This is a genomic window from Pseudomonas sp. C32, from assembly GCF_030417915.1.
In the GTDB taxonomy this organism is placed as follows: Bacteria; Pseudomonadota; Gammaproteobacteria; order Pseudomonadales; family Pseudomonadaceae; genus Aquipseudomonas.
Genome location: NZ_JAUHUK010000010.1, coordinates 1 through 56,740, shown reverse-complemented (window position 1 = coordinate 56,740; position 56,740 = coordinate 1). Strand labels below are relative to the sequence as shown.

Annotated in this window: 53 protein-coding genes (1 of these 53 cut by a window edge); 24 read left to right on the top strand and 29 right to left on the bottom strand. The window is 59.5% G+C overall.

Going from position 1 to position 56,740, the window contains the following annotated elements:
- Together QYH43_RS13280 and pdxH are read left to right on the top strand one after the other, a co-directional pair.
- On the top strand, positions 1-760 hold the 3' portion of the coding sequence (locus QYH43_RS13280; RefSeq protein ID WP_301157172.1) for an OmpA family protein. It extends 320 nt beyond the left edge of the window; only the last 760 of its 1,080 coding nucleotides appear in the window; its start codon lies off the left edge, out of view; the stop codon is at positions 758-760.
- Positions 761-784: 24 nt separating this feature from the next.
- Complete coding sequence (pdxH, locus tag QYH43_RS13275; RefSeq protein ID WP_301157171.1) at positions 785-1,432, top strand: pyridoxamine 5'-phosphate oxidase; 648 nt, start codon at positions 785-787, stop codon at positions 1,430-1,432.
- A gap of 5 nt (positions 1,433-1,437) precedes the next feature.
- Here pdxH and QYH43_RS13270 read toward each other — a convergent pair whose 3' ends face one another.
- Positions 1,438-1,674, bottom strand: a complete 237-nt coding sequence (locus tag QYH43_RS13270) for a hypothetical protein (RefSeq protein ID WP_301157170.1) — start codon at positions 1,672-1,674, stop codon at positions 1,438-1,440.
- A gap of 167 nt (positions 1,675-1,841) precedes the next feature.
- On the opposite strand from QYH43_RS13270, the gene QYH43_RS13265 reads away from it, so the two are divergent.
- Positions 1,842-2,306: a glycine zipper 2TM domain-containing protein gene (locus QYH43_RS13265; protein ID WP_301157169.1), complete on the top strand. Its 465-nt coding sequence runs from the start codon at positions 1,842-1,844 to the stop codon at positions 2,304-2,306.
- 62 nt (positions 2,307-2,368) lie between these two features.
- Here the strand turns inward: QYH43_RS13265 and QYH43_RS13260 are convergent, their stop codons facing one another.
- The 5 genes from QYH43_RS13260 to nhaA form a co-directional block, all read right to left on the bottom strand.
- Positions 2,369-2,623 (bottom strand): pyocin S6 family toxin immunity protein, encoded by a 255-nt coding sequence (locus tag QYH43_RS13260; protein WP_301157168.1) that lies wholly within the window; start codon positions 2,621-2,623, stop codon positions 2,369-2,371.
- Positions 2,624-2,642: 19 nt separating this feature from the next.
- A complete protein-coding gene (locus tag QYH43_RS13255) occupies positions 2,643-2,696 on the bottom strand; it encodes a hypothetical protein (protein ID WP_256580346.1) in 54 nt (17 codons plus the stop codon).
- 101 nt (positions 2,697-2,797) lie between these two features.
- Positions 2,798-3,052, bottom strand: coding sequence for a colicin E3-like toxin immunity protein (locus QYH43_RS13250; RefSeq protein ID WP_095058745.1), 255 nt, complete (start codon positions 3,050-3,052; stop codon positions 2,798-2,800).
- A gap of 7 nt (positions 3,053-3,059) precedes the next feature.
- Positions 3,060-4,286: a colicin E3/pyocin S6 family cytotoxin gene (locus QYH43_RS13245; protein WP_301157167.1), complete on the bottom strand. Its 1,227-nt coding sequence runs from the start codon at positions 4,284-4,286 to the stop codon at positions 3,060-3,062.
- Between the two features lie 116 nt (positions 4,287-4,402).
- Positions 4,403-5,593, bottom strand: coding sequence for a Na+/H+ antiporter NhaA (gene nhaA, locus QYH43_RS13240; protein ID WP_095058743.1), 1,191 nt, complete (start codon positions 5,591-5,593; stop codon positions 4,403-4,405).
- Positions 5,594-5,840: 247 nt separating this feature from the next.
- Between nhaA and QYH43_RS13235 the strand changes: the two genes are divergently transcribed.
- Positions 5,841-6,938 carry a PLP-dependent cysteine synthase family protein gene (locus tag QYH43_RS13235; protein WP_301157237.1) on the top strand — a complete coding sequence of 366 codons (1,098 nt, stop codon included), beginning with the start codon at positions 5,841-5,843 and terminating at the stop codon, positions 6,936-6,938.
- Positions 6,939-7,047: 109 nt separating this feature from the next.
- On the opposite strand, the gene QYH43_RS13230 is transcribed toward QYH43_RS13235, so the two are convergent.
- The 3 genes from QYH43_RS13230 to QYH43_RS13220 all read right to left on the bottom strand — a co-directional run bounded on the left by QYH43_RS13230 (position 7,048) and on the right by QYH43_RS13220 (position 10,196).
- Positions 7,048-8,661 (bottom strand): NAD(P)/FAD-dependent oxidoreductase, encoded by a 1,614-nt coding sequence (locus QYH43_RS13230; RefSeq protein WP_095152605.1) that lies wholly within the window; start codon positions 8,659-8,661, stop codon positions 7,048-7,050.
- Between the two features lie 107 nt (positions 8,662-8,768).
- A complete protein-coding gene (locus QYH43_RS13225) occupies positions 8,769-9,437 on the bottom strand; it encodes a COG3650 family protein (protein WP_095058740.1) in 669 nt (222 codons plus the stop codon).
- Between the two features lie 159 nt (positions 9,438-9,596).
- On the bottom strand, positions 9,597-10,196 hold the full coding sequence (locus tag QYH43_RS13220; RefSeq protein WP_095058739.1) for a short chain dehydrogenase: 600 nt from the start codon (positions 10,194-10,196) through the stop codon (positions 9,597-9,599).
- Between the two features lie 107 nt (positions 10,197-10,303).
- Between QYH43_RS13220 and QYH43_RS13215 the strand changes: the two genes are divergently transcribed.
- Positions 10,304-11,212 carry a LysR family transcriptional regulator gene (locus QYH43_RS13215; protein ID WP_301157166.1) on the top strand — a complete coding sequence of 303 codons (909 nt, stop codon included), beginning with the start codon at positions 10,304-10,306 and terminating at the stop codon, positions 11,210-11,212.
- Positions 11,213-11,387: 175 nt separating this feature from the next.
- Here QYH43_RS13215 and QYH43_RS13210 read toward each other — a convergent pair whose 3' ends face one another.
- From QYH43_RS13210 to QYH43_RS13190, 5 genes are all read right to left on the bottom strand, one after another.
- On the bottom strand, positions 11,388-12,089 hold the full coding sequence (locus QYH43_RS13210) for an ABC transporter ATP-binding protein (RefSeq protein WP_095058737.1): 702 nt from the start codon (positions 12,087-12,089) through the stop codon (positions 11,388-11,390).
- A complete protein-coding gene (gene livG / locus QYH43_RS13205; RefSeq protein ID WP_095058736.1) occupies positions 12,090-12,857 on the bottom strand; it encodes a high-affinity branched-chain amino acid ABC transporter ATP-binding protein LivG in 768 nt (255 codons plus the stop codon).
- Positions 12,854-14,110 carry a high-affinity branched-chain amino acid ABC transporter permease LivM gene (locus QYH43_RS13200; RefSeq protein WP_053155567.1) on the bottom strand — a complete coding sequence of 419 codons (1,257 nt, stop codon included), beginning with the start codon at positions 14,108-14,110 and terminating at the stop codon, positions 12,854-12,856. Before QYH43_RS13200 ends, livG begins: the two co-directional genes overlap by 4 nt.
- Positions 14,107-15,030, bottom strand: a complete 924-nt coding sequence (gene livH, locus QYH43_RS13195; RefSeq protein ID WP_095058735.1) for a high-affinity branched-chain amino acid ABC transporter permease LivH — start codon at positions 15,028-15,030, stop codon at positions 14,107-14,109. The genes QYH43_RS13200 and livH overlap by 4 nt, the downstream gene beginning before the upstream one ends.
- A 233-nt stretch (positions 15,031-15,263) precedes the next feature.
- Entirely contained in the window at positions 15,264-16,391 is a 1,128-nt protein-coding gene (locus tag QYH43_RS13190; RefSeq protein WP_095058734.1) for a branched-chain amino acid ABC transporter substrate-binding protein, read from the bottom strand.
- 350 nt (positions 16,392-16,741) lie between these two features.
- Between QYH43_RS13190 and QYH43_RS13185 the strand changes: the two genes are divergently transcribed.
- On the top strand, positions 16,742-17,047 hold the full coding sequence (locus QYH43_RS13185) for a DUF2288 domain-containing protein (RefSeq protein ID WP_301157165.1): 306 nt from the start codon (positions 16,742-16,744) through the stop codon (positions 17,045-17,047).
- Between the two features lie 308 nt (positions 17,048-17,355).
- Here QYH43_RS13185 and QYH43_RS13180 read toward each other — a convergent pair whose 3' ends face one another.
- The gene (locus QYH43_RS13180; RefSeq protein WP_095058732.1) at positions 17,356-19,557 is read right to left on the bottom strand and encodes a hypothetical protein; all 2,202 of its coding nucleotides are present in this window, start codon (positions 19,555-19,557) and stop codon (positions 17,356-17,358) included.
- A 193-nt stretch (positions 19,558-19,750) separates the two neighbouring features.
- Here QYH43_RS13180 and QYH43_RS13175 point away from each other — a divergent pair, with 193 nt between their 5' ends.
- Complete coding sequence (locus QYH43_RS13175) at positions 19,751-20,647, top strand: NAD(P)-dependent oxidoreductase (protein WP_301157164.1); 897 nt, start codon at positions 19,751-19,753, stop codon at positions 20,645-20,647.
- On the opposite strand, the gene QYH43_RS13170 is transcribed toward QYH43_RS13175, so the two are convergent.
- Positions 20,604-22,820 carry a bifunctional diguanylate cyclase/phosphodiesterase gene (locus QYH43_RS13170; RefSeq protein ID WP_301157236.1) on the bottom strand — a complete coding sequence of 739 codons (2,217 nt, stop codon included), beginning with the start codon at positions 22,818-22,820 and terminating at the stop codon, positions 20,604-20,606. The two genes, QYH43_RS13175 and QYH43_RS13170, sit on opposite strands and share 44 nt — an antisense overlap.
- A gap of 148 nt (positions 22,821-22,968) precedes the next feature.
- Positions 22,969-23,334, bottom strand: coding sequence for a YkgJ family cysteine cluster protein (locus tag QYH43_RS13165; RefSeq protein ID WP_301157163.1), 366 nt, complete (start codon positions 23,332-23,334; stop codon positions 22,969-22,971).
- 268 nt (positions 23,335-23,602) lie between these two features.
- Here QYH43_RS13165 and QYH43_RS13160 point away from each other — a divergent pair, with 268 nt between their 5' ends.
- Positions 23,603-24,952 (top strand): MFS transporter, encoded by a 1,350-nt coding sequence (locus tag QYH43_RS13160; RefSeq protein WP_301157162.1) that lies wholly within the window; start codon positions 23,603-23,605, stop codon positions 24,950-24,952.
- Between the two features lie 167 nt (positions 24,953-25,119).
- On the opposite strand, the gene rapA is transcribed toward QYH43_RS13160, so the two are convergent.
- Positions 25,120-27,966, bottom strand: a complete 2,847-nt coding sequence (gene rapA, locus QYH43_RS13155) for an RNA polymerase-associated protein RapA (protein WP_095058728.1) — start codon at positions 27,964-27,966, stop codon at positions 25,120-25,122.
- A 252-nt stretch (positions 27,967-28,218) separates the two neighbouring features.
- Here rapA and QYH43_RS13150 point away from each other — a divergent pair, with 252 nt between their 5' ends.
- From QYH43_RS13150 to ccoM, 3 genes are all read left to right on the top strand, one after another.
- Positions 28,219-28,560, top strand: coding sequence for an aspartate-semialdehyde dehydrogenase (locus QYH43_RS13150; RefSeq protein WP_301157161.1), 342 nt, complete (start codon positions 28,219-28,221; stop codon positions 28,558-28,560).
- Positions 28,561-28,660: 100 nt separating this feature from the next.
- Entirely contained in the window at positions 28,661-28,822 is a 162-nt protein-coding gene (locus QYH43_RS13145; protein ID WP_301157160.1) for a hypothetical protein, read from the top strand.
- Between the two features lie 145 nt (positions 28,823-28,967).
- Complete coding sequence (ccoM, locus tag QYH43_RS13140; RefSeq protein WP_007998356.1) at positions 28,968-29,078, top strand: cytochrome c oxidase subunit CcoM; 111 nt, start codon at positions 28,968-28,970, stop codon at positions 29,076-29,078.
- Between the two features lie 183 nt (positions 29,079-29,261).
- Here the strand turns inward: ccoM and QYH43_RS13135 are convergent, their stop codons facing one another.
- Entirely contained in the window at positions 29,262-30,737 is a 1,476-nt protein-coding gene (locus tag QYH43_RS13135; RefSeq protein WP_095058725.1) for an inorganic phosphate transporter, read from the bottom strand.
- A 375-nt stretch (positions 30,738-31,112) separates the two neighbouring features.
- Positions 31,113-31,313, bottom strand: coding sequence for a hypothetical protein (locus QYH43_RS13130; RefSeq protein ID WP_008054177.1), 201 nt, complete (start codon positions 31,311-31,313; stop codon positions 31,113-31,115).
- 686 nt (positions 31,314-31,999) lie between these two features.
- On the opposite strand from QYH43_RS13130, the gene pcaR reads away from it, so the two are divergent.
- From pcaR to pcaC, 11 genes are all read left to right on the top strand, one after another.
- Positions 32,000-32,842: a pca regulon transcriptional regulator PcaR gene (gene pcaR / locus QYH43_RS13125; protein WP_095058724.1), complete on the top strand. Its 843-nt coding sequence runs from the start codon at positions 32,000-32,002 to the stop codon at positions 32,840-32,842.
- 123 nt (positions 32,843-32,965) lie between these two features.
- Positions 32,966-34,312, top strand: coding sequence for an MFS transporter (locus QYH43_RS13120; RefSeq protein WP_301157159.1), 1,347 nt, complete (start codon positions 32,966-32,968; stop codon positions 34,310-34,312).
- 272 nt (positions 34,313-34,584) lie between these two features.
- Positions 34,585-35,442 carry a CoA transferase subunit A gene (locus QYH43_RS13115; RefSeq protein ID WP_008054173.1) on the top strand — a complete coding sequence of 286 codons (858 nt, stop codon included), beginning with the start codon at positions 34,585-34,587 and terminating at the stop codon, positions 35,440-35,442.
- Positions 35,442-36,221, top strand: coding sequence for a CoA-transferase subunit beta (locus tag QYH43_RS13110; RefSeq protein ID WP_095058722.1), 780 nt, complete (start codon positions 35,442-35,444; stop codon positions 36,219-36,221). The genes QYH43_RS13115 and QYH43_RS13110 overlap by 1 nt, the downstream gene beginning before the upstream one ends.
- A complete protein-coding gene (gene pcaF / locus QYH43_RS13105; RefSeq protein WP_174245503.1) occupies positions 36,218-37,423 on the top strand; it encodes a 3-oxoadipyl-CoA thiolase in 1,206 nt (401 codons plus the stop codon). The genes QYH43_RS13110 and pcaF overlap by 4 nt, the downstream gene beginning before the upstream one ends.
- Before the next feature lie 37 nt (positions 37,424-37,460).
- Positions 37,461-38,165, top strand: coding sequence for a protocatechuate 3,4-dioxygenase subunit beta (gene pcaH / locus QYH43_RS13100; RefSeq protein ID WP_095058721.1), 705 nt, complete (start codon positions 37,461-37,463; stop codon positions 38,163-38,165).
- 1 nt (position 38,166) lies between these two features.
- On the top strand, positions 38,167-38,733 hold the full coding sequence (gene pcaG, locus QYH43_RS13095; RefSeq protein ID WP_095058720.1) for a protocatechuate 3,4-dioxygenase subunit alpha: 567 nt from the start codon (positions 38,167-38,169) through the stop codon (positions 38,731-38,733).
- 242 nt (positions 38,734-38,975) lie between these two features.
- Positions 38,976-40,280: an MFS family transporter gene (locus QYH43_RS13090; RefSeq protein WP_095058719.1), complete on the top strand. Its 1,305-nt coding sequence runs from the start codon at positions 38,976-38,978 to the stop codon at positions 40,278-40,280.
- A gap of 45 nt (positions 40,281-40,325) precedes the next feature.
- Positions 40,326-41,690: a 3-carboxy-cis,cis-muconate cycloisomerase gene (locus tag QYH43_RS13085; RefSeq protein WP_095058718.1), complete on the top strand. Its 1,365-nt coding sequence runs from the start codon at positions 40,326-40,328 to the stop codon at positions 41,688-41,690.
- Positions 41,691-41,701: 11 nt separating this feature from the next.
- Positions 41,702-42,505, top strand: a complete 804-nt coding sequence (gene pcaD / locus QYH43_RS13080; protein ID WP_301157158.1) for a 3-oxoadipate enol-lactonase — start codon at positions 41,702-41,704, stop codon at positions 42,503-42,505.
- An 11-nt stretch (positions 42,506-42,516) separates the two neighbouring features.
- Positions 42,517-42,909 (top strand): 4-carboxymuconolactone decarboxylase, encoded by a 393-nt coding sequence (pcaC, locus tag QYH43_RS13075; RefSeq protein ID WP_007976697.1) that lies wholly within the window; start codon positions 42,517-42,519, stop codon positions 42,907-42,909.
- A gap of 116 nt (positions 42,910-43,025) precedes the next feature.
- Here the strand turns inward: pcaC and QYH43_RS13070 are convergent, their stop codons facing one another.
- The 4 genes from QYH43_RS13070 to QYH43_RS13055 form a co-directional block, all read right to left on the bottom strand.
- Positions 43,026-44,285, bottom strand: coding sequence for an OprD family porin (locus QYH43_RS13070; RefSeq protein ID WP_301157157.1), 1,260 nt, complete (start codon positions 44,283-44,285; stop codon positions 43,026-43,028).
- Positions 44,286-44,711: 426 nt separating this feature from the next.
- The gene (emhC, locus tag QYH43_RS13065) at positions 44,712-46,172 is read right to left on the bottom strand and encodes an efflux RND transporter outer membrane subunit EmhC (RefSeq protein ID WP_095058714.1); all 1,461 of its coding nucleotides are present in this window, start codon (positions 46,170-46,172) and stop codon (positions 44,712-44,714) included.
- Positions 46,172-49,333: an efflux RND transporter permease subunit EmhB gene (gene emhB, locus QYH43_RS13060; RefSeq protein WP_095058713.1), complete on the bottom strand. Its 3,162-nt coding sequence runs from the start codon at positions 49,331-49,333 to the stop codon at positions 46,172-46,174. Before emhB ends, emhC begins: the two co-directional genes overlap by 1 nt.
- Before the next feature lie 3 nt (positions 49,334-49,336).
- Complete coding sequence (locus QYH43_RS13055; protein ID WP_095058712.1) at positions 49,337-50,494, bottom strand: efflux RND transporter periplasmic adaptor subunit; 1,158 nt, start codon at positions 50,492-50,494, stop codon at positions 49,337-49,339.
- 265 nt (positions 50,495-50,759) lie between these two features.
- On the opposite strand from QYH43_RS13055, the gene emhR reads away from it, so the two are divergent.
- Positions 50,760-51,392: an efflux system transcriptional repressor EmhR gene (emhR, locus tag QYH43_RS13050; RefSeq protein ID WP_095058711.1), complete on the top strand. Its 633-nt coding sequence runs from the start codon at positions 50,760-50,762 to the stop codon at positions 51,390-51,392.
- A 262-nt stretch (positions 51,393-51,654) separates the two neighbouring features.
- On the opposite strand, the gene QYH43_RS13045 is transcribed toward emhR, so the two are convergent.
- The 3 genes from QYH43_RS13045 to QYH43_RS13035 form a co-directional block, all read right to left on the bottom strand.
- Positions 51,655-52,704 (bottom strand): alkene reductase, encoded by a 1,050-nt coding sequence (locus QYH43_RS13045; RefSeq protein WP_301157156.1) that lies wholly within the window; start codon positions 52,702-52,704, stop codon positions 51,655-51,657.
- Positions 52,705-52,734: 30 nt separating this feature from the next.
- The gene (locus QYH43_RS13040; protein ID WP_301157155.1) at positions 52,735-53,901 is read right to left on the bottom strand and encodes an MFS transporter; all 1,167 of its coding nucleotides are present in this window, start codon (positions 53,899-53,901) and stop codon (positions 52,735-52,737) included.
- 92 nt (positions 53,902-53,993) lie between these two features.
- The gene (locus tag QYH43_RS13035; RefSeq protein ID WP_095058708.1) at positions 53,994-54,296 is read right to left on the bottom strand and encodes a helix-turn-helix transcriptional regulator; all 303 of its coding nucleotides are present in this window, start codon (positions 54,294-54,296) and stop codon (positions 53,994-53,996) included.
- A gap of 171 nt (positions 54,297-54,467) precedes the next feature.
- On the opposite strand from QYH43_RS13035, the gene QYH43_RS13030 reads away from it, so the two are divergent.
- Positions 54,468-55,046 (top strand): ACP phosphodiesterase, encoded by a 579-nt coding sequence (locus tag QYH43_RS13030; RefSeq protein WP_095058707.1) that lies wholly within the window; start codon positions 54,468-54,470, stop codon positions 55,044-55,046.
- Positions 55,047-55,152: 106 nt separating this feature from the next.
- On the opposite strand, the gene QYH43_RS13025 is transcribed toward QYH43_RS13030, so the two are convergent.
- Both QYH43_RS13025 and olsB read right to left on the bottom strand, forming a co-directional pair.
- The gene (locus QYH43_RS13025; protein ID WP_301157154.1) at positions 55,153-55,944 is read right to left on the bottom strand and encodes a 1-acyl-sn-glycerol-3-phosphate acyltransferase; all 792 of its coding nucleotides are present in this window, start codon (positions 55,942-55,944) and stop codon (positions 55,153-55,155) included.
- Positions 55,944-56,699 (bottom strand): L-ornithine N(alpha)-acyltransferase, encoded by a 756-nt coding sequence (gene olsB, locus QYH43_RS13020; RefSeq protein ID WP_095058705.1) that lies wholly within the window; start codon positions 56,697-56,699, stop codon positions 55,944-55,946. Before olsB ends, QYH43_RS13025 begins: the two co-directional genes overlap by 1 nt.
- Positions 56,700-56,740 lie beyond the last annotated feature (41 nt).

Sequence of the window (56,740 nt, the reverse complement as noted above, 5' to 3'; positions counted from 1 at the left end):
TGGTAGCGAGCAAAGCACCGCTAAAGCCGTGCCGATGCCTGATCCGAAAGTTACCCAGGCCTGGTTGGACGACTACGAACCGCGTCTGCGCGAAGCGATCAAGGGCAGCAACCTGCAACTCGAACGCCGCGAAAACGTGCTGGTCGTGACGGCGCCGGTCGAAGGCTCGTTCAATCCGGATCGCCCGGCCATGTTGCTGCCGGTCACCCTCGGCCCGTTCACCCGCGTCGCCAAAATCCTCGAAGTCGATCCGAAAACTGCGGTGTTGATCCTCGGTCACAGCGACACGTCCGGTTCAGCGCCGGCCAACATCAAGCTCAGCCAGGACCGTGCCCGGTCTATCGCCGCGATTTTCCGTCTCAGTGGCCTGCAACGTGACCGTCTGATGTTGCGTGGCATGGGCAGCGATGCGCCGCGCGCCGCCAACGACAGCGCGGAAGGGCGTGCGCTGAACCGCCGTGTGGAACTGTTGGTGACGCCGCAAAACACCATGGTTGCGTTGCTGAGCAAGTACAACATGCCAGCACCGAGCCCCGTCACGCTGGTCGCTGCGCAGGACATCAAACCCGTCGCCAAGCCTGTGACACCGGCACCTGCCGCTAAAAAAGCCAGCGTCCCAGCGGCGAAAAAAGCCCCGGCACAAAAGGCACCGGCCAAGAAAACCCCTGCCAAAACTGCTACCCCGGCGAAAAAGACCAGCCCGGCCAAGGCCTCCGCGGCTGACAAGAAAGTCGCCACCACCGATACTGCAAAGAAGTGATTCGTTAACCAAAAGGAATGCGCCATGACCCAGGGCCTGGCTGATATGCGTCGTGACTACACCCGTGATGGCCTGACCGAGGCGCAAGCCCCGGCCGAGCCGTTTGCGCTGTTCCACCAGTGGTTCGCCGACGCGGTGAAAACCGAACAGGCACCGGTGGAAGCCAACGCCATGACCCTGGCCACGGTTGACCCCGACGGTCGACCGCACTGTCGCATTCTGCTGCTCAAAGGCCTGGACGAGCAGGGCTTCACCTTCTTTACCAATTACGACAGCGCCAAGGGCAAGCACCTGTTTGCGAACCCGTTCGCGGCCATGACCTTTTTCTGGCCGGCCCTGGAACGCCAGGTGCGCATCGAAGGACGGGTGGTGAAGGTCACGCCGCAGGAGTCCGACGCGTATTATCAGGTTCGCCCGCTGGGCAGCCGTCTGGGCGCCTGGGCTTCACCGCAAAGTCGTGTCATCGCTGATCGTGCCGAGCTGGAAGCATTGCTCAAGGACACCGAGCAACGCTTCAGCGATGCCCAGCCCCATTGCCCGGAACACTGGGGCGGCTACCGCCTGTTACCCGAGCGCATCGAGTTCTGGCAGGGGCGCCCGAGCCGCTTGCACGACCGCCTCAACTACCGTCTACAAGGCTCCAACTGGACTCTTGAACGTCTGGCACCCTAAGCAGTCTACCGATCGGGATAACCTGCCGCAGCGGCCTCAAGCCACTTCGACAGGTCTCGACGCTTGATCTTCTGCGCCTGAGCGCTTGCCAACTTTTCGAGCATGAAGACTTTTTTTTGCTCGTCTTTACCCGCCAACGACAATGCCAGGTCGCGGTCCATCCAGCGTTTGATCCGCACGTACAACCACCAATGGAAGTACAAACCGGCGGCGGTTGTGGCGACAATGATAAAGTAGTCCATATGAATCCTTGGGCCAGTGGCGCAGTTTTTCGATTTTGCCGCACTGTGCGGTGAGTTCGTGAAGGCGACTTAACACAGCCTGAATCAAAACAACTTTATCCGGGCCGTGCCGTGACAGGCGTCAAGCTGCGGAGTTTAATGAATACCTGTCCTTTGGAGTTGATGCTATGCGTAAGTCTGTTCTGCTGGTTGCTGCCTTTTCCACGATGGCGATGTTGCTCACCGGTTGCCAATCAAGCCTGACCGGTGACTCCTATTCCCGTGACGAAGCACGTCGCGTGCAGACCATTCGCATGGGCACCATCGAAGCCCTGCGTCCTGTCAAAATCGAAGGCACCAAGACCCCGATTGGCGGTGCAGCAGGCGCAGTGGTCGGCGGCGTTGGTGGCAGCACCATCGGCGGCGGCAGTGGCAGCATCGTCGCCGCGGTCATCGGCGCAGTCGCCGGTGGCCTGATCGGCTCGGCCGCAGAAGAAGGCCTGACCCGTACCCAGGGCGTGGAAATCACCGTGCGCGAAGACGACGGCAGCATGCGCGCCTACGTGCAACAGGTTCAGGAAAACGAAGTGTTCCGCGTTGGCGAGCGTGTACGCATCTCCACTGTTGACGGGACCAGCCGCGTTTCGCACTAAGCGGAAGGTAGGGTGAAAAACAAAACCCCGATCAGGTGACTGGTCGGGGTTTTTATCTTGAGTTATTCGGAGGCGTTCCGGGTGCCTATGAAGTATTCCAAGTCTTCTGGAAAATCGACATTGAGCAGCTTGGCAGCTTGCCTGACCTGACCTTTTGTCATTTCTAACTCTCCGGGCTCTATTTCCTCAAGTGTCTTCGATTCCGTGAGTTGTGCCAGAGCTTGATTTAATTCGTAGTTTTTTATAGTTAGCTCGAATTGCAATGAGTGATCCTGTTTCTCATCTGGGTAAAAGCCCGTGATGGATAGGTAGCGCATTTTTGATCTATTTCTGTGGTCACTTTGGTGTCGTTCTGCCGGGCTTCGCTTTTTTAGTTTGCTCACCGGTTATGTGATTGATCTCACCTAGGTGAATACCTGATTGTCGTAAAGCTCAACAGCGCCGCTTTTTGAGTCTGGGGCGAGTTTATAGAATGCATTTTAATCTCCCGGCTACCATGGTTTTCGATAACGAAATGCTACTTGGTAGTCATGGGTGGAAATATCGATTCGATGCTTGAATAGACACTGAAGTGCCACCACCCAACCCGCCGAAACATCAAATCCGCCATCATAGATTTCCTTTTCATCCAGCAGACCTAAAGTTTGGATAATTGAAAAATCGTCGCCAAGGTCCGCAGAGTATTCCTGCCCTTCTGCTATTTCTGTGTCCCTGTTATACCAATCCAATCTGACTTTCAGTCCCATTGCTGCCTCACAAATACTTTTTGATGTTGCGTTCTTTCTTGGGTGGATCGATTTGCTTACCTGTTAAGTGATCGAAAGAGCCTAGGTGACTTCCATCACTCGCACGATAGGCTTCCAGTTCTCCATGTTGTGAGTCCCACTCGTAGATTTTTCGACCTTTGGCATCAGACCAGCGCTCTCGGAGACCCGCACCTCCTTGCTTGGGAGTTTTGTTTTTCACCTTTTTCAGACTTGAAAAACCTGTAATTTCTTCTGTTTCCGGAGCTGGGTGATATCCATGTTCTGGATTAGGGAGTTTTCTGCCAGAAACACTCACCACAACATAAACCGGCCGAACCCCCGACCCCACCGGAAACACAAGAATGAAATCCTTGTAGTCAGGCGGATACACCGGGTTGACGATGATGTCGTCCGCCGCTTTGGTCGGTGGGAAGACCCAGATGTGCGGGGCTTGTGGGGCGGCTTGCAGGGCGGGGATGCCGAGTGTGTTGGTGCCGTCTTCGGCCGGGGTCCAGATCAGTTCGATGCCTTCGCCGAGGTCGGCGATGAATTGGCTGCCCCGGGCGGTGATCTGCACGACATCGACCATTTCCCAGTCGCGGTTCCTGCCGGTGTAGAAGCCGTAACCCTTGAGGCTGCCGTCTGCTTGTTGCTCGATCTGAAGGCGCACGCGGGTGCGGGCTTGTTTGAGGTTGCGCAGTTGGTCTTCGGTGTAGAGGGCGCTGTCGCCCAGGCTCGGGGCCCAGAACAGGGCGACCAACCCGGTCAAGGTAGCGCTCGCCGTAGCTCCAATGGCACCCATGACCGGCGCGGCGAGACTCGGGGCATTCAGGGCCAGACGCCCGACGCCAAGCGCGACAGTGCTGCCGCTGATGGTTTCCAGATTCAGCAGGCCGTCGTCGTCGACATTACGCCCGCCGAGCCAGGCGATGTCGCCGTAATCCTTGAGACTGTCGGTCGGCACCATTCCTGAAGGGTTGGTGTAGTCGATGATGGCGTCAGGCAGGTTGCAGGACTTGGCGAACACGCAACCTGCGCGTGTCGGTTCTTCCTTTTTTGCGGCTACCGTGAGGCTGTCTTCGAACGCCTGCTGCCGGGCGAGCATTGCCTCGTAGGCGTTTTGCCGGGCGTCCCGTGCTGCGAGTTCGCTGGCCGTCATCTGGCGATAGGTGACGTGATGCCCATCGCCCTGAGGCGGGTTTCTGATGAGGGGAATGTTCTTGTTGCCAGCCACTGATCATCCTTGGTTACGTCCATCGACAGCCCCGCGAAGGGGCTGCACGACGTTAACCAAGGTGCTTGATCGTGACTGTAGGACGCGTCCTGGATGACGCTAGGAACTGTCGCTGTTTATCGGGCAGCCACGACGGTGCTTTTGCGGCTCGCCATCGCCGTCACGGCATAACCGATCAACGCCGCCAGAATCGAACCGGTCAAAATCCCCATGCGGTCCATGCCGGCGTAGTCGCTGACGCCTGGTTCGAAGGCCAGGGAGCCGACAAACAGACTCATGGTAAAGCCGATGCCACAGAGGATCGCCACGCCCAGGATCTGGCCCCAATTGGCGCCTTGAGGGAGGGTGGCGATACCGATTTTGACGGCGAACCACGTCAGCGCAAACACCCCGACGGTTTTGCCGAGGAGCAGACCAACCGCAATGCCCATCGGTACGTCGTGGGTGAAGCTTTCGACGGTCACGCCACTCAGGGACAGGCCGGCGTTGGCGAACGCAAACAGCGGCAGAATGCCGTAGGCCACCCAGGGGTGCAGCGCATGTTCAAGGTTGAGCAGAGGGGACGGCTCAGCGTTTTTCGTGCGCAAAGGAATGCAGAACGCCAAAGTGACGCCAGCCAGCGTGGCATGGACACCGCTCTTGAGTACGCAAACCCAGAGGATCAAGCCAACCAGCATGTAGGGGCCGAGCTTCACCACGCCGAGTCGGTTCATCGCGATCAATGTCGCGATACAGGCTGCGGCCAACGTCAGGGACAGGGTCGACAGCGAGCCGGAATAGAAGATCGCGATGATGATGATTGCGCCAAGGTCGTCAATGATCGCCAGGGTCATCAGGAACAGTTTCAGCGAGACCGGAACACGTTTACCCAACAGCGCGAGAACGCCCAGGGCAAAAGCGATATCGGTAGCGGTCGGGATTGCCCAGCCACTCAGGGCGGTTGGATTATCGCGGTTGAGGAACCAATAGATCAGCGCGGGCACCACCATGCCGCCAATTGCCGCGGTACCGGGCAATACGATCTGCGACGGTTTGGACAGTTGGCCATCGAGGACTTCGCGTTTCACTTCCAGGCCGATCAGCAGGAAGAACAACGCCATCAGGCCGTCGTTGATCCACAGTAGCGCCGGCTTGGCGATTTTCAGGGCGCCGATCTGGGCCACGACGGGGGTGTCCAGCAGCCCGGTGTAGAGCCACGACAGTGGCGAATTGTTGATGACTAGAGCCAGAACGGCAGCCGCGATCAATAAGAGACCGCTGGCAGCTTCCAACTGAAAGAAACGCGTGAAAGTGCTACGCAGAGGCAAGGTCGCTCTCCATCCGTGAATTCAAAAGGTGTTACACCCTAACAAGTACTGTTAGTTGTTAAAACAAAAGTTATATTCTTTTTTGTTATATGCCGTTACAGAACGTCCAGATGGCTCGGGCATGAGCCTAGCAGTTGTCTGGCGTATTGGACCTCAGCTGTATCTGTGCCGGCTGCAGGATTTTTCCTAAGCTTGTTGATTGAGCCCTTTAACAACGCCGATTTTTGCTTGATTCAACGAGAACCCCATCATGAGCGACAACCGACAGTGGTCCCGCGAGGCGATCCGGATTATCGAAGCCGATTTCCAGCGCAGCGCCGACACCCACCTGATCCCCTTGCCGCTGCCGGGTTTTCCGGGCATCGAGTTGTATTTCAAGGATGAGTCCAGCCACCCCACGGGCAGCCTGAAGCATCGCCTTGCGCGATCGCTGTTCCTGTATGCGCTGTGTAACGGCTGGCTCAAACCCGGTGCGCCGGTCATCGAAGCGTCGAGTGGCTCGACCGCCATTTCCGAGGCTTACTTTGCACGCATGCTGGGTTTGCCGTTCATTGCGGTGATGCCTGCCACCACCTCCAAAGAGAAGATCGCGCAGATCGCGTTCTACGGTGGCCAAAGCCATTTGGTCGACGACCCGACCCAGATCTACGCCGAATCCGAGCGCCTGGCGCGTGAGCACGACGGGCATTTCATCGACCAGTTCACCTATGCCGAGCGCGCCACCGACTGGCGGGCCAACAACAATATCGCCGAGTCCATCTTCCATCAGATGCGATTCGAGCAGCATCCCGAGCCGAGCTGGCTGATTTCCAGCCCCGGCACCGGCGGCACCACGGCCACACTGGGCCGATACGTGCGTTATCGCCAGCACGACACCCGTGTGCTGTGTGCCGATGCCGAGCGCTCGGTGTTCTTCGATTACTACCAGACCGGCGATGCCAGCCTGCGCCTTGATCACGGTTCGCGGATCGAGGGCATTGGACGGCCGCGGGTGGAAGCCTCGTTCCTGCCCAAGGTGATCGATGCGATGGTCAAGGTGCCTGATGCGTTGTCACTGGCAGCCATGCATTACCTGGCGGAGCGCTTGGGACGGCATGTCGGTGGGTCGAGCGGGACCAACCTGATCGGCGCATTGATGGCGGCTCAGCACATGAAGGCGGCAGGAGAGGCGGGGTCGATGGTGGCGATTCTGTGTGACAGCGGCGAGCGCTATGCCACGACCTATTACGATCAGGCCTGGCTCAAGGCTCAGGGGTATGAACTGAGTGGATTGATTGCCACGGTGGCTGCGGCGGTGGAGCGGGGTGAGCCGTTGCCGGCGAGCGTGCTGCGCGCCAATATCTGACACCCATTACCTGTAGGAGCTGGCTTGCCGGCGAGACGGGTTCGGATTCAGCATGAATGTTGGCTGATCCACCGCTATCGCTGGCAAGCCAGCTCCTACAGGGTTCCGGTCAGGCCTCGAGACCGAGGATGTCGCGGGCAACGGCTTCTGCAATGCGAATCCCGTCAACACCTGCCGACAGAATCCCGCCCGCATAACCCGCGCCTTCACCGGCCGGGAACAGGCCTTTCACGTTCAGGCTCTGCATCGATTCGTTGCGGGTAATGCGCAGCGGCGACGATGTGCGGGTTTCGATGCCGGTCAGCACCGCGTCGTGCAACGAGTAACCACGAATCTGCTTCTCGAACGCCGGCAAGGCTTCGCGAATCGCTTCGATGGCGAAGTCCGGCAAGGCCAGGGCCAGATCGCCCAGAGCGACGCCCGGTTTGTAGGAAGGCTCGACACTGCCCAGTTCGGTGGACGGTTTGCCCGCGATGAAATCGCCGACCAACTGCGCCGGTGCTTCGTAGTTGCTGCCACCCAGCACAAAGGCGTGGGACTCAAGACGCTCCTGCAACTCGATACCGGCCAGCGGGCCGCCCGGAAAATCGACTTCCGGGGTGATGCCGACAACGATCCCGGAGTTGGCATTGCGCTCGTTACGCGAGTACTGGCTCATGCCGTTGGTGACCACGCGATTTGGCTCGGAGGTCGCCGCCACCACGGTGCCGCCCGGGCACATGCAGAAGCTGTAGACCGAACGGCCATTCTTGGCGTGGTGCACCAGTTTGTAGTCGGCGGCGCCCAGTTTCGGGTGGCCCGCGTACTTGCCCAGGCGCGCGCGGTCGATCAGTGATTGCGGGTGCTCGATGCGGAAACCCACCGAGAACGGCTTGGCTTCCATGAACACGCCACGGCCGTGAAGCATGCGGAACGTGTCGCGGGCGCTGTGACCGAGGGCCAGGATCACGTGTTTGGAATGGATCTGCTCGCCGCCGTTGAGTTCGACGCCGACCAGTTGGCCGTCTTCGATCAACACATCGGTGACACGCTGCTGGAAGCGCACTTCGCCGCCCATGGCGCGAATCTGCTCACGCATGTTTTCCACCACGCCGGTCAGACGGAATGTACCGATATGCGGCTTGCTGACGTAGAGGATTTCTTCCGGGGCACCGGCCTTGACGAATTCGTGCAGCACTTTGCGGCCGAGGAATTTCGGGTCCTTGATCTGGCTGTAGAGCTTGCCGTCAGAGAACGTCCCTGCGCCGCCTTCGCCGAACTGCACGTTGGATTCCGGGTTGAGCACGCTTTTGCGCCACAGGCCCCAGGTGTCCTTGGTGCGCTGGCGTACTTCGGTGCCGCGTTCGAGGATGATCGGTTTGAAGCCCATTTGTGCGAGCAACAATCCGGCGAAAATCCCGCACGGGCCGAAACCGACAACGATCGGGCGTGCACTCAGGTCGGCCGGCGCCTGGCCGACTTCTTTGTAGCTGACATCCGGCGCCACGTTGACGTTACGGTCATCGGCGAACGTGTGCAGCACCGCCGCCTCATCGCGAACGTTGAGGTCGATGGTGTAGATGAAGCACAGTTCGGAGGACTTTTTTCGCGCATCGTAGCTGCGCTTGAACAAGGTGAAGTCGAGCAGGTCATCACTGGCGATGCCTAGGCGCTGCACGATGGCAGGGCGCAGGTCTTCTTCGGGATGGTCGATCGGCAACTTGAGTTCGGTGATTCGTAACATGGCGGGATCCGGTTCGCGGGGCGCACAACTGCGCCAGGGCGTTTGAAGCCGGCGATTATAAGCCCCAATGGCACCGTCCAGTGAGGCAAAAACCGCCTCTCGTCGAATCAGTCGTCCCGTGCACCGCCGAAGGATGCGCAACCGCGCTGCACTTTTCCGTCGACTCGAAGTTCCGCGCTCATGTGCTGGATGCTGCCGGTGCTGCTGTCGACGCAGCGTTGTGGTGCAACCCACAGTTCGATGTGCTGGTTATTGGCATCGGTGCTGAGGTTGAAACGGCCATCGCCCAGTTGCTCTTCAACATAGGGCACGGCCAATGGCGGCTGACCGGCACGCTCGAGGATCAGGCCTTTGCCGCTGACTTTCATCGTCCATTCCGGGTTGTGGCCCGCTGCACGCAAAATCGACAGTTTGAAGTTTGGATCGTCACATGCCGTGCCCGAGCGCTCGATGCGGTACAGCGTTTCCAGGTCAAGTTGGCCGTCGGCACCGTTACCGGAGACAACCTTGCCACGCACATCGGCAAACAGTTTGCCCTTGCCATCGGCCAGGGATGCAGCCTGTTGCAGGATGCTGGTACCGCCCGTGTCGTTGACCACGTAACGATTTGGCTGATTGCACGGCTGGAACAGCAGTTTTCCATCCGCCGCCGTCAACTGCCCTTGCAGGCGGGTTTGACCGACATTCGCGGCGTTTTCACGCGGGCTGTCGAACAATTGGCAGGCGGCGAACAGAGGAAGCAGGGCAACGACGGCTAAGGAACGGGCAACACGCATCTTTGGCTCTCCAGACAAGTGCCGCCACGTTACTCAGCATGACCGTTCATCACAACCCCATCAATTGTTGTCGATCAACCGGAAGGAGCCGGCTTGCTGGCGATAGCGATCGGAGGGCGCCATCGCCAGCAAGCCGGCTCCTACGGTTTTCTGGGTGAATTAACCCACTTGAAAAGTCTGACCCGTCTGTAAGCCTTCCACACTTTTGGCGTAGGCCAACGCCACATCCGCCGCAGGAACCGGTTTGAACCCACGGAAGTACGGCGCGTATTTGCCCATGGCTTCCACCAGGACGTTCGGGCTGATCGAGTTCACGCGCAAGCCGCGGGGCAATTCGATGGCGGCGGCGCGGACAAAGCTGTCCAGTGCACCGTTGACCAGTGCCGCCGATGCGCCGCTGTAGATCGGATCGTGGCTGAGCACGCCGGTGGTGAAGGTGAACGATGCACCGTCATTGGCGAATTCGCGGCCGATCAACAGCAGGTTGACCTGGCCCATGAGCTTGTCTTTCAGACCGAGGGCAAAACTGTCTTCGGTCATTTCATTCAGCGGCGCGAAGGTCACGTTGCCGGCGGCGCAGATCAACGCATCGAACTTGCCGGTCTGCTCGAACAGTTTGCGAATCGAAGCACTGTCACTGATATCTACCTGGAAATCACCGCTGGTGCGGCCGATGCGGATGATTTCGTGGCGTTGGGACAGTTCCTTGTCGACAGCCGAACCAATGGTGCCGCCTGCGCCGATCAAAAGAATTTTCATGGGGGCTGATCCTCAAGTGGGTGTGAACGAGGCCTCAGTTTAGAGTGGTTTTTTCTGCTGATAAGCGCGCTAATAGGCAACCTTTGGTTTTCAATTGGAAACAATCCATGAGCGAAATGGATGATCTGGCGGCGTTCGCGGTGTTGATCGAAGCGGGGAGTTTTACCCTGGCGGCGCAGCAATTGGGGTGCAGCAAGGGCCAATTGTCCAAGCGCATCAGTCAGCTGGAAGCACAGTTTTCCGTGATTCTGCTGCAGCGCACCACGCGGCGCTTGAGCCTGACGGCGGCGGGCGCGGCGTTGCTGCCCCAAGCCCAGGCATTGGTCGTGCAGGTTGAACGTGCGCGTCAGGCATTGGCGCGATTGAAGGACGACATGGCGGGTCCGATTCGTATGACGGTTCCGGTTTCGCTGGGAGAAACCTTCTTCGATGGCCTGTTGCTGGAGTTTTCCGCCCAGTATTCCGAGGTGCAGATCGAGCTGGATCTCAACAACAGCTACCGTGACTTGTCCCGCGACGGTTTCGACCTGGCGATCCGCTCGGACGTAGCGATAGACCAGCGACTGGTGGCGCGTCCGTTGTTGGCGTGGCACGAAATGACCTGCGCCAGCCCGGCCTATCTGGAGCAGTACGGCGAACCGCAAACGCCCCAGGCGCTGGCCGAGCATCGTTGTTTGCTCAACAGTCACTACAGCGGTCGTGAAGAATGGCTGTATCACCAGCAGCATGAATTGCTGAAGGTGCGGGTGTCGGGACCGTTCGCCAGCAACCATTACAACTTGCTGAAAAAAGCCGCACTGGCCGGCGCCGGGATTGCGCGCCTGCCGTCTTATTGTTTGTCGGCGGAATTGGCTGACGGACGTTTGCGCTGGCTCCTGCGCGATTATCAGACCCGGAGCATGCCGATGTACCTGGTGCATGCGTATCAAGGTGGGTTGCCCAAGCGTACGCAGGTGCTGGCGGATTACTTGATTGGGTGGTTCAAGCGCAGTGGTGAGGCGCTGGACAAGCTATAGGCCCTTGTAGGAGCCGGCTTGCTGGCGATGGCGTTGTAACATTCAAAAGAGAAGGTGACTGATACACCGCGATCGCCAGCAAGCCGGCTCCTACAGGGGTTATTCATTGTTTTCGGAATTGTGTGTGGGTACAAAAAAACGGCCCGAAGGCCGTTTTTTTGTTTACCGCAAAGGCTTAACCGCCGAGGTACGCTTCGCGCACTTTCGGGTCGGTCAGCAGGGCTTCACCGGTGCCTTGCATCACCACCCGGCCGTTCTCCAGAACGTAGGCGCGGTCAGCGATTTTCAGCGCCTGGTTGGCGTTCTGCTCGACCAGGAACACCGTCACACCGTCCTTGCGCAGCTGTTCGATGATGTCGAAGATCTGCTGGATGATGATCGGTGCCAGGCCCAACGATGGCTCGTCGAGCAGCAACAGCTTGGGCTTGCTCATCAGCGCACGGCCGATGGCGAGCATTTGCTGTTCGCCGCCGGACATGGTGCCGCCGCGTTGGCTGAAGCGTTCTTTCAGGCGTGGGAAAAGTCCGAGGACCTTGTCCATCTGTTCCTGATAGTCGCCCTTGGCGGTGAAGAAACCGCCCATGGACAGGTTCTCCTCCACGGTCAGGCGGGAAAACACCCGACGACCTTCCGGCACCACCGCAATGCTCTTGCGCATGATATGCGAAGAGTCCTGGCCGACCAGTTCCTCACCCATGTAGCGGATGCTGCCGCTGTGGGCCCGCGGCGAACCGCAAAGCGTCATCAGCAGCGTGGACTTGCCGGCACCGTTGGCGCCGATCAGGGTCACGATCTCGCCCTGGCGGACTTCGACGTTGACGCTGTGCAGGGCCTGGATCTTGCCGTAGAAGGTGGAAACGTTTTCGAACTGCAGCATTTACGCTTCCCCCAGGTAGGCTTTGATCACTTCAGGATTGTCGCGGATCTGTTCCGGCGTGCCATCGGCCAGGGGGGTGCCCTGGTTGATCACGACGATGTGGTCGGAAATGCTCATGACCAGTTTCATGTCGTGTTCGATCAGCAGCACCGTCACGTTGTGCTCTTCGCGCAACATGCTGATCAGCGCCTTGAGGTCTTCGGTTTCCTTCGGGTTCAGGCCGGCGGCCGGTTCGTCGAGCATGAGGATCCGCGGACGGGTCATCATGCAGCGGGCAATTTCCAGGCGACGTTGCTGACCGTAAGCCAAAGTACCGGCCGGGCGGTTGGCGAATTCGCGCAGGTTGACCTTGTCCAGCCAGAACTCGGCGAAATCCATGGCCTCGCGTTCGCTTTTGCGAAACGCCGGGGTCTTGAACAGGCCGGACAGGAAGTTGGTGTTCAGGTGACGGTGCTGAGCGATCAAGAGGTTCTCGACCGCGGTCATGTCCTTGAACAACCGCACGTTCTGGAAGGTGCGCACCACGCCTTTGAGGGCGATCTTGTGGCCCGGCAGGCCTTCGATCGGCTCGCCGTCGAGCAGGATGCTGCCGCCGCTCGGCTTGTAGAAACCGGTCAGGCAGTTGAACACGGTGGTCTTGCCGGCGCCGTTGGGGCCGATCAGGGCAACCACTTGTTTCTCTTTCACGCTCAAGGCTACGCCGTTGACCGCCAGCAAGCCGCCGAAGCGCATGCTCAGGTTTTCTACTTTAAGGATCTCGCGGCTCATTTGCGCAGCTCCATGTGAGGACGTTGCATGGGCAGCAGACCCTGAGGGCGCCAGATCATCATCAGTACCATCAAGGCACCGAACATCAACATGCGGTACTCACTGAACTCACGCATCATTTCCGGCAGCAGGATCATCACCACGGCAGCGAGGATCACGCCCAGCTGCGAGCCCATGCCACCCAGCACCACGATGGCGAGAATGATCGCCGACTCGATGAAGGTGAAGGACTCCGGTGTCACCAGACCCTGACGGGCGGCGAAGAAGCTACCGGCGAAACCGGCGAAGCTTGCACCCAGGGTGAAGGCAGACAATTTGATGAGGGTCGGGTTCAGGCCCAGCGCGCGGCAGGCGATTTCGTCTTCACGCAACGCTTCCCACGCACGGCCCAGCGGCATGCGCAGCAAACGGTTGATGACGAACAGTGCAGCCAGTGCCAGGAACAGCGCAACGAGGTAAAGGAAGATCACCTTGTTGATCGAGTTGTATTGCAGGCCGAAGTACTCGTGGAAGGTTTGCATGCCTTCCGCGGCTTTACGTTCGAAGGTCAGGCCGAAGAACGTTGGCTTCTCGATGTTGCTGATGCCGTTCGGACCGCCGGTGATGTCTGTCAGGTTACGCAGGAACAGACGGATGATTTCACCGAAGCCCAGGGTCACGATCGCCAGGTAGTCGCCACGCAGACGCAGCACCGGGAAACCGAGCAGGAAGCCGAAGGTGGCCGCCATCAGGCCCGCGATAGGCAGGCAGATCCAGAAGCTCAAGCCGAAGTAGTGCGACAGCAGCGCGTAGCTGTAGGCGCCGACGGCATAGAAACCGACGTAACCGAGGTCAAGCAGACCGGCCAGACCGACCACGATGTTCAGGCCGAGGCCGAGCATCACGTAGATCAACACCAGCGTGGCGATATCCACCGCACCGCGGGAGCCGAAGAACGGCCAGACCAGGGCACCGGCGATCAACGCGATGATGATCCAGCGCTGGGTGGTCGGCAGGGTCAGGAAGTTGCTGGCCTTGGCCGGAATCAGCGGCATGCCTGGCGACGAGCGCCAGGCCGAGCTGATCCGTTGATCGAACAGCACCCGCAGGAACATCAACACCGAGCACACCGCGATGGTGATCAGGGTGGCGTTGCTGGTGCCATGAACTTCGAGGTTGATGCCGACGATGGTCAGCTTCAGACCCAGTACCGGGTAGGCCACGGCCCACACCAGCAAGGCACTGAACAGTGCCTGTTTAAGATTCCTAGTCATACCTTCTCAACCTCCGGACGGCCCAACAGGCCGGTTGGCCGGAACAACAACACCAGAACCAGAAGACCGAAGGCCACGACGTCCTTGTATTGGTCGCCGAAGATATCGGCACCAAAGGCTTCCGCCACACCCAGTACCAGCCCGCCGAGCATGGCGCCCGGAATGCTGCCGATGCCGCCCAGTACTGCGGCGGTGAAGGCCTTGAGGCCGACGAGGAAACCGGCGTTCGGGTTGATCACGCCGTATTGCATGCTCAGCAGCACGGCCGCGATGGCCGCCAGCGCAGCACCGATGACGAAGGTCAGGGCGATGATGTTGTTGGTGTTGATACCCAGCAGGTTGGCCATCTTGATGTCTTCGGCGCAGGCGCGGCAGGCGCGGCCCAGGCGAGAGCGGGAGATGAACAGGGTCAGGCCGAGCATGGCGATCAGGGTCACCACGAACACCACGATTTGCATGTAGGAAATCAGCACTTCATGTGCGCCACCTGGCCCAAAGGCAAAGTTGCCCGGAATCAGGTTGGGGATGGATTTGTCCTTGGAGTCTTGCGCCAGCAGAACGGTGTTCTGCAGGAAGATCGACATGCCGATGGCGGAGATCAGCGGGATCAGACGGTTGCTGCCGCGCAAGGGGCGGTAGGCGATCCGTTCGATGCTGTAGCCGTAGGCACTTGTTACAACGATGGTGGCGAGGAAAGCGGCGGTCATCAACAGCGGAACACTGTCGAGTCCCAGCATGGCCAGCCCGGCGATGGCGATGAACGCCACGTAGGAACCGATCATGTACACCTCGCCGTGGGCGAAGTTGATCATTCCAATGATGCCGTAAACCATCGTATAGCCGATGGCGATCAGGGCATACGTGCTGCCAATGGTCAGGCCATTAACCAGCTGTTGGAAGAAGTGATAGATGTCAGGCATTACAGCGCTCCTAAAAACCCGATACGCATTTCACTGGTGGAGTCATTTTCCCGCCCGAGCCCCGTGGATCTGCATCCACTTCGAATTCGGGGTTTGCCAGCGAACCGCTGATGACGGTTTTGAGATTTTCAGGTGGGGAGACTGGCGGATCACGCCAGCGCGGCCCAAATACGTTCGTAAAACAAAGCCCACGGCACGCCGTGGGCTTTGTTGGCAGTCAGTCAGGCAATGCCTTACTGAGGTTTGGCTTCAGTTTTTGGTTTGCCGAAGTGCCACTCGTAAACCACGAATTTGAAGTCTTTCAGGTCGCCCTTCTCGTCGAAGCTCAGGTCGCCGGTAGGGGTCTTGAAGGTGCCGGCGTGGATGGCTTCAGCCACTTTGGCAGTGTCTTCGGACTTGGCAGCCTTGATGCCGTCGGCGATCACGGTCACAGCCGAGTAGGCCGGGAACACGAACGGACCGCTTGGATCTTCTTTCTTGGCTTTGAACGCATCAGCCAGGGCGACGTTGGCCGGATCCTGGTCGAAGGATTTCGGCAGGGTCACCAGCAGGCCTTCGGAAGCGTCCTTGGCGATCTGCGAAATGGAGTCGTTACCCACGCCTTCCGGACCCATGAACTTGGCTTTCAGGCCTTTTTCCGCAGATTGACGCAGGATCAGGCCCAGCTCCGGGTGGTAGCCGCCGTAGTAGACGAAGTCGACGTTGGCTTGCTTGAGCTTGGAGATCATCGACGAGAAGTCTTTGTCGCCGGCGTTGACGCCTTCGAACACGGCGACTTTCACGCCTTTGCCTTCCAGGGTTTTCTTCACGGCAGTGGCGATGCCTTCACCGTATTGCTGTTTGTCGTGCAGAACAGCAACGATCTTCGGTTTCACGAAGTCGGCGATGTAGTTACCGGCGGCAGGGCCCTGGGCACTGTCCAGACCGATGGTGCGGAACACCAATTTGTAACCACGGGCGGTGATGTCCGGGCTGGTGGCAGCCGGGGTGATCATGATCACGCCTTCGTCTTCGTAGATGTCAGAAGCCGGTTGAGTGGAGCTGGAGCACAGGTGACCCACCACGAACTTGACGCCGTCGTTGACGACTTTGTTCGCGACCGCGACCGCTTGTTTTGGATCACACGCGTCATCGTATTCAACGGCTTCGAGTTTCTTGCCGTCTACGCCGCCTTTGGCGTTGATTTGTTCGATGGCCATTTTGGCGCCACTGAACTGCATGTCGCCGTATTGGGCTACAGGGCCGGTTTTAGGGCCGGCGATGCCGATCTTGATGGTGTCAGCTGCGAACGAATGGCTGGCAACCCCGGCCAGAACCATAGCGGCAAACAGTTTGGAAATCTGCTTAGTAGCCTTAGTCATAGTGCTCCACTCTTACTGTTGTAGTTTTTATAGTCCTGGCGCCTTGGGGCGGCAGAACCGGGTCAGATATCGACGACATCCCCGGAAAAGCCCCTCGGCAACTGTACCGGTACAGTGTAGAGCGCCGATTGTCAGCCTGGGAAGCTGGCGCCGGGGGACAAAATCTGCGGGTGTCGCTTATTTGAAAGAAAAAGTCAGAATTGCGGCGGGGGTTTGACGGGCATATAACCTGATTCCGTGCATTCCTTGGCATTCCTGCGCTTTTCATTCAGTGATGCAAATTGCTTCAGGGTTTTTCTGCCAGAGCACCGACGTTATCATTGCGTCGATTTCTTTTCCGGACCGGACCCATGACTGAAGAACCTAGCACCCTCTATGCCAAGCTGCTTGGTGAAACCGCATCTATTACCTGGAAGGAGTTGGAGCCGTTCTTCGCCAAGGGTGCCCTATTGTGGGTCGACCCCGAGCTGGATTTGATCGCCGCTGCCGAAGCCATGGCGACCGATGATGGCGATAAAGTGGCTGCCTGGCTGGCCGCCGACCAGCTCGCCAAGCTGTCTGAAACACGGGCGCTGGACCTTTTCGAACGTGATCCGCCGCTGTGGGCCGTCGTGGTTTCGCCGTGGATTATGATTCAGGAAAGGGCGCAGGATTGAGTCGATGCACTCTCTTGGTGCGCCTCGTGTCGAGCTGAAAGTGTGTAGCCGAGTAGCGTGATGGCACGTTGCCGTGGAGAAAGGCCACAGCCTCACGGTGACGTAAACGTAACGGGAACAGTTGAGAGAGCGGCCTAAGGGCTGCTTAATTGTTTCCGGGTGTTGGAATGGCTGAAATCTTCAGTGAATTTCAGGGCCTCATCGCTGGCAAGCCAGCTCCCACAATGTCCGGAGCGTTCACAATTAATGTGTACGCCACGAACCTGTGGGAGCTGGCTTGCCGGCGATTGGGGCCACTCGGTTCTGGATCAGGCCGAGAACGTCTTGCCCGTATGGTTATTCAGCGAAATAACCTTGGTCTTGCCAATCCGGTGACGGTAGATCTCGCGCAGGTACTTGATCGCCTTCTTCACACAATCCCGGGACAGGCGGATGTCGTTGATCGAAACGAACTTGTCCTTGTCGTTGATCAGCTCGCGGTACTTCTTCTCGTACATCGGCTTGATCGCGTACCAGTTGGTGTCGAGGATCTTCGCCGGGTTCTCGAATTCGTTGAGCAAATCGTCGATCAGGTCCTCGTCGAAATCTTCGTTGATGATGAAGTCGAGGATCGAGTTGTCGAGGGTGTCATCGAAACGGTACGGATTCTTCGCGAAGCAACGCTTGATGAACGCCACGATCAGCGTCAGGAAGTCGTCCGACAGGCACGGGCTCTTGGCGATCAGGGTGGTCAGCGACAGGTTGGCCGAGGCACCGATCACCAACGCATAACGCTTGAGCGTGGTGTTGGGAAACAGGCTGTTGAGGTGGGTCTTCAACCGGTTCAGGTCCATGTAGGACAGCTTGTAGTCCTTCGGCAACGAAACGATCGACACCACCGACGAGCAATTCTTGAAGAAGTGCAGGTCGTGCAGCGCCGCAGCGTCATAGCCGGAGTTCTTGTACTGCTCCAGCGACGCACGATAGCGCTTGGACTCGATCGGCAGCAGGCTGATGCCTTCAATGGCCTGGGTGACTTTATTGAAGTGCGGCAGGTCGATCGAGCGGAAGAACAGGTCGTCGATGTTCAGGCGCTGCGGTTCTTTCTCGAAGACTTTGAACTTGTCGTTGCTCGGCTGCGGCGTTTCCGGCACCACGGATTCGGCGTAGGCAATTGCCACCGGACCGGCCAGGCTCATGAACAGGTCGTTGGCGTCCAGGCGAATGGTTTCGCCGATGTCGATGCCGGCGCGACGGAAGTAGTTCTGGTCGTAGTCAGTCGTGACCGCCTGCGCCGTCAGAATGTTGAAGATCTGCTGCGAGATGTACTGGTTGGCGTGCTTTTCCATGGCATTGACGTCAATGTTCTGGATGTTGCCGTCATCGTTCTCTTCGGCGTAACGCATGATGTCGTTGGAGATCAGCATCATTGCGTTCCATGGGCGGATACGGCCCATGACGCTGGCTTCGCTGCTGTCTTCGTTGGCGAAGTTGTATGAGAAGTCCCACTCTTCTGACAGGTATTTGCACAACAGTCGACCGGCGTTGATGTGCAGGGCTTCGGACATTTCGCTGCGGTGGTCGGAAATGTTCGGCAGCACGCAGATACCGCTGGTGAAGATCGGCTCGAACACGAACGAATGGCCGCTCTTGCCGTCATGTTCGTCCATCGGCTTGGTGTCGAACGTCTTGTTCATGTACGAATGCTGCTGGGCCAGGCCGAATTCCGAGGCCATGCCCGAACCCGTACCGCCGCCGGCACTGAAAATCGAGAAATACAGGCGCGATTGGTTGGCCTTGATGCCGCAGCTGTCGATCAGGTACGAGTGAATCATCTTCCAGTCCGGGCTGGAGAAACGCTGGGTGTCCTTGTTCAGGATGATCTTGGCCAGGTACTGACCGAGGATCGGCGCGTTACCGGCGCCACCGGCGTGGACTTCCGACAAGTCCATGATTTTCATTTTGCTGTAGTCGCGCAGGAAGCCGCTTTTTTCGCCCTTGCGCGAGAAGCGGATACGCCCGGCGATGTCCTTGTCCAGGTCACCGAGCATCACCAGCGGCTCGACCAGAAACACCGGTTTGGTGGCCTTGTTCGGCCCCAGGCGCAGGTTGTTGCGAATCCATTGGGCCGGGCTGTAGCCCTTTTCGGCAAAACGCTTGTCCGGCGACAGGCGATCTTCGTTGTTGAATTCGTTGAGGTAGAACTTGCGCGCGTTGTACACCAGCTCCGCGACATCCAGCGCAATGTTCGAGCCGCAGCGGCCCAGGCCGATCAGGCACACCGACGGGAATTCCTGGTCGCTGTGGTGTTCGCTGTCGCTTTCCAGGTGCGGTGGACGCGGGAACACCATGTCGCGCAGGCCGTCGAGGTTATCGAGAATGCGGTCGGTGTTGGTTTCGGTGAAATACAGATACTGCTGGGTCGACAATGGACGAGCAGGGATCAATGGCTTCAGTGACGACGGGCTGTTGGCCGCGGGGCTCAAGGTCAGATCGGATAGCGCAGTGGCCGGGTTGTTTTTGGAAGTCATTGTTCGCCATCTACCTGGGCTGGTGGGTTGGCCGACTCACTGTCGTCAAACCTTCACGGAATAGAATCGCGTCTTTTTTCAGCGCGTATTGAGCCCAAGCCTGGGTTTTTACCTGAGCAGGGCTCGGGGAATCCTTTCCCAAGTCATGATGAATCGGCCAATATTCTGCGATCTTTAATCAAAAGGAGGCTAAATGATGTCAATGCTACCTTCGCTTGGGTTTGCCGGTATCGGCCTGATGGGGTTGCCGATGTGCCAGCGTTTGCTGGCGGCGGGCTATCCGCTGACGGTGTGGAATCGCAATCCGGCCAAGTGCGAGCCTCTGGTGGAGGCTGGCGCACGACAGGTCGCCACCGCGGCCGAGTTGTGCCAGCACGCTGACGTGGTGATGCTGTGCCTGGCCGACACGGCGGTGGTGCGCGAAGTGGTCTTTGGCCCGACGGGTGTGGCCGAAGGGGCGAAAAGCGGTCAGTTGCTGGTGGATTTTTCCAGCCTTGAGCCCAGTGCCACGCGGGAAATGGCCAATGAGCTGATGAACGCGTCCGGCATGGGCTGGCTGGACACCCCGGTGTCCGGTGGGGTGGTCGGCGCCGAAGCGGGAACGCTGGCGATCATGGTCGGTGGCGAGGCCCGGGACCTTGAGCGAGTCCGGTCCGTATTGTTGAGCCTGGGGCAGCGCGTAACGCACATGGGTGGCGTTGGAGCAGGGCAGGTGACCAAGGCATGCAATCAGATGATCGTCGCCTGTAATGCGTTGGTGATTGCCGAAGTGGTGGCGCTGGCTGAAAGTTCCGGCGTTGATGCCAGCCTGATCGCCGAAGCGCTGGCCGGCGGTTTTGCCGATTCGAAACCGTTGCAGATTCTGGCCCCGCAAATGGCCGGAAGCCGTTTTGAACCGGTCAAATGGCACGTTCGGACCTTGCTCAAGGACCTCGACACGGCCGTGAAGTTTTCTCGTGAACAGGGTTCGGCGACACCGATTACCGGTCTGGCTGCGCAGTTGATGCGACTGCACGGGAGCCAGGGTTTTCTCGAGAAAGACCCTTCTACATTAGTGCAGATGTACCGTGAACCAGACTCAACGTCGTAGCGCTGTAGGAGTGTTTGCGCTGGTTGATTTCATTCAGCACTGGAATCAGGTCGGTCAGCGGTACGGGCCGACTGAGTAGATAACCTTGAACGAAGTCACAGCCGTGGTCTTCGAGGAATTGGTACTGCTCGAAGGTTTCGACCCCTTCGGTGACCACCTGCAGGTGCAGGGTGTGGGCCATGACGATAATGGCCTGGACAATTTCCATGTCCTGGGTGGCCTTGGGGATGTCCTGAATGAACGAGCGGTCGATTTTCAGGGTGTTGAGCGGCAGGCGTTTGAGGTAGGCGAGGGATGAATAGCCAGTGCCGAAGTCATCGATCGACAGCGACACACCGAGGGCGCGTATCTGACGCAACAACACCAGCGTGTTGGCGATATTGCCCATCAAGGCATTTTCGGTGACTTCCAGTTCCAGTCGATGGGGCTCTACCCCGGAAGTGCGCAGTGCAAGTTCGATTTCATCGGCCAGTTCTTCACGCGCCAGGTTCAGGGGCGAGCAGTTCACGGCGATCTTGAGTTCTTCGCAACCCTGGCGTGACAGCTCGCCCAGATCCTCGCAAGCTTTGCGCAGCACCCAGTTGTCCAGTTCGGCAATCAGGCCGTTCGCCTCGGCGATGGCGATGAAGCGGTCGGGCACGAGAAATCCGTGGACCGGGTGTTGCCATCGGATCAACGCTTCAAGCTTGCTGACCTGACCGGTTTTAAGGTCATAGATCGGTTGGTAGTACAGCATCAGCCCGGTGTCTTCGCGCAGGGCGTGGCGCAATTCTTCTTCCAGTTGCAGCTCCAGCGTAGCCCGGGCTTTGAGGTTGGCGCTGAAGAAATTCAAGCCGTTTCGACCACTGCCCTTGGATTGATACAGCGCCAGGTCGGCGTTTTTCAGCAGCTCCTCGCAAGTCTTGCCGTCTTCCGGAAACAGGCTGATGCCGATGCTGGTGGTCATGACCATGCGCCGTCCGGCCAGCTCGACCGGTTCTTTCATTTTCAACATGATGCGTTGAGCCATCTGCCGCGCCTCTTCACGATCACGCAGGTCGATGAGCAGGCAGAACTCGTCGCCACCGAAGCGCGCTACCACGTCTTCGTGACTGCGGACCGAACTCTTGATATGGCTGGCCAGCACCTTGAGCAGTTCGTCGCCGGCGTCATGACCGAGGCTGTCATTGATCCGCTTGAAATGGTCAATGTCCAGGAACAGGACCGCCAGCATCCCGCCTTCGTTGGTCTTCTCGATGACTTTTTCGGCGAAGATCTGATTGAAACCCCGACGATTGAGCAGGTTGGTCAGGGCATCGTAGTGCGCCACCTGCTGCAACGACATGCGAGCCTGGTCGAGTTGGCTGAGCAAGGAGTTGACCCGCTGCAGGTCATCGTCCTTGTGCTGGAGTTTTTTGTCGGCGAGTGCTGCGCTGATGCTGCTGCCGATGATCAGCAGTGTCATCACCGCCACCGTCAGCGCCAGTTGTACGTGACTGTGGTCACTCGCCGGCGTCAGGGGGCTGTCGATAGGCAGCACCAGTTTGAAGGCGGCCATCGCCGTGAAATGCATGCTGAGGATGCCCGCCCCGAGTATCAGGCTGGCGCCGTATTTGGAGAGTTGGTGGAGCATGCCGGCACCGTTGCGCAAGTGCCTGGCCAACAGCAATGTCGCCAAGGCAGCGGCAATGGCGATCAGGATGGAAAGGGCGAATAAAACGGGTTGGTAATACCCCGTGGCATGTGAATGCATAGCCGTCATGCCCACGTAATGCATGGTGGCGATGCCCAGACCGATGCCGATCGATGACGTGCAGCATTGTTGCAAACTCAGCTTCGGAAGGCTCAGCGTCTGCATCGCCAACCATGACGCGATCAATGCGATGACCAGAGAGAGCAGCGTGACGGGCAGTTGGTAGTGAATCTCGATGGGCGCGCGGAACGCCAGCATCCCGATGAAATGCATGGCCCAGATCCCGCCGGCCAGGCAGCCTGTACCTACCCAGCGCCAGCGCCGCTGAGAGGCTGACTGTTCCGAATGGTTCACCCGCTCGGCCATGTCCAGCGTGGCAAAGCAGCCGACACAGGCGACCAGGTACCCCAGCAACACCAGAAAAGGGTCATGTACACCGTTAAGTATGACCTGCCCGTTTTCTGGCTGCGCGGTCATGAAATGCAGACCCGGCCACTCCATAGCATGCCCCATCATGGTCACTTTGCCAGCGCCAAGAGAGCGCTGGTGAATGCCAAGGAGTATAGAGTCCGTGGGTGGAGAGCAAGCGATAGTGGCACATTGGTGCTAATAATTTTGGCATTAGCCCAATAGCGATTGGTGCTAAGCGTCAGGCGATTTTCTTCTCGGGCGTCTCGAACACAGGTTCCAGGGCCGGTAAACCGAACGCTGCCCGGGCTGCATCGCAATCAGGGTTAGCGACGCCGTCGACCCAGGACGCATCAAATTCCCGGCAGGTGCTCGAGCGTTTGTCGTAGATCGAGCATTGCACCTCACTGCCCACATCACCCGCCAGGCTGATGCAGCGTACGGGTTTGCAACCGGTGCCGAGCATCGCTACCCGGCTGGGACTGATCTGATCGACAAGCTCATCGGGCACTGTTCCCCCTGCCGAGGTGCATTCACCCCAGAAGAACGACACGCGAAAATGAGAACAGCAGGCACCGCAATTCAGACACGGACTGGCTTCGGACATGGGCGATTATCTAAAAGGAGTGGGGACGCAGGGGGGGCAAACAAGGCCGCTATTCTAGGCTTCGCCAGCGGCTTGGGAAGGGGGTGTGACAGGTATTTTTTCAGGGTGCCGGCAGGCTGAAAATGCACGTCCCGCGAACGCTCCCACAGGTCATGCGTCATGGCCTGATATCAGCCTTGCGAATAATGACAGACAGCTCAGGCAGGCCTGTCTAGATTGCAGACTCCGGGGACAGTGACGCCCCCATAACAATAAAAGAGACGGACCCATGCAGAGCTCGACCCAAGCGGCGAATGCCTGGCGCATTCTGTTCCTGTTGTTCCTGGCCAACCTGTTCAACTTTTTCGACCGCACCATCCCGGCGATCATCATCGAACCGATCCGCATGGAATGGCACCTCAGTGACTTTCAACTGGGAATCATCGGTACGGCATTCACCATCGTCTACGCGATCGCCGGCCTGCCTCTGGGGCGCATGGCCGACACCGGTTCGCGCAGCAAGCTGATGGGCTGGGGCCTGGCAGTGTGGAGCGGTCTGACGGCGGTCAACGGTATGGTCGGCAGTTTCTGGAGTTTCCTGATCGTGCGCATGGGCGTCGGTATCGGTGAAGCCAGTTACGCGCCAGCGGCCAACTCGCTGATCGGCGACTTGTTCCCTGCTCACCGTCGTGCGCGAGCCATGGGCATCTTCATGCTCGGCTTGCCTTTGGGGCTTTTGCTGGCGTTCTTCACCATTGGCTGGATGGTCAAGGCCTTCGACAGCTGGCGTGCGCCGTTCTTTATCGCGGCGGTGCCGGGGCTGATCCTCGCGATTTTCATGTTCTTCATCAAGGAGCCCAAGCGCGGTGCCGCGGAGAGTGTGCAGGTTTCTCAGGAACGTATAGACCGGCCGATCCGCCGAGTGCTGGCGGTACCGACCTTCCTGTGGCTGGTCATGGCCGGCCTGTGTTTCAACTTCGCCACCTATGCCTGTAACTCGTTCCTGGTGCCGATGCTGCAGCGCTATTTCCTGATGCCGTTGCAGGAAGCGGCGGTGGCCACCGGTGTGATTGTCGGTGTCACCGGGTTGTTCGGCTTGACCCTTGGTGGCTGGATCGCAGACAAGATTCACCAGCGAGTGGCCAACGGTCGGCTGCTGTTTGCCGCATTCAGTCTGATCGTGTCCACCGTCTGCACCGCTTGGGCGCTGCACGCCGGTCGCATCGAGATCGGCGTTTTTGTAGCCGTGTTCAGCCTGGGTTGGCTGTTTGCCTACAACTTCTACACCTGCGTTTACACAGCGATTCAGGACGTGGTCGAGCCGCGCCTGCGGGCGACGGCGATGGCGCTGTTCTTTGCCGGGTTGTACCTGCTGGGTGGTGGTCTGGGGCCGGTGGTGGTGGGCGGTTTGTCCGATCACTTTGCCCACACGGCGATGCTGGCAGCCGGTGCCGAACAGATGACCGAGGCTTTCAAGGCTGTCGGCCTGCATGACGCCATGTACCTGATTCCGGTGGCGCTGTTTTTCACCATGGTGTTTCTGGTCTTGGCTTCGCGGTGTTTTGTGCGCGATGCCAAGCGGATGAAGGAGGGGTTGGTCGCCGTGGTTGAGCCAGAGGTTGCAGCGGCGACTGCATAATTGCTATCGCTAGCAGGCTAGCTCCCACATTGGATCTCCAGTGTGAATACGTCCCCTGTGGGAGCTAGCCTGCTAGCGATGAGGCCACCGGCATAACCACAAAAGTCAGATAAAAAAAGGCCCGCATCGCTGCGGGCCTTCTTTTTTGCAGGGTGGAGCAGGGGGACTTAACCCGCTACCAACACCCGGATCGCTTCCAGTCGCAGCGCCGCCTTGTCGAGCATGGCCAGGCCTTGCTCGCGTTGTTTGCGCAGGGCAACCAGTTCGCTGTCGCGCACGGTCGGGTTGACTGCTTGCAACGCGGTCAGACGCGCCAGTTCTTCGTCGGTATCGGCGGCCAGGCGACGTTGCGCTTCGGCGACACGCTCGGCGTGGCGCGGGAAGATTTTCGCTTCGCCGGCATTGATCCGTGGCGTCAGTTGATCGCGCTGAGCCTGGATGAACTTGTTGGCGCTGGCACGCGGTACGCTTTCCAGCTGATCGTTCAAGGTTTCGAACGACACGCGGGCCGACAGGTCGTTGCCGTTGGTGTCGAGCAGGCAGCGCAGGGCGGCCGGCGGCAGGTAACGGCCCAGTTGCAGCGAGCGCGGGGCAACCACTTCGCTGACATACAGCAGTTCCAGCAACACGGTGCCAGGTTTCAGCGCCTTGTTCTTGATCAGCGCCACGGCGGTGTTGCCCATGGAACCGGACAGCACCAGATCCATGCCGCCCTGAACCATCGGATGCTCCCAGGTGATGAACTGCATGTCCTCGCGGGACAGCGCCTGGTTACGGTCGTAGGTGATGGTCACGCCTTCGTCGTCGCCCAGCGGGAAGCTGGCGTCGAGCATTTTTTCGCTCGGCTTGAGGATCAGCGCGTTTTCCGAATGGTCTTCACTGTCGATGCCGAACGCGTCGAACAGGGTTTCCATGTAGATCGGCAGGGCGAACTGATCGTCTTGCTCAAGGATGTCTTCAACCAGTGCATCACCTTCGCCAGCACCACCGGAGTTGAGCTCCAGCAAACGGTCGCGGCCGGTGTGCAGCTCGGCTTCCAGGCGCTCACGTTCGGTGCGGGCTTCGTCGATCAACGCTTGCCACTCGCCATCGTCGGCTTCTTCGAGCAGCGGCAGCAGGCGTGGGCCGAACTGATGCTGCAAGGCGTTGCCGGTCGGGCAGGTGTTGAGGAAGGCGTTCAGCGCTTCGTGGTACCACTGGAACAGGCGCTCTTGCGGGCTGGTTTCCAGGTACGGCACGTGCAGTTCGATGATGTGCTTTTGGCCGATCCGGTCCAGACGCCCGATACGTTGTTCCAGCAGGTCCGGGTGGGACGGCAGGTCGAACAGCACCAGGTGATGGGAGAACTGGAAGTTGCGGCCTTCACTGCCGATTTCTGAGCAGATCAGCACTTGCGCGCCGAACTCTTCATCGGCGAAGTAGGCAGCGGCGCGGTCACGTTCGAGGATGTTCATGCCCTCATGGAACACCGTGGCCGGGATACCGGAGCGCACGCGCAGAGCGTCTTCCAGGTCCATGGCGGTTTCGGCGTGGGCGCAGATCACCAGCACTTTGGTGCGTTTGAGCATTTTCAGTTGGTCGATCAGCCATTCGACACGCGGGTCGAACTTCCACCAACGTTCTTCTTCATTGGCGTCCGGCTGGGCCTGGAAGCTGACTTCCGGGTACAGCTCGGCGTGATCGCCCAGCGGCAGTTCGAGGTATTCGTCGGGGCACGGCAGCGGGTACGGGTGCAGTTTGCGTTCCGGGAAACCCTGCACGGCGGCGCGGGTGTTACGGAACAGCACGCGGCCGGTGCCATGGCGGTCGAGCAGTTCGCGCACGAGGCGGGCGCTGGCTTCGGTGTCGCCATCGTTGACCGCGGTCAGCAGGGCTTCACCTTCGTTGCCGAGGAAACCGTGGATGGTCTTGTGTGCTTCAGGGGACAGGCGTCCCTTGTCGAGCAGTTCCTGAACGGCTTCGGCCACCGGGCGATAGTTTTCGCTCTCGGCGCGGAAGGCTTGCAGGTCGTGGAAACGGTTCGGGTCGAGCAGGCGCAGACGAGCGAAGTGGCTGTCCTGGCCCAGTTGTTCCGGGGTGGCGGTCAACAGCAGTACGCCGGGAATGGTTTCGGCGAGTTGTTCGACCAGCGAATATTGAGGGCTGACCTGATCTTCATGCCAGACCAAGTGGTGAGCCTCGTCGACCACCAGCAAGTCCCAACCCGCCGCGAACAGGGCGTCCTGGGCTTTCTCGTCGTCCACCAGCCATTCAAGTGCAACCAGCGCAAGCTGGGTGTCTTCGAACGGATTGGAGGCATCGCTTTCGATGAAGCGTTCTTCGTCGAACAGCGCGACTTGCAGGTTAAAGCGGCGGCGCATCTCGACCAGCCACTGGTGCTGGAGGTTTTCCGGTACCAGGATCAGTACGCGGTTGGCGCGGCCCGAGAGCAGTTGGCGATGGATCACCAGACCGGCTTCGATGGTTTTGCCCAGGCCCACTTCGTCGGCCAGCAGAACCCGTGGCGCGATACGGTCAGCCACTTCGCGGGCAATGTGCAGCTGGTGCGCGATCGGTTGCGCACGCACGCCGCCCAGGCCCCACAGCGAGGACTGCAACTGGCGGCTGGTGTGTTCCAGGGTGTGGTAACGCAGGGAGAACCAGGCCAGCGGATCGATCTGGCCGGCGAACAGTCGGTCGCTCGCCAAACGGAACTGGATGAAGTTCGACAGTTGGGTTTCCGGCAGGGTGACCACTTCGTTCTGCGCGTTGAGGCCGTGATAGACCAACAGGCCATCGACGTCGTCGACTTCGCGGACGGTCAGTTTCCAGCCTTCGAAGTGAGTGATGGAGTCACCCGGCGAAAACCGCACACGGGTGAGGGGCGCATTCCTTAGCGCGTACTGGCGAGTGTCGCCAGTGGCCGGGTAGAGCACGGTCAACAAGCGGCCGTCCTGTGCCAGAACGGTGCCTAAACCCAGCTCGGCTTCGCTGTCACTGATCCAGCGTTGCCCCGGTTGATACTGCTGCGCCATGCTGCCTGACTCCCACCTTGAAAAAGCGGGCTATCTTAACGGAATCGGACCTCCAGACCAAAAGGTTTACGGCACATGAGCTGCCGAAGGCTGCGATCTTTTGATCTCGGGGAACGCGTGAGTTCTACGTTGTCCGATAAAGATCGTAGTCGTCGGCAGCGCCTGCAAGTGCCAATTGAGTCACAGTTTGCGACCGATGGCTCAAGTCGCCATCCCCGCAGCCGACAGCCTGCTGACAGGAGACTGAAAATTATGCTGCCACCGATGCTCCCCTTGAGTGCCGTGCCGATCACTTCGCAACATGACCCGATCCGCCAGCGTCCGGAGATTCCACCGGTGGTGCCGGTGCAGGAAAGTTCGAAGGACAGCACCATCGACCTGCAGAACCGCGACCCGGAAGCGACCGCATTGCTGCTGCGTGAAGAGCAGCGCCGTAAACAGGAGCAGGAGCGCCGTCGCCGCGAAGCCGATGAGGACCCTGAGGCCTATCTGGCCATTCCGGGGGATGAGCTCAATACCGACAATACGGTTCCCGTTGCACCGCTGATGGAAGATCAGCCACGCCAAGGGTTGTGGGTCGATATCGAGATTTGAGCGCACGACTGGTCAGCGCTGGCGTCAGGCCGCATTATTGGCACAATCCTGCCCAACTTGCGGCGACTGAAACCTCATATCAAGCGATGCACTGAACGCCATGAGCCAAGACGACAAACTGATCGACCTCAATGCAGAACGCGCCAAGCGTGTTCATGACCTCAATGACAAGCGACTTAATGAAGTGCGCCAGGCATTCGAGCAGGCAATGCCATTGGGCAAAGCCAAGAAAAAGTCGAAGAGCAAACCGAAGAAACGCTGATACCTCCCCCGCATTGATTGATGCGGGTCAATCTTTTCCCTTCCGCTTGCCCAGTCTTGGGCGACATTGATCCCGGTCAATATTTTCTCCTGCCCGTTTGGTTAACTTAGCTCCATCGCAACACGGCAAGTACAGGAGACGCGTCATGTTTTTCGACAACGTGGTGATCGCCGGAGTGCTGACTGTCAGCCTCATGTTTGTATTTTTTGCAGGGTTCGGACTTTTTATCTGGAAGGATTCGCAAAAGCGCAAATAACCGTAGTTCCTTCCGGATGTAATGAGCACGCAAGGCATTTTAGGCAACTTCGGTTGCCTTTTTTTTTGCCTGTAAGAATGTAAATGCCAATAGAGAACACTGCGGGAGCGGTGTTTGCTGGATTTTAGAGGCATAAAAAAGGCGCGGTCCTTGCGGAGCGCGCCTTTTTCGTTGGGCTGCGTATCAGCTGCCCAGTGCCTTCGAGGCCAGCCAGAACAAACCGGCCGACAAGGCCACGGTCGCTGGCAGGGTCAGTACCCAAGCCAGCAGGATCGTTTTGACGGTGCCGCCCTGCAAGCCGCTTTTGTTAGCGACCATGGTCCCTGCCACGCCCGAGGACAGGACGTGGGTGGTGGACACTGGCAGGCTGAAGATGTTGGCCAGGCCGATCAGGCTGGCGGTGGTGATCTGGGCCGACATGCCCTGGGAATAGGTCATGCCCTGCTTGCCGATCTTCTCACCGATGGTCAGTACCACACGCTTCCAGCCCACCATGGTGCCAAGGCCCAGGGCCAGTGCGACCGCCAGAATCACCCAGAACGGCGCGTATTCGGTGGTGGTGGTCAGGTCTTTGCGCAGCTTGTCCAGGTCAGCCTTTTCACGCGGTGCCAGGCTTGGCAATTTGCTGACTTTCTTCGCGGTGTCATCCAGGCAAAGCAGGTAGCGACGCACTTCGATGCGGCTGTCCGACGACAACGAATGGTAGTCGGCTACGCCCTTGAGGGTGCCCAGCAGCGCGGTGATCGTCGGTTCGGTCTGTTGCGGGTTGCAACGGAACTTCTCCGGCAGGTCGCCTTCAACACTTTTGCCCAAGGCCAGGAACTCACCCAGGGTTTCAGAGTTGCGCTGGTAGAACTGACTCAGGTGCAAAGTGGCGTCGCGGGTCCGCTCGATCTGATAGGTGGTGCTGTTCAGGTCGAGTACGAACTGCGCCGGCACGATACCGATCAGTACCAGCATGATCAGGCCGATACCTTTCTGACCGTCGTTGGAACCGTGCACGAAGCTCACAGCCATGGCTGAAATCACCAGAACCAGACGGTTCCAGAACGGCGGGTGCTTCTTGTCGTCGATCTTGCGGCGCTCTTCCGGTGTCTTGTGCATCTTCGACAGAGGACGCCACCATTTAAGACCGATCAGGATCAGTGCAGCGATCAGGAAGCCTGCCATTGGCGAGAACACAAGCGACATGCCGATATCGATCGCTTTCTGCCAGTTCACGCCATCCGCCAACGGGATTTCGTTGATCAGGGCGTTCGCCAGGCCCACGCCGAGGATCGAACCGATCAGCGTATGGGAACTGGAGGCGGGGATACCGAAGTACCAGGTGCCCAGGTTCCAGGTGATGGCGGCGGCGAGCAACGAGAACACCATGGCCAGGCCGTGACCGGTGTTCACATTGATCAGCAGTTCTACCGGTAGCAGGTGGACGATGGCATACGCCACGCCGACACCGCCCAGCAACACGCCGAGGAAGTTGAACACACCGGAAAAGAACACTGCCAGGTGAGGCGGCATGGCTTTGGTATAGATAACGGTAGCCACCGCGTTAGCGGTGTCATGAAAGCCGTTGATGAACTCGAAGGCGAGGACAAAGGCCAGGGCGAGCAAGAGGCTCACAAGCACCCAAGCATCCAGTCCGCTGAATAAATCGATCATGAAGGTTTTCTGACCCGGTCATAAGGGGGCGGGATTATGCCAGAAAAGACTGACAATCAATGCATTCGCTGCTAATCGGTAACATTCTTCAACGATTTTTTTTTGAGCAGGACCCTAAGTCCCAGGGTTTTACTGTGATTTTTAAGTCATTGATATTGCTACAAAAAACCTAAATCGCAAGGGTTTGGCGCCTGACAGCGAAGGGCTTGAGCGCTTGTGTGAAATATCTGAGAAGACGGTCAGATATGGGCATTTTGGTGTGCCCATTGATCGAGATGGCCGCCGCCCGCTCGTAGCGGGCGCGGAAGGCAGCATCAATACATCCCGCTTTTAACAGGTGTAGAGGCAGGCCCTTGAAGGATCAGGCCGAAGCGGTCATGGCTCTTCGGCTTTGAGTTCCTTTTCCATTTTCTGAATTTCTTGCTGAAAAACCTGATCCTGAACGGTGGCGCGTTTACGCCAGGGTTTGCGCTCCGGTTCCGGTTGAGCGGCGTAAGTGGTGACTTCTCCGCCGTAAACTTCCTTGTAACGTTGTTCCTGGCGCTCAAGTTCCGCGCGCAGTTCGTCTTTCGTCACAGTGATACCTGATTGAGTTGAGATTATTTCTGGTGAAACGCGCTGCATCAAATCGACTGACCGCACTCGTCGAATGGACAACGCCTTTAAAGGCATCGTGCTGACAACAGTGTGATCAATGCTTCCATGTCGCAGGCGGCCACGGCACCAGAGTTGAACGGCTGACGTAGCATCAATTTCCTTTCTCACAGAGCGCACTGACGAAATCCTTGCAATGGAAGTCAGGCGATTGCTGTGGTCGGCAACGATGGAGCTCGACATTGCCGGGTAGCAGGAACGGCAAATAAAAACCCGCCCGCTACTGAATTGTATTATAGCGGCCGATTTGAAGAACACTATCTCTGAAGAGTTAAAAGTGAAGCCGGGTGTGTGATCTTTGTGCTCGAAAATTTAATGCCAAGTAAACGCATTGGCCGATATCGATGTGCGGTGATGCGTTTCTGACGTCATTAAGTCAATCAAGTTGCAGTAACTTGAACGGCCATTAGATCTGGGGCCGAGACCATGTAAATTCAAGTTGGCGAGGTGGGCATGAAAACTTGGCCGCGCTCGTTCAGGCAGGCAAACGACGGATTGCGATTATCGGTCGAGCGTTCGATAATCGCCCGATGTTGACGGCTCGGGGTTGTGCGACAAGCGCCAGCCCCTTGTAATAGCCGCTGATCCGTGCGGGAAAAGGACCTTATATGAACGATCAATTGCGCAATTCTTTCGCTTCCGTCGCCCCGCCCATCGTCGCGTCCCCGGCCAAGCGGATCCAGGCATTGACCGGTGACCCGGACTTCATGACCTCACTGGCCCGTGGCCTGGCCGTGGTGCAAGCGTTTCAGGAGCGCAAACGGCACCTGACCATCGCCCAGATCAGCCACCGCACGGAAATTCCCCGTGCCGCCGTGCGCCGTTGCCTGCACACCTTGATCAAACTCGGCTATGCCACCACCGACGGCCGCACTTATTCGTTGTTGCCCAAGGTGCTGACCCTCGGTCATGCCTATGTGTCCTCGACACCGCTGGCGGTTTCTGCCCAGCCTTATCTGGACCGCATGAGCGAGCAACTCCACGAGGCGTGCAACATGGCCACGCTGGAGGGCGAGGACATTCTGTACATCGCCCGGTCCGCAACCACTCAGCGCCTGATTTCGGTTGATCTGTCGGTGGGCGGGCGTTTACCGGCCTATTGCACGTCGATGGGCAGGATCCTGCTGGCCGCGCTGGATGACACGTCTTTGGGTGAGTACCTCGACCATGCCGAGTTGCAAGCCAAGACCAGCCGCACTATCCATACTCCCGAGGCGTTGCTCGAATGCCTGCAAGAAGTGCGGCAACAAGGGTGGTGCATCGTCGATCAGGAGCTCGAACAGGGCCTGCGTTCGATCGCCGTTCCGGTGTACGACGCTTCCGGTCAGGTGGTCGCCGCGCTCAATGTCAGCACCCATGCTGGCCGAGTCAGCCGCAACGAACTGGAGCAACGTTTCCTGCCCGGCCTGTTGAGTGCCAGCCGCGATCTCAGCGCTCAGCTGTTTGCCTAAGATGTTCGATAAACGCACAGAGTCGCGTTTATCGAATTGACGCTCTTTCCTCTGGCTCATTACTGTCGCGGCTTCGTCAGCGTCTGCTGACACTGTTCGCCTGCGATTCGTGGAATAAAAATAATGAACCAGCCTCAGTCTGCTGTAGGAAACTGCCTCGACGTGCAGTCCTTCATCAATGCCCAACCCATTTCGCGCTACCAGTGGCGCGTAGTGATCCTGTGTTTCCTGATTGTCTTCCTCGATGGCCTCGATACGGCGGCCATGGGGTTCATTGCGCCTGCGCTTTCTCAAGACTGGGGCATCGATCGCGCCAGTCTCGGCCCGGTGATGAGTGCAGCGTTGATCGGCATGGTCTTCGGCGCCCTGGGCTCCGGACCGCTGGCTGACCGCTTCGGGCGAAAAGTCGTACTGGTCGGCGCGGTGCTGTTGTTCGGCGCCTTCAGCCTGGCCTCTGCGTACAGCACCAATGTCGAGCAGTTGTTGGTGCTGCGCTTCCTGACCGGTCTGGGTCTGGGCGCCGGCATGCCGAACGCCACCACGCTGCTGTCGGAATACACCCCCGAGCGCAAAAAGTCCCTGCTGGTGACCAGCATGTTCTGCGGCTTCAACCTCGGCATGGCCGGTGGCGGATTCATTTCGGCCAAGCTGATTCCTGCGTTCGGCTGGCACAGCCTGTTGCTGATCGGCGGGGTCCTGCCGTTGATTCTCTCGGTGGTTTTGCTGTTCTGGTTGCCGGAGTCGGCGCGCTATCTCGTGGTTCGCAACCGCGGTACCGACAAGGTGCGCAAAGCGCTGGCACCGATTGACCCAAGCGTGGTCGCGCAGGCCTCCAGCTTCAGCGTGCCCGAACAGAAAACCGTGAAGGCGCGCAATGTGTTCGCGGTGATTTTCTCCGGCACCTACAGCGTCGGTACCTTGTTGCTGTGGCTGACCTACTTCATGGGCCTGGTCATTGTTTATCTGCTGACCAGTTGGTTGCCGACCCTGATGCGCGACAGCGGCGCGAGCATGGAGCAGGCAGCGTTCATCGGCGCGCTGTTCCAGTTTGGCGGCGTGCTCAGCGCAGTGGGCGTGGGCTGGGCGATGGATCGGTTCAATCCGCACAAGGTCATCGGCACTTTCTACCTGTTGGCAGGGGTGTTTGCCTATGCGGTGGGGCAGAGCCTGGGCAACATCACCCTCCTGGCGACGCTGGTGCTGGTGGCCGGGATGTGCGTCAACGGTGCGCAATCGGCGATGCCATCGCTGGCGGCGCGGTTCTATCCGACGCAGGGGCGTGCGACCGGTGTGTCGTGGATGCTCGGCATCGGTCGTTTCGGCGCCATCCTCGGTGCCTGGATGGGCGCCACGCTGTTGGGCCTCGGCTGGAACTTCGAGCAAGTGCTGACGGCGCTGGTGATTCCGGCCGCGCTGGCGACCGTGGCGGTGGTGATCAAGGGCATGGTCAGTCATGCGGATGCGACCTGATTCCGGTTTGAAATAGTGGTGTAGCAGTAAAAGATCGCAGCCTGCGGCAGCTCCTACAGGGGAATGTATAAATCTGTAGGAGCTGCCGCAGGCTGCGATCTTTTGGGGGCAGCGCATAAAGATAGCCAGGCAACAATGTGTTCGATAAACGAACGCTCAGTCGATTATCGGATTGTTTGGCGTTTTGCACGGGCTTAATCTTCAGTCATTCCGGCGCTGCGCATCGGCGCCTTCTTCCACTGTCGGTTAACAATAAACGGGAGCCTGCCCCAATGGCTGAAATCCTTTCGCTGCACGACGCGGTGAAGCAATTCGTAAACGACGGCGATACCGTTGCGCTCGAAGGCTTCACTCACTTGATCCCTACGGCGGCGGGTCACGAAATCATTCGCCAGGGCAAGAAAGACCTGACGCTGGTGCGGATGACCCCTGACCTGATCTACGACCAGTTGATCGGTGCCGGTTGTGCTCGCAAGCTGATTTTCTCCTGGGGCGGTAACCCGGGTGTTGGTTCGCTGCACCGTCTGCGTGACGCCGTCGAGAAGCAGTGGCCCCACGCGCTGGAAATCGAAGAACACAGCCACGCCGACCTGGCCAATGCCTACGTCGCCGGTGCTTCCGGCCTGCCATTCGCAGTGCTGCGTGCCTACGCCGGTTCTGACCTGCCGAAGGTCAACCCGCTGATCAAATCCGTGACCTGCCCGTTCACCGGTGAAGTGTTGGCCGCCGTGCCTTCTGTGCGTCCGGACATCACCGTGATTCACGCGCAGAAAGCCGACCGCAAGGGCAACGTGCTGCTCTGGGGCATCCTCGGCGTGCAAAAAGAAGCCGCACTGGCGGCCAAGCGCTGCATCGTCACCGTTGAAGAAATCGTCGACGACCTCAATGCACCGATGAACTCCTGTGTCTTGCCGACTTGGGCCTTGAGCGCGGTTTGCCACGTACCTGGCGGTGCGCATCCTTCTTACGCCCACGGTTACAACGAGCGCGACAACCGCTTCTATCAAGCCTGGGACCCGATTGCCCGCGACCGTGAAACCTTTACCGCGTGGATCAACGAGTACATCCATGGCAGCGCTGACTTCAGCGAGTTCCAGGCCAAACTGGCCGCCGCTTCGGAGGCGAAGTAATGACTTACACCACCAATGAAATGATGACCGTCGCCGCTGCCCGTCGCTTGAAGAACGGTTCGGTGTGCTTCGTCGGTATCGGCCTGCCGTCGAAAGCGGCCAACCTGGCGCGCCTGACTTCCTCGCCTGATGTCGTCTTGATCTACGAATCGGGTCCGATTGGGGCCAAGCCGAGCGTATTGCCACTGTCGATCGGTGACGGTGAACTGGCGGAAACCGCTGACACCGTCGTACCGACCGGTGAGATTTTTCGCTATTGGTTGCAGGGCGGTCGCATTGACGTCGGCTTCCTCGGCGCGGCGCAGGTCGACCGTTTCGGCAACATCAACACCACCGTGGTCGGTGATTACCACTCGCCGAAAGTGCGCCTGCCAGGTGCCGGTGGCGCGCCGGAGATCGCCGGTTCCGCCAAGAGCGTGCTGATCATCCTCAAGCAGTCGGCGCGTTCGTTTGTCGACAAGCTCGACTTCATTACCTCGGTCGGCCATGGTGAGGGCGGCGATTCGCGCAAGCGTCTCGGCCTGCCAGGCGCCGGTCCGGTCGGCATCATTACCGACCTGTGCATCATGGAACCGGAGGAGGGTACCCACGAGTTCGTGGTCACCGCACTGCACCCGGGCGTGACCCGCGAACAAGTGGTAGCGGCCACCGGTTGGGCGATTCGCTTTGCCGACACGATTGAACACACCGCCGAGCCGACTGAAGTCGAGCTGACCGCGCTGCGCGATCTCGAAGCCCGTACCGCGGCCGCCCACGGCCAAGCTCCCGGAGAAGCGTGATGCGTGACGTTTATATCTGCGACGCGATCCGCACTCCCATCGGCCGTTTCGGCGGCGGCTTGTCGACGGTTCGCGCCGACGACCTGGCCGCCGTGCCGATCAAGGCCTTGATGGAACGCAATCCGTCGGTGGACTGGAACGCCGTGGACGAGGTGTTCCTCGGCTGCGCCAACCAGGCTGGTGAAGACAATCGCAACGTGGCGCGCATGGCGCTGCTGCTGGCCGGCCTGCCGGAAACCATTCCGGGTGTGACCCTCAACCGCCTCTGCGCTTCGGGCATGGATGCCATCGGCACCGCGTTCCGCGCTATCGCCAGTGGCGAGATGGAGCTGGCGATTGCCGGTGGCGTCGAGTCGATGTCCCGTGCGCCGTTCGTGATGGGCAAGGCCGACGCGGCGTTTTCGCGCAACATGAAACTGGAAGACACCACCATCGGCTGGCGCTTTATCAACCCGTTGATGAAAGCCCAGTACGGTGTGGACGCGATGCCGCAGACTGCTGACAACGTTGCGGATGACTACAAGGTATCTCGCGCCGATCAGGACGCGTTCGCCCTACGCAGTCAGCAACGCACCGCCGCCGCGCAAGCCGCAGGCTTTTTCGCCGAAGAAATCGTCGAAGTGCGCATTGCCCACAAGAAGGGTGAAACCGTGGTCAGCCAGGACGAACATCCTCGCGCCGACACCACGCTCGAAGCCCTGACCAAACTGAAACCGGTCAACGGCCCCGACAAAACCGTCACGGCCGGCAATGCCTCGGGCGTGAACGACGGTGCTGCCGCGTTGATCCTGGCCTCGGCCGAAGCGGTGAAGAAACACGGCCTGACGGCCCGTGCCAAAGTGCTGGGCATGGCCAGCGCCGGTGTTGCCCCGCGTGTAATGGGCATCGGTCCGGTACCGGCAGTGCGTAAACTGATCGAGCGCCTCGGCGTGGCGGTCAGCGATTTCGACGTGATCGAACTCAACGAAGCCTTCGCCAGCCAGGGTTTGGCAGTGTTGCGTGAACTGGGGATCGCGGATGATGCGGCGCAGGTCAACCCGAACGGCGGCGCCATTGCCTTGGGGCATCCGTTGGGCATGAGTGGCGCGCGGTTGGTGTTGACCGCTTTGCATCAGCTGGAAAAAACCGGCGGCAAGAAAGGTCTGGCGACTATGTGCGTCGGCGTTGGCCAAGGTCTGGCACTGGCGATCGAGCGCGTCTGACACGCGCCGTCGACTTATAAGAATTGAGGAAAGTGTAATGACTGACAAGCCTGGTTACCGTCGCCCGCAGGAAGGCACCCAGCCGCCTTATCTGCATCCGACCTACCAATCCACCAACCTGCGCTCGCCGTCCAAGCCGTTGGTGTTCCTGCCGCATTCGTTGTCGGAAATTACCGGTCCGACCGTAGGTGCCGAACGCATCAACGAGAAGGACAACGACCTGACCGCCCAGCATGACGCGGAACCTCAGGGTGAGCGCATCATCATCCACGGCCGCGTGCTGGACGAAAACGGTCTGCCGGTGCCGGGGATTCTGGTGGAGATCTGGCAGGCCAACGCCGCCGGTCGCTACGCCCATGCCCGTGATTTGCACGACGCGCCGCTGGACCCGAACTTCACCGGCACTGGCCGCACCGTGACCGACGCCGATGGCTGGTATCAGTTCCAGACCATCAAGCCTGGCGCCTATCCGTGGGGCAACCACCACAATGCCTGGCGCCCGGCGCACATCCATTTTTCGCTGTTCGGGCCGAGTATCCTCACGCGTCTGGTCACCCAAATGTACTTCCCGGGCGATCCGCTGCTGGCCTACGACCCGATCTACAACTGTGTGCCGGATACCCGCGCCAAAGAGCGTTTGATCGCCACGTTCGATCTGGAAAAAACCATCCCTTCCTATGCCCTCGGTTATCGCTGGGACATCGTTTTGCGCGGCCGCGACGCCACGCCGATGGAGAAATAAGATGACGCTGAATGCGACCACGTCCCACACCGTCGGGCCGTACTACCACATCGGCCTGACCTGGCTGAATCGTGAAAATCTGGCTGTCGAGCAAACCCTGGGCGAACGCGTGGCGATCACCGGGCAAGTGGTCGATGGCAACGGCGACGTCGTCAACGACGCCATGCTGGAAGTCTGGCAGGCCAACGCGGCCGGCAAGTACGACCACCCGGAAGACGACCAGGACAAACCCCTGGACCCGAACTTTGAAGGCTTTGGTCGGGTGCCGGTGGATGCCGAAGGGCGTTTCCGTTTCACCACGATCAAACCGGGTACCGTCGAAGGCCTGAAAGGCACGACCCAGGCCCCGCACCTGGTGGTGCTGGTGTTCGCCCGTGGTTTGGTGAAGCACCTGCTGACGCGGATCTACTTTGATGGCGAACCGGCCAACGTCGACGATCCGCTGCTCGAATGCGTACCGGCCGAACGCCGCAGCACGCTGATGGCGAAGCAGGATGCATCAGGTGTTTACCAGTGGAATGTGATTCTGCAGGGCACCGATGCCGAGACGGTGTTCTTCGATTATTGATCCGGCATGGCCATAAGCGCTTTTGTGGCGAGGGGGCTTGCCCCCGTTCGGCTGCGAAGCAGTCGTCAAAATAGGCTGCACGATCCATCAGACAGACCGCATTGGCCGGTTTTGGGGTCGCTTCGCAACCCAACGGGGGCAAGCCCCCTCGCCACAGGGATTCGAATTGCTGATGCATCTGCGGAACGGGACTGTTGCAAAGTGTGTCTAGACTCTCACCGTCCCCATTGAGTGAAAAAACGATGACAACACCCACAGCGCCTACAGCTCTTTATACCGGCGAAGAGCGTAGCAAGCGGATCTTCGCCATTGTCGGTGCCTCGTCCGGCAACCTCGTCGAATGGTTCGACTTCTACGTCTACGCCTTCTGCGCAATCTACTTCGCGCCTGCGTTTTTCCCGTCCGACAACCCCACGGTGCAGTTGGTCAACACCGCTGGCGTGTTTGCCGCCGGGTTCCTGATGCGGCCGATTGGCGGCTGGATTTTCGGCCGTGTCGCGGACAAGCACGGGCGCAAGAACTCGATGCTGATCTCGATTCTGATGATGTGCTTCGGCTCATTGCTGATCGCCTGCCTGCCAACGTACAAGGACATCGGTGTCTGGGCGCCGATCCTGTTGCTGTTCGCGCGTTTGCTGCAAGGCTTGTCGGTGGGCGGCGAGTACGGCACCACCGCGACCTACATGAGCGAAGTGGCACTCAAGGGCCAGCGCGGGTTCTACGCGTCGTTCCAGTACGTGACATTGATTGGCGGGCAATTGCTGGCGGTGTCGCTGGTGGTGGTCCTGCAACAAATCCTCACTGAAGAAGACCTGCGTGCCTACGGCTGGCGGATTCCGTTCGTGGTCGGTGCAGTGGCGGCGCTGATTTCGCTGTTCCTGCGTCGTTCGCTGAAAGAAACCACCAGCAAGGAAATGCGCGAAAACAAGGACGCCGGCAGTATCAAGGCACTGTTCCGCGACCACAAAGCCGCGTTCATCACCGTGCTCGGTTACACCGCCGGTGGCTCGCTGATTTTCTACACCTTCACCACGTACATGCAGAAGTACCTGGTGAACACCGCCGGCATGCACGCCAAGACGGCCAGTTACATCATGACTGGCGCGCTGTTTCTTTATATGTGCATGCAGCCGATCTTCGGCATGCTCGCGGACAAGATTGGCCGACGTAATTCGATGCTCTGGTTCGGCGCGCTGGGTACCTTGTGCACCGTGCCGATCCTGCTTAGCCTCAAAAGCGTCAGCAGCCCGTTCATGGCTTTTGTGCTGATTACCCTGGCGCTGGCGATCGTGAGTTTTTACACCTCGATCAGCGGTCTGGTGAAAGCCGAGATGTTCCCCCCGCAAGTGCGCGCACTGGGCGTTGGCCTGGCGTATGCGGTGGCGAATGCGATCTTCGGTGGCTCGGCGGAATACGTGGCTCTGAGCCTCAAGGCCGTTGGGATGGAAAACTCCTTTTATTGGTACGTGACGGTGATGATGGCGATCGCCTTCCTGTTCAGCCTGCGTTTGCCGAAACAGGCGAAGTATCTGCACCACGATCTTTGATCTTCACGCGCGGGTCGCCAAGGCCCGCGCCTTCAGGAACTGTTTATGAACCAGCGACCGGGCAATCAATTGTTCGATGCCTATTTCACGGCGCGTGATATGCGTGAAGTGTTCTGCGATCAGGGCCGGGTCCAGGCCATGCTCGATTTCGAAGCGGCACTGGCCCGTGCTGAAGCGCGGGTTGGCTTGATTCCGGTGAGTGCGGTCGCGCCGATTGAGGCGGCGTGCAGCGCCGGGCATTACGACTTTGCCACCCTCGCCGAGGCGATTGCCACGGCGGGGAACTCGGCGATTCCGTTGGTCAAGGCACTGGGCAAACAGATCGCCGCGCAAAATGCCGAGGCTGAGCGATACGTGCATCTGGGTGCGACCAGCCAGGACGTGATGGACAGCGGCCTGGTGCTGCAATTGCGCCGAGCGTTGGAATTGATTGAAAAAGATCTCGCGGACCTGGGCCAATCCCTTGCGACTCAGGCCCAGCGATATGCCGCCACTCCGCTGGCGGGGCGCACCTGGTTGCAGCATGCGACACCGGTCACCCTCGGCATGAAAATCGCCGGTTGGCTGGGCGCCGTGACACGCAGCCGCCAACGTTTGGCCGAACTCAAACCGCGTCTGCTGGTGCTGCAATTCGGCGGTGCTTCCGGAACCCTCGCGGCACTTGGCGAGCAAGCGATGCCAATTGCCCAGGCGCTATCCGAAGAACTGCAACTGACCTTGCCCGACCAGCCGTGGCACACCCAGCGCGATCGCGTGGTGGAATTCGGCGCGGTACTTGGCCTGATCGCCGGCAGCCTCGGCAAAATGGGCCGCGACATCAGCCTGTTGATGCAAACCGAAGCCGCCGAAGTGTTCGAACCTTCGGCGCCGGGCAAGGGCGGCTCTTCGACCATGCCGCACAAACGCAACCCGGTGGGCGCGGCGGTGCTGATCGGCGCGGCGACCCGTGTTCCCGGTTTGCTCTCGACCCTGTTCAGCGCCATGCCTCAGGAACACGAGCGCAGTCTCGGCCTGTGGCATGCCGAATGGGAAACCCTGCCGGAGATTTGCTGCCTGGTGTCCGGCAGTCTGCAACAAGCACTGTTGATCGCGCAGGGGCTGGAAGTGGACGCTGCACGCATGACCCGCAACCTCGATTTGACCCAGGGCCTGGTACTCGCCGAAGCGGTGAGCATCGTCCTCGCGCAACGGGTGGGGCGCGATACCGCGCATCATCTGCTGGAACAATGCTGCAAACGTGCCGTGGCCGAACAGCGTCATCTGCGTGCGGTGCTCGGCGACGAGCCGCAAGTGACGGCCGAGTTGTCGGCCGCCGAACTCGATCATCTGCTGGACCCCGCCCACTACCTCGGCCAGGCCAAAACCTGGGTCGAGCGAGCTGTGGCTGAACATTCTGCATTGACTGCCTGAAGGAGATTGCTGTGGCTTTCGTACAACTCGCCGAGGGCGAACTGCACTACCAGATTCAAGGGCCGCACGACGGACCGGTCGATGCACCGGTGTTGGTGCTGTCCAACTCGCTAGGCACCGACCTGCACATGTGGGACGCGCAAATCCCGGCGCTCACCAAGCATTTTCGCGTGTTGCGCTTCGACACGCGCGGTCACGGCCAGTCCTTGGTGACACCGGGGCCGTACAGCATTGAGCAACTGGGGCACGACGTGCTCGCCTTGCTGGATGCCTTGCACATCGAGCGCGCGCATTTCTGCGGTCTGTCCATGGGCGGGTTGATCGGCCAGTGGCTGGGCATCAATGCCGGCGAGCGCCTGAACAAACTGATCGTGTGCAACACCGCAGCGAAAATCGGCGATCCATCGATCTGGGACCCGCGCATCGAGATGGTGCTGCGCGATGGTCAGGCGGCCATGATTGCCCTGCGCGATGCGTCGATTGCCCGCTGGTTCACCCCGGACTTTTCCGAAGCCAATCCGGCGGCGGCCAAGCAGATCACTGACATGCTCGCGGCCACGTCGCCAGAAGGTTACGCGGCCAACTGTGCAGCGGTGCGTGACGCTGATTTCCGTGATCAGTTGTCCTTGATCAAAGCACCACTGCTGGTGATTGCCGGCGCTCAGGATGCGGTGACGCCGCCGTCTGGCGGGCACTTCATTCAGGAGCATGTGCCAGGCGCCGAGTACGCCGAGTTCCATGCCGCGCACTTGTCCAACGTCCAGGCAGGCGACGCTTTCAGCGAGCGCGTGCTGACGTTTCTGTCGGCTCAGTGAGGGATTTTTTCGTGGACGAAAAACAACGTTACGACGAGGGGATGAAAGTCCGTCGCGCGGTGCTGGGCGATGCCCACGTCGACCGCAGCCTGACCACCCTGACCGAGTTCAACTCGGAGTTTCAGGAAATGATCACCCGCCACGCCTGGGGTGATATCTGGACCCGCCCGGGCCTGCCGCGCCATACCCGCAGCCTGATCACCATCGCCATGCTGATCGGCATGAACCGCGAGGGCGAACTCAAACTGCACCTGCGCGCCGCCGCCAACAACGGCGTCAGCCGTGGCGAGATCAAGGAAGTGATCATGCAGAGCGCGATCTACTGCGGCATTCCGGCTGCCAATGCGACGTTCCACCTGGCGGAATCGGTGTGGGATGAGTTGGGAGTTGAATCGCGGGAGTAAGTGATCTGATCCCTGTAGGAGCCGGCTTGCCGGCGAAGAGGCCCTGGAATTGTGCGTCGCTGCTGAGGCCGACTTCGCTGGCAAGCCAGCTCCTACAGAAATGGCAGTGCTGGTAGTTAAAGCAAGCTGATCGGATAGCTGACGATCACGCGGTTTTCATCGAACTCGTTGTTGCTGTAATCCCGGCGCATGGTCGAGTTGCGCCACTTCACGTTCAAGTCCTTCAGCGCACCGCTCTGCACGGTGTAGCCCAGTTCCGATTCACGTCCCCATTCCTTGCCATCAGTAATCGTACCGGTGTGCACGTTGTCGCCGCTGATGTAGCGGTTCATCAGCGTCAGGCCCGGAACGCCGAGGGTGGCGAAGTTGTAGTCGTGACGCACTTGCCAGGATTTCTCCTGGGCATTGTCATAGCTGGAGTTGTAGCTGTCGTTGGCCAACGTCCCGCCGCTGGTGCCGTTGACCCGCATCCAGGCGTTGTCGCCCGTGAGTTTTTGCAGGCCGACATAAAAGGTGTTGCCGCCGTATTTGGCCGAGAGCATTGCGGACCAGGTCTTGTTGTCCAGGTCGCCGGCCCGGGCGCTGCCGTCTTCCTTGCCGTAGAAGTAGCCGAGGTTGGCGCCCAGGGTCCAGTCGCCCAGCGGTTGGCTGTGGATCAGATTGACGTATTGCTGGCTGTAGATGTCTTTGAGTTCGGCGTTCCACAGACCGATCTGGGTGCGTTTGTCGTTGAACACGTACTCGCCGCCCTGGAAGTTGAAACGGTCGGAGGTGAACGCGGCTTTTCCGGTCATCGACATGTCGCCCATGCTGCTGTCGTCGCGCGGGCTGTTCTGCCGGAACTGGCCGCCGTAGAGCGTCAGGCCATTGATTTCCTTCGAGGTGATCTGGCCGCCACGGAAGGTTTGCGGCAGCGAGCGACCGTCGTCCGAACGCAGGATCGGCAGCACCGGCATCCATTCGCCGACCTTCGCTTCAGTCTGCGACAGCTTGGCCTTGAATGCGACGTTGGTGCGCCCGAAGTTATCCGCCGGGCGGCCGTCGCTGTCCAGCGGCAGCAATTGCGTACCGCCTGTGCCTTTACCGCCATCGAGCTTTACCGAATACAACCCCAGCACATCCACGCCGAACCCGACGATGCCATGGGTGAAACCGGACTTGGCGTCGAGGATGAAACTTTGCGTCCACTCTTCAGCCTTGCCCTGAGCCTTGGTCGGGTTGGTGAAGTTGCGGTTGAGGTAGAAGTTACGCAGGTTCAGGTTGACCTTGGCTCCTTCGACAAAGCCCGACTCCTCGGCGTGAGCGGGCAGGGCAGCGCTGGCCACGGCAATGGCGATCAGGCCGGGAACGAAATACTGCGCAGGAAAAGGCGTCATGGGCGTGGGTCTCTCTAATTCTTGGGGATGAAACGGGGTGATGCCGCAACTTGGGGTTGCAGACGAACATTCGGTCAGGACAAGCGAAGCGGATCAGCCGGAGAGGGCGGGGCGCGGGGGCATGGTGTCGAACCTGTTGTTTTTGGTTTTGTGGTTCGGATGGTGTGGGAAATGTACTGGATGGTTCAATAATCTAAAATTGGTTTTGGGCGATTATCGAACGAAACATTGAGCAGAGTTTTGTGGTGTATTGGCCGGCCCTATCGCGAGCAGCTCGCTCCCACATTCGACCGCATTTCTTCGGGAGGAACTCGGTCACCTGTGGGAGCTAGCCTGCTGGCGATGGGGTCATAACGAACAACACAGATTTTCAGACGGCCAACAAAAAGCCCACCAATCGGTGGGCTTCGTGTTTTCACAGCGCTATCAGAACAACTTCAACTCCGGTGCTTCTTTTTTCAACGGCTCGTTCTTCGCCGTTTGCTCGTTCCAGCCACCACCCAGTGCCTTGTACAGGTTGACCTGGCTGACCAGCTGCGCCAGACGGTCGGTGATCAGCACTTGTTGCGCACTGAACAGCTGACGCTGGGCATCGAGGAAGGTCAGGTTGCTGTCGACACCGATGCGGTAACGACGCTCGGCCAGACGGTAGTAGTCCTGGTTGGCGCTGACGAAATCTTTCTGCGCCTGCAACTGCTGGACGTAGGTCTGGCGGGCGGCCAGGCCGTCGGCGACTTCCTGGAAGGCCGTTTGAATGGACTTCTCGTAGGTCGCCACGCCGATGTCTTTCTGGATTTTCGAGTAATCCAGGCTGGCACGCAGGCTGCCGGCGTTGAAGATCGGCAGGTTGATCTGCGGCTGGAACAGCCAGGTACCCGAACCACCGTTGAACAGACCGGACAGGTCCGGGCTCAAGGTGCCCGCATTGGCCGTCAGGCTGATGCTCGGGAAGAACGCAGCCCGTGCCGCGCCGATGTTGGCGTTGGCGGCCTTCAGGTTGTGCTCGGCCTGGAGGATGTCCGGGCGACGTTGCAGCAGATCCGATGGCAAGCCCGGCGGTACTTCGCTCAGCAGGTCGTCGTTCAGCGGTTTGGCTGCTTGCAGGTTCGCCGGGACGCCGGTACCGAGCAGCAGCACCAGGCTGTTCTCGTCCTGCGCGACCTGACGGGTGTACTTGGCCAGTTGTGCACGGGCGTTTTCCACCGAGGTGCGCGACTGCGCCAGGTCCAGGGCCGAGGCGACACCGACTTCGTTGCTGCGGGCGGTGAGCTTGTAGCTTTCCTCAAACGCGGCAAGAGTGTCCTGGGTCAGCTTCAGCAGTTCCTTGTCGGCCTGCCAGGTCAGGTAGGCATTGGCCACGCTGGCCACCAGGCTGATTTGCGTGCTGCGGCGGCCTTCTTCAGTGGCGAAGTACTTTTGCAGTGCTTCTTCGTTCAGGCTGCGAACGCGACCAAACAGGTCGAGTTCGTAGGCACTGACACCCACGGTTGCCGAGTAGGAACTGGTGATGCTGGACTCACCGGTCTGCGACGCGTCGGCCGGTAACCGCTGACGATTGCCGGTGCCGTTGGCCGAAATCGCCGGGAACAGGTCGGCGCGCGAGATGCGGTATTGAGCCGCAAAGGCGTCGATGTTCAGGGCCGCGACACGCAGGTCACGGTTGTTTTCCAGGGCAACCTGAATCAACTGTTGCAACGCCGGGTCATGGAAAAACTGCTTCCAGCCCTGTTCGGCAGCGGCCTGAGCCGGTGCCTGGGCCGACGAATACGCCGGCCCTTCAGGGTATTGGCCCGCCACCGGAGCGTCCGGCTGCTGATAATCAGGTATCAACGAGCAGCCACTGAGCACGAAGGCGGCAACTGCCAGGGAAAGTAGCGACTTGCTCATTAGCCAGCCTCTTTAGGAGTTTCAGTAGCGTCTTGCTGGTCGACGTTTTTACGCTGACCCATGGCAGACACAGTGACGAAGAACAGTGGGACCCAGTAAATCGCCAGCACGGTTGCCGTGATCATACCGCCAATCACACCGGTACCGATTGCGTGCTGGCTACCCGAACCTGCGCCCGAGGAGATCGCCAGCGGAACCACCCCGAGGACGAACGCCAGCGAGGTCATGATGATCGGCCGCAGACGCATCCGGCAGGCTTCGATCGCCGCATCATGCAAACTGCGGCCCTGTTCGTGCAGCTCCTTGGCAAATTCGACAATCAGAATGGCGTTTTTCGCCGCCAGCCCGATGGTCGTCAACAAGCCCACCTGGAAGTACACGTCGTTGGACAAGCCGCGCAGGCTGGTAGCCATGAGCGCACCGATGATCCCTAGCGGTACCACCAACATCACCGCGATCGGAATCGACCAGCTTTCATACAATGCCGCGAGGCACAGGAACACCATCAGCAGCGACAGGGCATACAACGCTGGCGCTTGCGAACCGGACAGACGTTCTTCGTATGACAGACCGGTCCAGGAAATACCGACACCGGCCGGCAGTTTCTTGGCGATGGCTTCGACTTCGGCCATGGCTTCACCGGTGGAATAACCCGGCGCCGGGGAGCCGAGGATTTCCATCGCTTCCACACCGTTGTAACGGGCCAGTTTCGGCGAACCGTAGATCCACTCACCCTTGGCGAACGCCGTGAACGGCACCATGGTTCCGGCGCTGTTGCGCACGTACCACTTCTGCAGATCTTCAGGGCTCATGCGAGCGCCGGGCTGACCTTGCACGTAAACCTTCTTCACACGACCGCGGTCGATGAAATCGTTGACGTAGCTACTACCCAGGGCAATCGACAAGGTGTTGTTGATGTCGGCGATGGTCACGCCCAGGGCGCTGGCCTTCTCGTCATCGATTTCCAGCTGGAATTGCGGTTCGTCGTTCAGGCCGTTCGGACGGACCTGGGACAGGATCTTGCTTTGTGCCGCCATGCCGAGGAACTGGTTGCGCGCTTCCATCAACTTGTCGTGACCGATACCGGCGCGGTCCTGAAGGAACACGTCGAAACCGGTGGCGTTACCCAACTCGAGTACCGCGGGTGGCGCGAAGGCGAACACCATGGCGTCACGGAACGTGAAGAAGTGCTGCTGGGCACGGGCCGCAACCTTGAACACGTTGTTGTCAGCGTTACGTTCGTCCCACGGGCGAAGCATGATGAATGCCATGCCCGAGCTCTGGCCACGGCCGGCGAAGTTGAAGCCGGTCACGGTGAACACCGAGTTCACTGCATCGCCTTCACCGCCGTCCTTGCCCGGACGCAGCAGGAATTCGCGCATTTCGTCCACGACCACTTGGGTACGCTGCGCCGTCGAACCGGCAGGTGTTTGCACCTGGGCAAACAGTACGCCCTGGTCTTCTTCCGGCAGGAACGCGGTTGGAATGCGGGTGAACAGCCAGATCATGCCGACGACAATCAACAGGTACGCCAGCAGGTACGGTGCTTTGTGCTTGAGCATGCTGCCCACGCCGCGCTCGTAGCTTCTGACACCGCGATCGAAGTTGCGGTTGAACCAGCCGAAGAAGCCGCGTTTCGGGGTGCCGTGATCGCCTTTCGCAATCGGCTTGAGCATGGTGGCGCAGAGCGCCGGGGTGAAGATCAGTGCAACCAGTACCGACAGGGCCATGGCCGAGACGATGGTGATCGAGAACTGCTTGTAGATCACACCGGTAGAGCCGCTGAAGAACGCCATTGGCAGCAGAACCGCCGACAGCACCAGGGCGATACCGACCAGGGCACCCTGGATCTGCCCCATGGATTTCTTGGTGGCCTCCTTGGGTGACAGGCCTTCTTCGCTCATTACCCGTTCGACGTTTTCCACCACGACGATGGCGTCGTCCACCAGCAAGCCAATGGCCAGGACCATACCGAACATGGTCAGGGTGTTGATGCTGAAACCGGCGGCCGCGAGGATGCCGAACGTACCGAGCAATACCACCGGCACGGTCATCGTGGTGATGATGGTGGCGCGGAAGTTCTGCAGGAACAGGAACATCACCAGGAACACCAGCGCAACCGCTTCGACCAAGGTATTAACCACGCCTTTGATCGACTCGGTCACCACCGGAGTGGTGTCGTACGGGAACACCACTTCCATCCCTTCCGGGAAGAACGGCTTGAGGCTGTCGATGGTCGTGCGCAGGGCTTTTGCGGTGTCGAGGGCGTTGGCGCCGGTGGCCAGTTTCACCGCCAGGCCGGATGCCGGAGCGCCGTTGAACTGGGCGTTGATGCTGTAGTTTTCACCACCCAGGCCGACTTCGGCGACATCTTTCAAACGAACTTGCGAACCGTCCTTGTTGACCTTGAGCAGGATCTTGTCGAATTGCTCGGCGGTCTGCAGACGGGTCTTGCCGATGATTGTCGCGTTCAGCTGTGTGCCGGGCAGAGCAGGCAAACCGCCGAGCTGGCCGGAGGACACCTGCACGTTCTGTGCGGCGATGGCGTTCTTGACGTCGATCGGGGTCAGGTTGAAGTTGTTCAACTTGGCCGGGTCGAGCCAGATACGCATGGCGTACTGGGAGCCGAACACCTGGAAGTCACCAACGCCGGCGGTCCGCGAGATCGGGTCCTGCATGTTGGACACGATGTAGTTGGACAGGTCGTCCTTGGTCATGCTGCCGTCACGCGACACCACGCCGATCACCAGCAGGAAGTTCTTCACTGCCTTGGTCACCCGGATACCCTGTTGCTGCACTTCTTGCGGCAGCAGCGGGGTGGCCAGGTTCAGTTTGTTCTGCACCTGAACCTGTGCGGTGTCGGAGTTGGTGCCTTGCTCGAAGGTCGCGGTAATGGTCATGGTGCCGTCGGAGTTACTTTCCGACGAGACATAACGCAGGTTGTCGATACCGTTGAGCTGTTGCTCGATCACCTGGACCACGGTGTCCTGAACCGTTTGTGCCGAAGCACCCGGGTAGGACACGGAGATCGCAATGGCCGGAGGCGCAATGCTCGGGTATTGGTTGATCGGCAGTCTGAGGATCGATAGTGCCCCGACCAGCATGATCACCAGGGCAATTACCCAGGCGAAAATCGGACGGTCGATAAAAAATTTCGACATGGTTTACTCCCCTTTGCCGCTGGAAGCCTTGTCAGCTGCCTGTGCGGGGACCGGGTTCTTTGCGGCTACGTTGGTCGCTTCCCGAGCGTTGACTTCGATGCCCGGTTTGACGAATTGCAGACCTTCGGTGATCAGGCGATCGCCAGCCTTCAGGCCATCTTCGATCAGCCATTGGTTGCCGACGGTGCGGTTGGCCTTGAGCTGACGCAGTTCAACCTTGTTATCCGGACCCACGACCAAAGCGGTCGGCGTGCCCTTGAGGTCGCGTGTCACGCCTTGCTGCGGGGCCAGGATTGCGGCGCTGTTTACACCGGCCTGCAATTTGGCGTGTACGAACATGCCTGGCAGCAGGGTGTGCTCAGGGTTCGGGAACACGGCGCGCAGGGTGACGGAACCGGTGGTCTGGTCAACCGAGACTTCGGAGAACTCCAGCTTGCCGTCCAGCTTGTACTGGCTGCCGTCTTCAAGGGTCAGCTTGACCGTCGCCGCGTTGGCACCGGCCTTCTGCAGGCGACCGCTTTCCAGTTCGCGACGCAGTTGCAGCATCTCGACCGAGGACTGCGTCACGTCGACGTAGATCGGGTCGAGCTGCTGAATGACTGCCATCGCATCGACCTGGGCATTGCTGACCAGCGCGCCTTCAGTCACCGAAGAACGACCGATGCGGCCGGTCAGCGGTGCGTAGACCTTGGTGTAGCGCACGTTGATCTGGGCGGTTTGCAGGGCGGCTTCCGATTGCAGGCGGTTGGCCACGGCGGTGTCGTATTCCTGACGGCTGACGGCTTGCTCATCGACCAATTGCTTGTAGCGGTCGGAGACCGACTTGGTCGAACGCAGGTTGGCTTCAGCGCTTTTCAGTGTTGCGTCATAGACCGACGGATCGATCTGATACAGCTGCTGGCCGGCCTTGACGTCGCTGCCTTCCTTGAACAGGCGCTTCAGAATGATGCCGTTGACCTGAGGGCGAACCTCGGCCATGCGGAATGCACTGGTGCGTCCCGGAAGATCAGACGTCAGGGTGAAAAGTTGCGGTTGCAGGGTTACGACGCCGACCTGAGGGGGCGGTGCGGCTGGTGCTGCCTCTTCCTTTTTGCATCCGCTGAGTAGCGATGCCAGGGCGACGGCGGCGACCAGAGCGGTAACAGCTGGCTTGAATTGCATGAAAATCCTCGGGTCAGGCGCGCAAGGTGCGCACAAGAAAGGTGGAAGGTTTAAAAATGTGTGCCGAGTGGATAAGTAGCTTGCTAAGGAATATACTTACGTACATGGCTGTTTGTAAATACCTAGACTGTGTACTCATACCGTTACAGAAGCCGTTCGCAGGTTCGAATTGTAGGCCGGGGACGATACCCAAGAACGTTCGCCCCACTTTTATTCAGCTGATATTCAGACATCGCTGAAGCACCCTGATTGAGGTTGTACTGCCATGGTCCGTCGCACCAAAGAAGAAGCTCAGGAAACCCGTGCCCAGATTCTCGTGGCGGCGGAGAAGGCCTTTTTCGAGCGGGGCGTGGCGCGCACCACGCTGGCGGACATCGCGACCCTCGCGGGCGTGACGCGCGGGGCCATTTACTGGCATTTCAGCAACAAGGCGGATCTGGTGCAGGCCATGCTCGACACACTGCATGAGCCGCTGGAAGAAATGGCCAAGGCCAGCGAGAGCGAAGATGAACTCGATCCCCTGGGTTGCATGCGCAAGTTGTTGGTTCATTTGTTTCATCAAGTTGCGCTGGACCCGAAAACCCGGCGCATCAACGAAATTCTGTTTCATAAGTGCGAATTCACCGATGAAATGTGCGACCTGCGTCAACAGCGTGTGGCAGCCAGCCTCGACTGCAACGTGCGTATCGGCGTGGCCCTGAGTAATGCAGTCAACCGCGGGCAACTGCCGGAAAACCTCGACACTGTCCGTGCGGCCATCAGCCTGCATGCCTACATCGACGGCATCCTGTACCAGTGGTTGCTGGCCCCCGACAGCTTTGAACTGCACACCGAAGCCGAGCGTTGGGCCGATACGGGGCTGGACATGCTGCGCTTGAGCCCCAGCCTGCGTAAATGAAGCAAAATGCGAAATCGACGTCATGTGTGTCAACCGTCGAGACCGTAAATGAACGGTTCTTCACGTGCCCTTCGACAATGGGCTGCTTTTATATACTTACACTCGGCCCGTTGACAGGTTGCGAGCTCAGTAATTTGTAGGAGTTTTGTGTCGAGACTGTGAGCAAGTCCTTTTCGCGGTGTCAAAACCACAATATTGTTTTCAGATAACAAAAAGCCCCGGCTCTTTCGAGTCGGGGCTTTTGCATTTCCAGGATGACTGATTACAGCGTCGGGTAGTCGATATAACCAACCGGGCCCTTGGCATAGAACAGTTCAGGACGCACTTCGTTGAGCGGCGCATCAGCCTTCAAGCGCGCCGGCAGATCCGGGTTGGCAATGAACGGCACGCCGAACGCGACGGCATCGGCCTTGCCACTGGCCAGCCATTCGTTGGCGCTGTCCTTGGTGAAGCGTTCGTTGGCAATGTACGGGCCGCCGAAAGCTTCTTTCAATTGTGGGCCGAGGCTGTCGGCGCCTTCTTTTTCGCGTGAGCAAATGAAGGCGATGCCACGCTTGCCGAGTTCACGAGCAACGTAGGTGAACGTTTCAGCCAGGTTGTCGTCGCCCATGTCATGGGAGTCGGCACGTGGAGCCAAATGCACGCCCACGCGGCCGGCTCCCCAGACTTCGATCGCTGCGTCGGTCACTTCCAGCAGCAGGCGTGCACGGTTTTCCAGGGAACCGCCGTAATGGTCGGTGCGCTGGTTGGTGCTGCTTTGCAGGAACTGGTCAAGCAGGTATCCGTTGGCGCCGTGGATCTCCACGCCATCAAATCCCGCTGCCTTGGCATTTTCAGCACCCACACGATAAGCGTCGACGATGTCGGCGATTTCAGCGGTTTCCAGTGCGCGTGGGGTAGGGTAGTCCGCCAGCGGACGCACCAGGCTGACGTGGCCTTTTGGCTGGATGGCGCTTGGTGCAACCGGAGCTTCGCCATTCAGATACGACGGATGCGAAACCCGGCCCACGTGCCACAGTTGCAGGAAAATCTTGCCACCGGCGCCGTGGATGGCTTTGGTCACGTTGGACCAGCCACGCACCTGGTCGTTGGACCAGATACCCGGGGTGTCCGGGTAGCCGACGCCCATCGGCGTGACCGACGTGGCTTCGCTGAGAATCAGGCCAGCGGAAGCGCGTTGCACGTAGTACTCGGCCATCAGCGCGTTGGGCACGCGACCTTCGTCTGCGCGGCAGCGGGTCAGCGGGGCCATGATGATGCGGTTGGCCAACTCGAGGTCGCCCAGTTTGATCGGATCGAAAATAGTCGTCATTTAATGCAACCCTCGTGAGGTAATGGATGATCAGTTGGTAGCAGGTGCCAGATCGGGATTGCCGCTCTTACGAAACGTAATCAGGGTCACCAGCAGGGCGAGAACCGCCAATACAGCTGCAGCAAGCGGTACGCTGGTCAGGCCGAAACCGTGGGCAATCACACTGCCGCCGACCCAGGCACCCAAGGCGTTACCGACGTTGAAAGCGCCAATGTTCAGGGTCGACACCAGGTTCGGAGCGGCTTTGCCAAAGGTCACCACGTTCACCTGCAAGGCCGGCACGGCGGCGAAACACGCGGTGGCCCAGAGGAACAGGGTGATTTCGGTCGGGATCAGCGCGACGCTGGTCCAGGTCAGGACGGTGGAAATCACGGCCATGGCGATGAAGACACCGATCAGCGTTGCCGCCAGGCCTTTGTCGGCCATCTTGCCGCCGATGATGTTGCCGACCGTCAAGCCCAGGCCGATCAACATCAGGCTCCAGGTCGCGCCGCGGGGCGAGACGCCGGTGACTTCACCCAACAGCGGTGCGACGTAAGTGAACAGCGTGAACACCGAGGCGGCGAACAGCGCGGTCATGCTCAACGACAGCCAGATCCCGGCACCTTTCAGCGCGGACAGTTCGGCGCGCATGTCGAGCTTCTCTTCATCGCGCTTGGCCGGCAGGAAGCGGATCAGGCCGATCAGTGCGATCACGCCGATCACGGTCACCGCCCAGAAGGTCGAGCGCCACCCGGCTTCCTGGCCGAGCGCGGTGCCCAGCGGTACGCCGAGGACGTTGGCCAGGGTCAGGCCGGTGAACATCAATGCCACGGCCGAAGCACGTTTGTTCGCAGGCACCAGGCCCGCTGCCACCACTGAACCGATACCAAAGAAGGCGCCATGGCACAGGGCGGTGACCACACGGGCGAACATCAACACGTTGTAGTCGCCAGCCACTGCGCAGAGCAGGTTGCCGATAATGAAGATGCCCATCAACGCCACCAGGGCGGCCTTGCGCGGCAGCTTGGCGGTGGCCAGCGCCATGAATGGCGCGCCGATGGCCACGCCCAGGGCGTAACCGGTCACCAGCCAGCCGGCGCCGGGGATCGACACACCGAGGTCGGCCGCCACGTTGGGCAGCAAGCCCATGATGACGAACTCGGTGGTGCCGATGGCAAAGGCGCTCAAGGCCAATATGAGTAGCGAGAGGGGCATGTCTAATTCCTTATGGCTGGCTGACGTGGGGGGCGTTCTCAATTGGCTTTCCCGGGGCTGTGTGAAAACCAATTGAGAACGCCCCCACAGGGTCAGAGCTCGTTGCTGAAGATGCGGAGGAACTCCTGAATGGTTTCCTCGTTGCGCTTGAAAAAATGCCACTGGCCGACTTTGCGGCTGCTGATCAGGCCGGCGCGTTGCAGGGTCGCCAGGTGTGCGGACACCGTGGATTGCGACAAGCCGCAACGTTGATCGATCTGCCCTGCGCAAACGCCGTGCTCGTTACTGTGGGACTGGTCGGGAAATTCGACGGTCGGGTCTTTGAGCCAGTGCAGGATTTCTCGCCGTACCGGGTGCGCCAGGGCTTTTATTATTTCGTCGAGGTCTAGGTTCATGGCAGTGGGCTCGTGATCAGTAAAACGCTATATCGCGATGAGGCGAACTTTAAATCGGTATTTCGCGATATGCCAATATGATTTTGCTCTTATGACTGAGAAAATCGGTATATCGAGTTATAACGATACGTTGAGTGTAACAAGGCAAGGGCGCGGTGCTAAGCTGCGCCCATGAACTATCTCGCACATCTTCACCTCGGTGGCCAGCGTCCCGGTCAATGGCTCGGCAGCCTGTATGGCGATTTCGTCAAAGGCAGGCTGCAAGGGCAGTACGATCCAGAGATCGAAGCGGCCATCCAGTTGCATCGCAGCATCGACGTGTTCACTGACCGCCATCCACTGGTGGATACGGCGTTGTCACGGTTTTCCCTGACGCGCCGGCGGTATGCCGGGATCGTCCTCGACGTGTTTTTCGATCATTGCCTGGCGCGGGACTGGACGCTGTATGCCGAGCGGCCGCTGGCGTTGTTCACCTCGGACGTTTACCGAGTGTTGTCCACTGAACCGCAACTCCCGGAGCGCCTGGCTCGCATCGCGCCTTATATGGTGGCTGATGACTGGTTGGGTTCTTACCGGGAGTTCGAAGTGCTGGAGCAGGTGTTGCGCGGGATTTCGCGGCGGTTGACCCGGCCGGAAGAGTTGGCGGCGGCGATGCCGGAGTTGCGGCGGTTGTACGAGCCGTTGAGCGAGGACTTCCGGTTGTTCTATCCGCAGCTTCAGAATTTTGCGCAGAGCCACCCAGCACGCTGAACCTCTGTAGGAGCGAGCCTGCTCGCGATTTCGATTTGTCATTCAGCATCATCGTTGAATGTAAATCCGCTATCGCGAGCAGGCTCGTTCCTACAGGGGAATGTGTTTACGCGGCAATCGCGGGGCGCAGGGGAGCTCGTTGCGATTCAACAACAGCACCAAACAACGCCTTCTGCACCGCCTGCTGCGCCTCGAACGCGAGTGCCGCGCGTTCCCGGCCTTCGCAGGCAATCGGCTTGAGCAGATGAATCTCCACGCCGCCACGATCATTGGCAAACAGACGCATCAGGTGCGACAGCAAATCATCGTCACCAATGAACGGCGCCAGCGCATCGAGCTCGCCGTTGCGCACATAACGAATCGCCACCGGTTGCATCGCCACTTCGGAATCGATGGCCGCGGACAACAAGCGACCGTGGAAGGTGCGCAGTGAACGGCCATCGGTGGTGGTGCCTTCCGGAAACATCAGCAGCGGATGCGCCGTTTCCAGATGACGGGTCATCTGTTTGCGGATCAACTGGCTGTCGCCCGAACCGCGACGGATGAACAGGCTGCCAGCCTTGGCCGCCAACCAACCGGCCACCGGCCAGGTGCGCACTTCGGCCTTGGACAGGAACGACATGGGCGTGAGCATGCCCAGCAGCGGGATGTCGGTCCAGGACACGTGATTGCTCACCCACAGCATCGGTGTCTTTGGCAGTTCACCCTGAACCGTCACGTCAAAGGGCAGGGCATTGCTCAGGCGTGCCATGAAAAATCGCGACCAGTGTTGGCGACGTTCCATCGAATGGGCCATGCCCAGGCGCTCGAACAACCCGAACACACTGGCCATGCCCAGGCCTAGCGCCACTACCAGCAATACTCGTGCGATTCGCGCGTAAATGCGCAGCCGGCTCATCACACAGCCGCCTTGAAGTGTTTGGCATAGCGCGGGCAAAGTTCGTCGCGCTTGAGCAGGATGAACACGTCGGCGACCTGGAAATCTTCATCCCAGCACGGCTCGCCGCAAATCTTCGCGCCCAGGCGCATGTAGGCCTTGAGCAGCGGTGGCATTTCGGCAATCACGTTCGAAGGAATGTCGAGGCTCGGCAACGGTTTTTTCGGCTCCGCCCGCAGGTGTTCGGTGCACAGGTAGCGCTCGCGCAGACGCTGCATGATCGCGTGGGCCTGAATGCCGCCGTCCTGCATCGGAATGCTCGCGCAGCCCATCAAATAGCTGTAGCCGCCCTGGTTCAGGACCTCGGCCAGCTCGCCCCAGAGCACGGCGATGGTGCCGCCGTTGCGGTAGGCCGGATCGACGCAGGTGCGGCCGATTTCCAGGATCGGGCCTTGCAGGTGGACCAGGCCGTGCAGGCTGAATTCTTCTTCGCTGTAGAATTTACCCAGGCTGCTGGCGGCGGTATGGTCGAGCAAACGGGTGGTCGCCACCAGACGTCCGGTGTTGAGGTCACGCACACCGATGTGGGCGCAGTGAACGTCGTAGTCATCCATGTCCAGACCCCGCTCCGCGCCTTTGAGCTTGGCGTTGAATTCGCCGCTGAACACGTTGAATCGCAAGGCCTGGGCTTCTTGCAAAGCCTCGGCGCCCACCAGGCGTTCGGCTTGCAGGCGGCGTTCGGTGCCGGTGTCGCTGATGCGGGCGATCTGAGTCATGGCGAATCTCCATTCGGGCTGCTCACCCGTCTTTGGGCTAC

What these genes read in the sequence shown, in the direction of transcription:
- pdxH (WP_301157171.1), top strand. Translation starts at nt 785, where the DNA reads ATGACCCAGGGCCTGGCTGATATGCGTCGTGACTACACCCGTGATGGC.
- QYH43_RS13270 (WP_301157170.1), bottom strand. Translation starts at nt 1,674, where the DNA reads ATGGACTACTTTATCATTGTCGCCACAACCGCCGCCGGTTTGTACTTC.
- QYH43_RS13265 (WP_301157169.1), top strand. Translation starts at nt 1,842, where the DNA reads ATGCGTAAGTCTGTTCTGCTGGTTGCTGCCTTTTCCACGATGGCGATG.
- QYH43_RS13260 (WP_301157168.1), bottom strand. Translation starts at nt 2,623, where the DNA reads ATGCGCTACCTATCCATCACGGGCTTTTACCCAGATGAGAAACAGGAT.
- QYH43_RS13250 (WP_095058745.1), bottom strand. Translation starts at nt 3,052, where the DNA reads ATGGGACTGAAAGTCAGATTGGATTGGTATAACAGGGACACAGAAATA.
- QYH43_RS13230 (WP_095152605.1), bottom strand. Translation starts at nt 8,661, where the DNA reads ATGTTACGAATCACCGAACTCAAGTTGCCGATCGACCATCCCGAAGAA.
- QYH43_RS13225 (WP_095058740.1), bottom strand. Translation starts at nt 9,437, where the DNA reads ATGCGTGTTGCCCGTTCCTTAGCCGTCGTTGCCCTGCTTCCTCTGTTC.
- QYH43_RS13220 (WP_095058739.1), bottom strand. Translation starts at nt 10,196, where the DNA reads ATGAAAATTCTTTTGATCGGCGCAGGCGGCACCATTGGTTCGGCTGTC.
- QYH43_RS13215 (WP_301157166.1), top strand. Translation starts at nt 10,304, where the DNA reads ATGAGCGAAATGGATGATCTGGCGGCGTTCGCGGTGTTGATCGAAGCG.
- QYH43_RS13210 (WP_095058737.1), bottom strand. Translation starts at nt 12,089, where the DNA reads ATGCTGCAGTTCGAAAACGTTTCCACCTTCTACGGCAAGATCCAGGCC.
- livG (WP_095058736.1), bottom strand. Translation starts at nt 12,857, where the DNA reads ATGAGCCGCGAGATCCTTAAAGTAGAAAACCTGAGCATGCGCTTCGGC.
- QYH43_RS13200 (WP_053155567.1), bottom strand. Translation starts at nt 14,110, where the DNA reads ATGACTAGGAATCTTAAACAGGCACTGTTCAGTGCCTTGCTGGTGTGG.
- livH (WP_095058735.1), bottom strand. Translation starts at nt 15,030, where the DNA reads ATGCCTGACATCTATCACTTCTTCCAACAGCTGGTTAATGGCCTGACC.
- QYH43_RS13190 (WP_095058734.1), bottom strand. Translation starts at nt 16,391, where the DNA reads ATGACTAAGGCTACTAAGCAGATTTCCAAACTGTTTGCCGCTATGGTT.
- QYH43_RS13185 (WP_301157165.1), top strand. Translation starts at nt 16,742, where the DNA reads ATGACTGAAGAACCTAGCACCCTCTATGCCAAGCTGCTTGGTGAAACC.
- QYH43_RS13180 (WP_095058732.1), bottom strand. Translation starts at nt 19,557, where the DNA reads ATGACTTCCAAAAACAACCCGGCCACTGCGCTATCCGATCTGACCTTG.
- QYH43_RS13175 (WP_301157164.1), top strand. Translation starts at nt 19,751, where the DNA reads ATGATGTCAATGCTACCTTCGCTTGGGTTTGCCGGTATCGGCCTGATG.
- QYH43_RS13170 (WP_301157236.1), bottom strand. Translation starts at nt 22,820, where the DNA reads ATGGAGTGGCCGGGTCTGCATTTCATGACCGCGCAGCCAGAAAACGGG.
- QYH43_RS13165 (WP_301157163.1), bottom strand. Translation starts at nt 23,334, where the DNA reads ATGTCCGAAGCCAGTCCGTGTCTGAATTGCGGTGCCTGCTGTTCTCAT.
- QYH43_RS13160 (WP_301157162.1), top strand. Translation starts at nt 23,603, where the DNA reads ATGCAGAGCTCGACCCAAGCGGCGAATGCCTGGCGCATTCTGTTCCTG.
- rapA (WP_095058728.1), bottom strand. Translation starts at nt 27,966, where the DNA reads ATGGCGCAGCAGTATCAACCGGGGCAACGCTGGATCAGTGACAGCGAA.
- QYH43_RS13150 (WP_301157161.1), top strand. Translation starts at nt 28,219, where the DNA reads ATGCTGCCACCGATGCTCCCCTTGAGTGCCGTGCCGATCACTTCGCAA.
- QYH43_RS13145 (WP_301157160.1), top strand. Translation starts at nt 28,661, where the DNA reads ATGAGCCAAGACGACAAACTGATCGACCTCAATGCAGAACGCGCCAAG.
- ccoM (WP_007998356.1), top strand. Translation starts at nt 28,968, where the DNA reads ATGTTTTTCGACAACGTGGTGATCGCCGGAGTGCTGACTGTCAGCCTC.
- QYH43_RS13135 (WP_095058725.1), bottom strand. Translation starts at nt 30,737, where the DNA reads ATGATCGATTTATTCAGCGGACTGGATGCTTGGGTGCTTGTGAGCCTC.
- pcaR (WP_095058724.1), top strand. Translation starts at nt 32,000, where the DNA reads ATGAACGATCAATTGCGCAATTCTTTCGCTTCCGTCGCCCCGCCCATC.
- QYH43_RS13120 (WP_301157159.1), top strand. Translation starts at nt 32,966, where the DNA reads ATGAACCAGCCTCAGTCTGCTGTAGGAAACTGCCTCGACGTGCAGTCC.
- QYH43_RS13115 (WP_008054173.1), top strand. Translation starts at nt 34,585, where the DNA reads ATGGCTGAAATCCTTTCGCTGCACGACGCGGTGAAGCAATTCGTAAAC.
- QYH43_RS13110 (WP_095058722.1), top strand. Translation starts at nt 35,442, where the DNA reads ATGACTTACACCACCAATGAAATGATGACCGTCGCCGCTGCCCGTCGC.
- pcaH (WP_095058721.1), top strand. Translation starts at nt 37,461, where the DNA reads ATGACTGACAAGCCTGGTTACCGTCGCCCGCAGGAAGGCACCCAGCCG.
- pcaG (WP_095058720.1), top strand. Translation starts at nt 38,167, where the DNA reads ATGACGCTGAATGCGACCACGTCCCACACCGTCGGGCCGTACTACCAC.
- QYH43_RS13090 (WP_095058719.1), top strand. Translation starts at nt 38,976, where the DNA reads ATGACAACACCCACAGCGCCTACAGCTCTTTATACCGGCGAAGAGCGT.
- QYH43_RS13085 (WP_095058718.1), top strand. Translation starts at nt 40,326, where the DNA reads ATGAACCAGCGACCGGGCAATCAATTGTTCGATGCCTATTTCACGGCG.
- QYH43_RS13070 (WP_301157157.1), bottom strand. Translation starts at nt 44,285, where the DNA reads ATGACGCCTTTTCCTGCGCAGTATTTCGTTCCCGGCCTGATCGCCATT.
- emhC (WP_095058714.1), bottom strand. Translation starts at nt 46,172, where the DNA reads ATGAGCAAGTCGCTACTTTCCCTGGCAGTTGCCGCCTTCGTGCTCAGT.
- emhB (WP_095058713.1), bottom strand. Translation starts at nt 49,333, where the DNA reads ATGTCGAAATTTTTTATCGACCGTCCGATTTTCGCCTGGGTAATTGCC.
- QYH43_RS13055 (WP_095058712.1), bottom strand. Translation starts at nt 50,494, where the DNA reads ATGCAATTCAAGCCAGCTGTTACCGCTCTGGTCGCCGCCGTCGCCCTG.
- emhR (WP_095058711.1), top strand. Translation starts at nt 50,760, where the DNA reads ATGGTCCGTCGCACCAAAGAAGAAGCTCAGGAAACCCGTGCCCAGATT.
- QYH43_RS13045 (WP_301157156.1), bottom strand. Translation starts at nt 52,704, where the DNA reads ATGACGACTATTTTCGATCCGATCAAACTGGGCGACCTCGAGTTGGCC.
- QYH43_RS13040 (WP_301157155.1), bottom strand. Translation starts at nt 53,901, where the DNA reads ATGCCCCTCTCGCTACTCATATTGGCCTTGAGCGCCTTTGCCATCGGC.
- QYH43_RS13035 (WP_095058708.1), bottom strand. Translation starts at nt 54,296, where the DNA reads ATGAACCTAGACCTCGACGAAATAATAAAAGCCCTGGCGCACCCGGTA.
- QYH43_RS13030 (WP_095058707.1), top strand. Translation starts at nt 54,468, where the DNA reads ATGAACTATCTCGCACATCTTCACCTCGGTGGCCAGCGTCCCGGTCAA.
- QYH43_RS13025 (WP_301157154.1), bottom strand. Translation starts at nt 55,944, where the DNA reads ATGAGCCGGCTGCGCATTTACGCGCGAATCGCACGAGTATTGCTGGTA.
- olsB (WP_095058705.1), bottom strand. Translation starts at nt 56,699, where the DNA reads ATGACTCAGATCGCCCGCATCAGCGACACCGGCACCGAACGCCGCCTG.